Genomic DNA, 57,671 nt, shown 5'->3' with positions numbered 1-57,671 from the left:
CCTCCCAGCCAATCCCGTAGACCTGCAGCACGAGCGCACCTCCTGGCATGGTCATCAGGTGGTAGGTGAAGTAGTCGTTCGTCGGGTTCACCCGGCTGGACGGGAACTCCGCCAGGACGGTGCCGTCGCGCTTGCTGAAGCGGAGGGTGCCGGAGGTGCTACCACTGCCCAGCAGCAACGGTGACGCATCCTGAACCACGAAGCGGCCCAGGCGCTGGGCGTAGCCGCTGCCGGCAAGCACGAGGGTGTTGCCACTGCCGAGCAGCGGAGCATCGGTGCAGGCATCGAGGATGCCCTTCTCCGCCTGGTTGAGCGGCGTCGGGGTGACGCCGCACCAGGTGCCGAGCGCCTCGGCGATGAGGTTACCGGAGCGGGCATCCTCGGTGTCGGCCGGGGCCACGCCGGACAGGTCGGGCAGTTCGCCATGCATGACATACAGGGAGGTGTTGCCACACAACTCGCTGGGCAGCATCCGCCTGCACCGGGCATCCGAGGCGCAATACTCATCCCCACCGCAGGCCGAGCCGCAGGCATTGGCGGGAGTCTGCTGCGGCTCACAGGCGAAGCCGTCCGTCACCACATAGTAGCTGAAGGTGGTGGTGTCGAACGTGGCCGTTCCACCGGAGAAGCGCGCGCCGCCCACGGGCTCCCACGTGTTGCTTTCCGCGTCCGCGAGTCTCAGCACCGCGAGGCGTCCCGGCGGCGCATTGCCCGTGTAGCGCAGCGTGACGCGCGCCGGAGTCTCGAAGCGTGTGCCGTGAGGGGTCAGCTCGAGGACCTGGCTCATCTGCGTGCCCGGCGGAGCCACGGGCGCCTCCGTGACGGCAAGGGTCACCTGGGTCTCTTCCGTCAGCGCGCCAGCCGCGACCTGGAGCGTGGCCTGCCCCGTCAGCGACACCGTCTTGCCCCCCGGGTCCACCGACTCGGTGACTGGCGCCGGGCGTACCTCCTCCGGGGCCACCCCCGAGGAGCACGCCACCAGCCACAGAGCCATCACGCCCCACATCCGTCTCATCATCGCGGCTACCTCTTCCGGGTCACCCGGAAATGACAAATACGAGACAAGGGTATGGCGATTCGTCAGCTCAGTCAGCGCCTCCAAACTGACTCGCCCTGGGTGTTATTGGCGAGGGTCGTCGCGGACTCGCGAGTGGGTCCGCTGATGCAGACTACGGGGACCGGGCGAGCAGGTACTCCTCGAGGGCCGCGGGCTGGAGGAACAGCAGCTCCGCGCGCCCGAAGCGCAGCGAGGACCTGCCGAGCAGCGACGAGGACCTGCCCGGCATGATGAGCACGCCATCCAGGAAGGTGCCGTTCTGGCTTCCTGCGTCGGTGAGGGTCCACGCACCGGTGGTCGGGTCCTGACCGAAGTACGCATGCAGGCGCGACGCGGTGGCATGCGGCAGGAAGATGTCACACCCGGCGTCACGTCCCACCGTCACGCGGGTGTCATCGCCCGCGGAGATGCGAAGTCTCGGGCGCACCTCGTAGATGAGCGGCTCTGGCGAGGTCCGGGCATCGGGACGGTAGCTGGGCAGGGTCGTGGTCTGCCGTTGGGGGCCCGCGAAAGCCACGGAGGGCGCGTCCTCCCACACCAGCACCGGACACGTCCGGCCGCGAAGGAAGGCCTCGCGGTCGGACCGAAGCTGGGAGGCGAGGACAGAGCACCTGAGGTACACGGGCCGATCCTCCGCCACCGAAGCGGTGTATCGCAACCCGTACGCCCTCCCCCCTTGCTGTGCGAGACCCGCGCGGTCCGGAACGGCCCTCCACATCGCACGGGTGGCGCGGAAGGACTGTTACGGAGCGTGATAGGTACCGGGCATTCATGGTCGCCGGCGGTCCGCTGGGCATCGCCCACAGGGTCGAGCACTCGGCCAGGCCACGGAGGCGGCCGGACGCTCTCTTCGCGTCCGGCAGAAGTCCCCGCGGTGTCGATGTTTCCCCTGGAACCGGGGGAACGAGATGTCGCGATTCGTCATGGGCCTGCTGGCCCTGAGCCTGCTCGGAGGGGCGCTGTTGCTCCCCGGGTGTATCGGGGGGGAGTCCTCCAACCGCCCTCCCGCCGCCGAGCAGACGGCCGCTTCGGTGCTGAAGCCGGAGCCGCCCGAGCAGCGACTCCCAGGGCCGCCCATCCGCATCGCGATGAGCGCGGCCTTCGTGTCCGAGTCGGGCATCGGTGTCTACGCGAAGCTCGCGGACTGGCTCGCGCGCCAGCTGGGCCAGCAGGTCGAGCTCGTGAGCGGGTTTTCCTACGGCACCATCAACGAGATGATCGACGACGGCGCCGTGGAGGTGGGCTTCATCTGCGGCTACCCCTACGTGCTCAAGCATGACCGGCCCCAGCCCGTCGTGGACGTGCTGGCCGCCCCGGTGATGAAAGCGCCCCGCTATGGGGACCGGCCCGTCTACTTCTCCGACCTCATCGTCCGCGAGGACAGCCGCTTCCGCCGCTTCGAGGACTTGAAGGGCGCGACGCTCGTCTACAACGAGGAGACTTCCAACTCCGGCTACAACATGCCCCGCTCCTTCCTCATCGAGCGCGGGCTGACGAAGGGCTTCTTCGGCAAGGTCGTCCGCTCGGGCTCACACGAGGAGTCCATCCGGATGGTGGCGAGCGGCGAGGCGGATGCGAGCTTCGTCGACAGCCTGGTGCTCGATTATGACCGGGAGAAGCACTTCGGGGCCGCCGGCCAGGTCCGTGTGCTGCACTCCCTGGGGCCCGAGGCCATTCCCCCGGTGGTGGTCTCCACGCGGATGGCGCCCGACTTGCGGCGGCGCCTGGCCTTCGCGCTGACCCACATGCACGAGGACACGGAGGGGCGCCGGATTCTCGATGAGGCGCTGATCAGCCGCTTCGAGCCCGTGGAGGACGCGCACTACGATGGAATCCGCCAACGCCATGCGCTCGCGCGGCGGACCGGGTTCCTGGACCTCCGATGAGGCACGCCATGCGGTTCGGCGAAGACCTGGCGCGCCTGCGGTCCGGGCTGATGTTGCGCATCGGCCTGCTGCTCTCCCTGTTCCTGCTCTTCCTGAGCGTGTCGCAGGGGCTCATGGCCGAGGTGGCCCGCGCCAAGCGCGCGGATGCGGCCATGCTCAATGTCGCGGGCTCGCTCCGGCTGTTGGCCGAGCGGTACACCCGCGAGACGAACCTGGCGCTGGTGGGGCTGTCCCAGCGGGACTGGCCCCTGCTCCTGAAGGAGCGCTCGGCGGCCCAGGCGACAGCCCGACAGTTCCACGAGCGCACGCACGCCCTGCTCGACGGCGGCCCCACGGAGCTGGGAGGGCTGTGGGTCTCCGTGCCGCCGATGCGCGACACCGACCTCCGGGGCCCGCTGAGCGCCATCGAGGCGGGTTTCCGCGAGCTGGAGCACGCGGGCGTCATGGCGCTGCGCGCCGAGCGCAGCGCGCTGACACACAACCCGCACATCAATCGCATCCAGCACAAGTCCGATGAGCTCGTCGAGCAGACCGACAGGTACGTCGCCCTCCTTCAGACGCGGAGCGACCAGAGGCTGGCGCGGCTGCGCTGGCTGCAGGGCGGAACGCTGCTGGCGGGCCTGGGCCTGTTCGTCGTGCTCCTGCTGTTCGTGTACCACCGCGTCGTGCTGCCACTCGACGCGTCGGTGCGGTCCGTCCGGCGGAGCGAGGAGATGCACAGGGACTTGTACGAGGGGGCGCTCGTCGGCCTGTGGCAGGTGTCCGGCGGCCGCTTCGCGCGCGCCAACCGGCTGGCGGCGACCCTGTTCGGGAAGGCGGAGGCGAGGGAGCTCGAAGGCGAGTCCCTGGAGGAGGTGCTCGGCGCCGCGGCGTCGCCGCTCCGGGCACGGCTCGCCAGCGAGCGCACGGTGGCGGAGTACGAGTTCGAGCGCTCCGACGAGAGCGGGCAGCGCCGCTTCCTGGCGCTGTCGGCGTGCCAGAGCCCGGACGGAGCGCTCATCGAAGGCACGGTGGTCGACGTCACGCCCCGCAGGCGCGCCGAGGAAGCGCTGCGGCGGACCCAGGCGCGGCTGCTCGCGGCGGCGCATCGGGCGGGACAGCAGCAGATTGTCAGCTCGCTCGTCGAGTACTCCCAGTCCCTCATCTTCGTGAAGGACATGCGGGGGCGGTACCTCAGCGTCAATCGCCGGGTGGAGGAGCTCCTGTGCGCGAACGGGAGGGAGGCGCTGATTGGTCGGACCGACGCGGAGCTCTTCCCACCGGAGGAGGCGAAGCGCTTCGTGGAGGCGGACCACCAGGTGTTCGAAACCCAGGCCACCCTGGAGTACGAGGAGGCCTTCCCCCTGCCCGATGGGCGGCATACCTACCTGGTGCAGAAGTTCCCGCTGAAGGATGCGACAGGGGCCATCTACGCGGTGTGTGGAATCGCCACCGACATCTCCGAGCGCAAGCGGGCGGAAGAGTCCCTGCGGCTGCTGTCGGACACCAGCCGTCAGCTGGCATCCTCCCTGGACTTCGACGTGACGCTCGACACGGTGGCGCACCTGCTGGTCCCCGCGCTCGCCCGGACGTGCGTGCTCCTGGTGCGGGAGCACGGGCCCGGGGAGTCCCCGCACTGGCGAGCGGTGCTCGCCGACGCCGGAACGGGAGAGGGACAGCGCCGGAGGGCACGGGACGTGGACGTGACTCCGGAGCAGCTGGACCGGTGGCTCGAGGCCGTGCGTGGCGGCGACGGAGCGTGCACCGCCACCCGGGTGCCCGGCGACGCTCCCGCCTGGGTGACGCCTCTGCGGGTGCGCGGCGAGGTGCTGGGCCTGTACGTGCTGACTCCGGAGCCCGGGCGCCCGCCGTATTCGGAAGCAGAGCTGGCGCTCATCGAGGAGGTCTCCCAGCGCGGAGGACTGGCCATCGACGCGGCGAGGCTCTACCGCCGCTCGCGCGAGGCCACGCAGGCGCGGGAGGAGTTCCTCTCCATCGCCTCGCACGAGCTGAAGACCCCGCTCACCTCGCTCAAGCTGCACCTGCAGTCCGTGGAGCGGGAGGCCCTTCGCGCCAGGCCGGCGCCGGAGTCCGCGCGAGTCACCCGGCTGCTGCGCCTGGCGGACCGGCAGTTGAACCGGCTGCGGGAGCACATCGACAACCTGCTGGACGTGTCGCGCATCCTCACCGGACGGATGGAGCTGCACTTCGGAGACGTGGAGCTGACCGAGGTGGTGGACGAGGTGCTCGCGGGGTTCAACGAGGAGCTGGCCCGCGAGCGCATTGCCATCCGGTTCGAGCACGATGGCGCCATCCATGGGCGGTGGGACCGGCCCCGCATCGAGCAGGTGGTGGCGAACCTGGTCGGGAACGCCATCAAGTATGGCGAGCAGCGCCCCGTGCGGGTGTCCGTGCAAGCGCGGGAGGAGCGGGTCCGGCTGTTGGTGCAGGACCACGGGCCGGGCATCGCCGCGAAGGACCGGGAGCGCATCTTCCAGGTGTTCGAGCGGGCGGTGCGGGGGACGAACATCTCCGGCTTCGGCCTGGGGCTTTATGTGACGCGGCAGATCGTCCAGGCGCACGGGGGCGCCATCCAGGTGGAGGACACGCAGGGAGGCGGCGCGACCTTCGTCGTCGAGCTGCCGGCCGACTCGGAGTCGCCCCCGGAGCCGGCCGGCAGGAGGCCTCACCCCGTCCTGGAGGCGGGTGAGAGCCAGTCCATGGCTTGACCCGAGCGTCAGAGCCCCAGCGCGCGCAGGTCCAGCTTCCCGTTCGCGAGCGGGGGGCACCAGTAGTACCCGCCGGAGATGGGGAAGGAGAACCGGAACAGGCCATCGGCCTGCCCGTCCTCCTCGCCCACCATCCGCCGCAGCATCTGCTCGAAGCCCTCCAGCTTCGCGACGTAGGCGATGAACTCCAGCCCCTCGCGGTCCGCGCTCGCCCACGGCATCGAGCGGCGCACCATGAACGCGGCCGGCTCGAAGCTCTCCTGCGCCGTGCGCTTCACATGCGCGGTGGGCGGAGCGTCCTCCAGCTCCTCGTTCGTCTCCGCATCGCGGCCGATGACGTGGTTGCGCTCGCGGGGCTCGAACCCCTCGAACCGCGCCAGGTCGTGTACCCACCGCTGCACCGCGACGAAGCTGGAGCCGCGCAGCCCCTCCCCTTCCGAGACGATGGCGGCCTCGACGGCATCATCGCCCTTGGGGTTCTCGGTGCCGTCCTCGAAGCGCGTGAGGTCCCGGCCGCCGTGGTACGTGAAGGTGTCCATCACGTCGACCGTCAGGAACGCATCGCCCATCAGCTTGCGCAGGCTGCGCGAGGCGTCGAACACCGCGCCCCGGTCCCTGCCGCGCAGCATGAACCACAGCGCCTGCTGGGTGGACGGAACGCTGCACGCCGGGCCGGACATGGCCGGAAACACCCGCAGCCCGGGCACCCGCTTGCCCAGCGCGAGCACCGTCGGCGCACCGAGGCCGACCACGCCCAGCTCAGGAGGAAAGCCGTCTCGCAGCCTGCGCAGCGCGGCGACGATGTCGGTGCCGGGCGCGATGCGGAACGTCAGGGTGCGCCCCACGGCACAGTGGGGTTCGAGGATGCCGGGTTGATGGTTCGAGGAGGACATGGCCCGCGAGTTCTGGTGCATGCGGGCCCCGGTGGCAAGCGTCAGCTCTTCACGAACATCCAACTTCACTTACGAAGCCGCGTCAGGCAGGAACAGCTCCATGACGACCTGGATGAGTGGAGTCCGCGAAACGAACGGCATCGACCTCCACTACCTCCGAACCGGAGGCGCCCACCCTCCCGTCGTTCTGCTCCATGGCTTGATTGGGAGCGGCGCCTGCTGGACTCCCATGGCGCGGGTGCTCGAAGGTGAATTCGACGTCGTCATGCCCGACGCCCGAGGGCACGGCGGTTCGAGCGCGCCGCACCACGGCTACCGGTATGACGATCACGCGAGCGACGTCGTGGGCCTCATCCGCGGCCTGGAGCTGTCTCGTCCGGTCCTGCTTGGCCACTCGATGGGCGGCATGACCGCCGCGGTGGTGGCGAGTCGAGGGGCGGTGGGCCTCCGCGGCCTCGTCCTGGTCGACCCGACGTTCCTGAGCCCCGAACGCCAACGCGAGGTGCACGACAGCGACGTCGCCGAGCAACACCGCCGGGCCCTCGGCCTGCACAAGGCTGACCTCGTTGCCCAGGCCCGAGCCCGACATCCGCGTCGCTCGCTCGAGATCGTCGAGCTTCTTGCCGAGGCGAGACTGAAGACCCGCATGGGCGCCTTCGACGTCCTCACGCCGCCCAACCCCGAGTATCGCGACGTGGTGAGCGCGATTGACGTCCCGATCCTCCTCGTCATCGGGGACAGCAGCCCCGTCGTCACGCTCGAGATGGCAACGGAACTGCGGAGCCTCAACCCACGCGTGCGAATCGAACAGGTCCAGGACGCCGGCCACGGCCTTCCGTTTGACCAACCCGAGCGCCTGGGAGAGGTGGTCGCGTCGTTCTTGCGTGAGCTGGCTTAGCTGCTGTCAGGCTTGCCGCTCGACGGCCGACTGGAGCACCCAACCTCCACGCGGCCGACCTCGCGAAAGGATTCCCATGTCCAGCCAGATTGGGTCCCTACTCGGGCCACAGTGGCTGCCCTCCCGGTGCGCAGTGGCTGCCAGCACCGGCACCGAGAACCACCTCGGAGCCGTGGAACATGCACCTAAACCTCTTCAAACGTCGTTCCTGTGGCGCCTATGCGCTCAAGTGCCTCGCGGATTTCTTCCCGGACAATCAGGACAATAGGCCATCCCCAAGCGCGGAATACCTTTGCGTCGCCTACCTGGGAGGCGTCAATCCGCATTCCCCAAACGTCTCGGTATTTTCCAACCTTCTCAGGGCGCCCGTCCTCCGGCGTCCACTTCTCGAATTCCTCGGTGGCATTCTCGTCAATGCAGCGAATCAGCTTGGTGGCCACGAGAATGAAGAACTGTTCCGACTGGCCCTCAATCTCCACGGGTAGGGTTTGCACCTCCTCGGGCGCGAGTTCTGAGAACACGGCAGCTACGCGGGCGTGGACCACCGGGGCCGCGAATGCCGCTCGTGAGAAATCAAGCGCCTTGCCGGGCACAGTCACGGGGAGTTTCAAGGGGCCCAGGTCCGGGAGCCGCTGGCCCCGATAGAACATCCACGGGTCTTCCACCTCCCGACCTTGAACATCCGTGGGAGTGCCGAGCAACCATCGCCCCCGAATGCGCATTTCGTCCTTAAGGTCGAAGTACCGCTTTGGCATAGGCCCATTGTGGCGCTGCATCTAGGTGCCCGTCACCAGCTTGTTGAGCCTGGTGCCCGGCGTGGCGATCTGCTTCCCCAACCGGCCGAGCTCGGCTGTTAGCGCCTCGCGGCACTGCTGCATGGTGCGACACCCCTCCGTTGCGTCAGACAGGCGTTGGAAAACTGCTTCGTGGTACTGCTTCGGATGGGGCCCCTTGTGGCCCTTGACGTGGACGATGTTGGCCGGGTCATCCAGCGTCATGCCCGCCTTGTCGAAAATCGTCTGGAACTGAGGTGACCACGGGCCTGCATTGTTCGTGGACTTCCACCACTTGTTCGTAGCGATGTGGTGGTCATGACCCTCCGCGTCCACCGGGGCGGCAGCCGCGCCCCCCATGGCCCGTACAGTCATGGCCACCGCGTTCGGGGCCAGTACCACGGTGACAGCCTCACCCGACACGGCCACCGCGCCCACTTCGCCCACGGCTGAAAGGCGGATGCCCGCGCGGCCCCCAGACAGCACCGCCGCCTGGGCGGAGCCGGGCAGCGTGGGCACCGTGCTGGCGAATCCCGCCGCCGTGTGGCCCACGGCCACCGTCACCAGCAGCGCGAAGGCTCGCGCCGCATTCCGGCCCATGACCTTGCCATACCGTTCGCCCGCCTCGCGCAGCTCGTCAAACGTGGTGGCCCGGTCCGCTTCTTCCACCAACCGTTTGAAGCCCGCTATCAGCGTCCAGAAGGTGTCCACCCCGAGGTAGACGATGGCTGTTGCTGTCATGACAGCAGCCAGGCCCTTGCTCACCGGCTCGGGCACCGACCAGAGGACCAGGTAGAAGGTCATTGTCCATAGCACCGCCGAGAGCGCCGCGTGCGGGTCGGCCATGTCCCGGAAGGCGTCCAGCATCTCTTCCCGGACGACGCCTTGAGCGAAGGCCATGGCCAACGCATAGCGTCCGTCTCCGGTGACGGTGGGGCTCTCCACCAACAGGCGCAGACAGTCGCCCTTGCGCCCGGTGCGCTCGCACCAGCGTAAATACGTCCGCGTCAGGTCCACGTCCGCTGGGGGCATGTCGGAGGCCAATGCAGCGCCGTCCAGCGGCGTGAGCTGTCGGGTCCGCTCGTTGTAGAAGTACGCGCCGCCTCGGGCATCCACTCCCATCAGATGCCTCGCGGCCTGCTGGGGATTGGCCGGAGGCCGCATCTCCCGCACCAGCCGAGCCACGGCCTTCTTGAAGTCGTCCCGCTCCACCACCGGCCCGGATTCATCGCTGACGGGCGTGAAGACGACCGACGGCCCCCGGCCAGATTCCAAGCGCACCACGCGCCCCGAGGCACAACCTGTCACCAAAGCCAGCAGCAGCGCGGCAGCGCGATGAACCCTCATCAGCCCCCCAGCGGGAAAGGGCTCCATCCTCCGGGGCGCGGCGGGTCACGACCAGGACCCATCGGAGCGGGCCGCCCCGAGCATCACCTCGGGGCGTGGCGCCTCCACCGAGCGCAGCGGCGGCCAGGGGCTATGCCTGCTCAGCGACAATGACTCCTCCCCACCAGCGACAATGACTTCTCCCCATCTTGAGTGAAGGCGTCGGTACATGCCGCCGGACGAGGAGGAGCTCCGGTGGCGGTAACGGACGCCCAGGTGAGGAAGCTGAAGGAGGAGCTGACGAAGCACGGAAACCTCGGGCTCGCCGCGGCGAAGGCCGAGATGGACCGCAAGACGGCCAGGAAGTACCGGCAGAAGAAGCGGCTGCCGTCGGAGTTGAAGCTGCCGCGCGACTGGAGGGGCACGCGACCATCGAAATGACGATGCGCTATGCCCACCTGAGCCCCGAGACCCGGAAGCAGGCTGTCGCGGTGCTCGACGCGCCCTTTGCGCCGGCACGCGACATAGACGCAACACGGCTGGAAGGTGCTGCTAACCAGCCGTGATCACGGCCTGAAATTGTGGAGGCGGCGGGAATCGAACCCACGGAGTGCCGCCTTATACGCAGTGCGCCAATATTCCCCACCCGCGTTCCCAGGCAATACCCCCGTAGGGTGAGGGACAGATTTACAGCCCGGACCTAATGATGAGGGACATTCCCGCACAACCCCACGGGGCTGCCTGACAAGGAGAGGCGGATGTTCAATCCAACGGACTTCAACTCCCGCGAACTCATGGTTCGGGACAGGGTCATCACGGCGCTCAACAGCTCACTGTCCCTTCCGAAGGTCCTCAAAGCCACGCGAGCGTCGCTTCTCGAGTTCGTCCAGGCCGACTCCATGGCCCTGTGCCTCATGCGCGTCGCGCCTTCGATCGACTTCCGATGGCACGTTCCGGGCCCCCCCATCCCCATTCTCCAGGAGTATGCCAGCATCATCGACCATGACATCTTCCGGGCCCCCATCATCGCCCGGCCGAGAGTGCCCATCTGCGACACGCAGCTTCTCTCCCCTGGGGAGTACGAACGAACCTTCATCTACCAACGCAGCCTGGAGCTGGAGCCGCGCCTGGAACACATCATGGCCGTCCTCGTGCCCATCGGCCGCGGCCTCTTCGGCGCCTTCGCGCTCTACCGGCACAAGCGGTCCCCCTTCACCTCCCAGAGCCTCACTGCCCTCTCCAGCCTCATCAGGCACCTGAGGAACAGCCTGCGCAACTGCCGCAAGTACCAGGACTTGACCGCCGGCGCCCAGCTGCTCCAGGAACTCTACCAGCGCCCAGACTCCGCCTATCTCATCGTGGAGCCTCCCTCGCACGAGGTGTTCCGCTCCCCACACGCCACCACCCTGCTGGAGCGCTGGTTCACCCCTTCGGACCTCGACGCCTCCGGGCTCCCTCGCGTCCTCAAGGAGCAACTGGACGCGCTGGTCCAGATGGACGCGGACTCGCGGCTCGGGAATACCCTCTGGGTCCGCAACCATCCCGAGGGCTACCGCACGTGCCGGTTCATCGAGGTGCACGCGGCTGACGGCTCCCGGCAATGGGCCCTCGTGCTGACCGAGCTTCCCCACTCCATCCCCCTCCCCTTGCACATGCAGCGCGACCTCTCGCGCCGCGAACTCGACATCGCAAGGTGCGTGCTCCGAAACTGGTCCAATGGACAGATCGCCGATGAACTGATGATCTCGGGCCAGACCGTGAAGACCCACGTGCGAAACCTCTTCAAAAAGCTGGGCATCGACAGCCGCGCCGATTTCCTCTACCAAGCAGCCCACCTCAACAGACCGGTGTGAGGCGAACCGCGCGCCCTCGAGACAGGTAGGAATTGCCGCGAGGGATTGCATGGGAAGGCGCCTCCCGAAAGCCAGGGTTCGAACGGGAGGCTCTCCCAGCTCGAGTGCGGCTGTCTCTACCTCGCGAGGGGGAGGCTGGAGCCGCCGTCCTCACGGAAGATGCGCGGGAAGACGCTCCGGGCGACGCGGGCCGAGAAGAGGATGGCCTCCTGATCCTCCGGGTCCGTCAGCGGCTCCAGGATTCGCTTCATCTCCGCCACGTGGTCTCCGTCCAGGGCCCCGTGGCTGCGCAGGAACGTCACGGCCTTGTGGATGTTGGGAATGGCGCCCACCTCCTTCAGCCGCTCGGCCCACACGCCCGCCCGCGTCTGCGACAGGTACTCCAGCACGTACGCGGTCCCCAGCACCGCCGTCGGCACGCCCGCGCGGGACGTGAAGAAGTTCCACCCCGTATAGGCCTCCACCGCCGGGCTCCGCGCCGCCGCCTCCACGGACTCCTCAGAGCACCCCAGGTTCTTCAGGTCCGACAGCAACCACCGGTCGTGCCCCCGCTCCTCCTCCCCCTTCTGGATCAACAACTCCGCCAGTTCCGGGTGCCGGCCCAGCCGCTTCAGCCGCTCGCCCCCCTCGCCGAGGATGGGCGTGCTCCAGCGGGCGTAGTGGTACGTCTGGACGAGGTAGTGGATGTAGCCCGCCGTATCGAGGGTCCCATCGAGGAGGCGGCGGCCGTCGGGCTGTGCATCCACCGCCGCCACCAGCCCGCGCGCCTCCGCGTCCAGCGCCGCCAACCAATTCGTTCCCACGTGATTCTCCGTCTGCGTTCGCACGTACGTCTCCTGTCCGGTGCCCGTGGGGCTCCCGGTCGCTGCGTGTTGAAGGTGAAAGGAAGGAAGGAACCGCCCCGGCCTAGGCGGCGGGATTCACGCCGTTCTCCAGCGCGTGGAAGCGCGCCACGGAGTCCGCCGGAACCTCATCGAGCGCCATGACGAGCGGCAGCGTGAACCACTGGAAATACGAGTCGTAGAGCGGCTCCGCGATGAAGCGCGCCCCCATCGTCCTGGCGAAGAGCGAGGGCGACCTGGGCAGCCGCAAACCGTCCAACAGCCCCCGCGCCGCCTGCGCCCGCTCCTCCGGCGTGTAGAAGGGGGTGCGAGGGTGCACCGGGGCCTGCCGCGGGTCGGGCACGGCCACGCGCCAGTGCGGACTCAGCCATCCCCGGTGGGCCGCCACCTGCCATGAGAGGAGCGCGTCCTCGGGCGAGTCCGTCTCCAGGTTCGCGGACGCAATCCAGTGCGTCACCCCGCGCCGCCGGCTCTCCACGTACATGCCCGCCTGCAGCCACGTGACGGCCTCCGAGCGCCGCCACTTTGGCAGCACGCAGAAGCGCGAGGGCTCCGCGACCACCCTTCCCGGCTGGAGCAGTCCCGAGAGGTCCACCCGCTGCTCCATCTCGAGTCCCACCGTCACCCCCAGGTTCGCCGCCACCTCCGCGTTGGGCAACGCCACCCGCATCGTCGCCACCGGCTCGGCGCCGGCGTAGACGAGCACGTGCACCGTGGTGTCGAGCGTGTCGACGCAGGTCACCTCCCGTCGAGACAGCGCGGACTGCTCGGACAGCAATCCCAGCTCTCCTCCGAAGACAGCCCAGCGGATGCGAGCCACGTCATCGAGCTCCCGCTGGGTGGTGGCAACACGCCAGCGCCAAGGCCTGCAGCACGTCATGGGTCCTCTCCTGTCCTGGTAGCGAAGCGGGCCGGTGTCTCACCGCCCTCGCATGTCCTTTCGGCGCGGGTGACCCGAGTTCGAGCGCGGCCCCGCCGAGGCCCATGACACCCGCGTCCGCTGGACCTCCGCGCGCGCGTGCCAGTCCTGGCACGTTCCTCCCCGGCGCGAGTGCCGTCACGGAGCCAGGGGACGCGCAAGTCCCGGAGGTGACTGGGAATCCCGCGCGCTCCGCGTCCTGGCGCGGGGGTTGCTCAAGGGACGCACGTCGCGTCGGAAAGGACCGGCGCGCATGACCCCGAGTGTCATCGCATGCATCGCTCACCCCCGTGGAAGCAGTCTCTCCGTTCCCTGCTCATCGCCCCGCTCGTGGCGGCGCTCGTTCCGGGTTGTGGTCCCGGCGAAGCACCGCCGGAGCCGACCCCACCGGCGCCTCCCGCCCAGGCCGCTCGACTCACCTCGGCCCCCACGCCCACGCAGCTCATCCTGGAGCCCGAGGCGGACACGTTCGTCCGGGACTCCAGCCCGAATGGGAACTTCGGCACCAACCAGAACCTGAACGTCGACTCCCGCTACGCCGAGACCTACCTGCGCTTCAACCTGAGCAGCATCCCCGCTGGCTCGCACATCGCCTCGGTCCGGTTGGAGGCGCTGGCCCACTACGGCTCTGCCTACGGCGGTGATGGCAGCGTCTATGCGCACCTGGTGCCGAATGACACCTGGAGCGAGACCGGCATGACCTGGAACAACAGGCCCGCGGCGACCGGTGACCGGCTGGGTTCCTGGTGGCTCTGGTACGGCAGCACCAGCCCCTTGCAGATGGGCGTCAACGCCAGCCCGAGACTGAGGGCACCCGTGCAGCAGGCCCTGGACTCGGACCAGCGCATCTCCTTCCGGCTGAGCTCCCCGGGCTACATGACGGTGTACCGCTCGCGTGAGTACCCCGTCGCCAGCGAGCGGCCCAAGCTCGTCATCACCTACTTCGCGCCCGGGGAACTGCCGGTGAACACCGACCTCCAGGTCGTGGCCCTCTACCCGATGGCGGACGCGCAGGTCCTGTCGAGCAGCCCCACCGGGAACTCCGGCAAGGCCGGGAGCATGACCGTCGACCGGACCGCGGCGGAGACCTTCCTGCGCTTCGGCCTGGGCAGCGTCCCGTCCAACGCGCAGGTGGTCGCCGTCTCCCTGGTGGCCACCTCCTCGGCGGGCGACGTCACGCCCGGCGCGGACGGCAACGTCTACACGCGGCTCGTCTCCGACAACACCTGGAGCGAGTCCGCCATCACCTGGAACAACAAGCCCACCGCCTCCAGCGATGACCTCGGCTCCTGGCAGCTGTGGAACCGCGCTGGCCAGTACACGACCCAGGTGGGCATCAACTCGAGCCCGACGCTCGTGGAGCCTGTGCAAGAGGCGCTGGGCTCGGACGGGATGATCTCCTTCCGGCTCGACTCACCGGGAAGCCGCTCGGTGTACGACTCGCGCGAGTACTCGAACACCTCGGCCCGCTGGCCCCAGCTCCTCGTCTCCTACTTCGTGCCGCCCCCCTGCCCCACGCCCACTGCCTCCACGCCCGCGCAGGTGGTGTTGGAGCCGGAGGCGGACACGAACGTCCAGGCCGCCACTCCGAACGCGAACTACGGCACCGACCAGAACCTGCACGTCGACTCCAGCAAGGCCGAGACCTACCTGCGCTTCAACCTGAGCAGCATCCCTGCTGGCGCCCGCATCGCCTCGGTCCGGCTGGAGGCGCTGGCCTACGGCGGCTCCTCCGCCGGCGGTGATGGCAGCGTCTATGCGCACCTGGTGCCGGACGACACCTGGAGCGAGACTGGCATGACGTGGAACACCCGGCCCCCGGTGAATGGGAGCGACCTGGGCTCCTGGTGGCTCTGGAACCCCAACACCACGCCCAAGCCCCTGCAGCTGGGCGTCAACTTCGACCCGAAGCTGAAGGCGCCCGTGCAGCAGGCGCTGGACTCGGATGGACTCATCTCGTTCCGGCTGATGTCTCCGGGCTACCACACGATGTATCGCTCGCGTGAGTACGGCGTCGCCAGTGAGAGGCCCCGGCTGGTCATCAGCTACTTCGAGCCCGGGGATCCGCAGGTGACCTCCGAACTCCAGGCTGCGTCTTTCTTCCCGGTGGCGGACGCGTCCGTGCTGATGAGCAGCCCGGATGCGAACTCCGGCGCGTCCATGAGCCTCACCGTCGACCGGGACGGCGCGGAGACCTTCCTGCGCTTCAACCTCGCGGCCCTTCCTCCCACCGCCCAGGTCGCCTCCGTCGTCCTGGTGACCACGTCCTCGGGCGGCGACGTCACGCCCGGCGCGGACCACAACGTCTACACGCGGTGGGTTCCCAACAACACCTGGAGCGAGACGGGCCTCACCTGGAACACCCGGCCGTCCACCTTCAGCTGCGAGCTCGGCTCCTGGCAGCGGAATACGTCGTACACCACGCAGGCGGGCATCAACGCGAGCCCGAAGCTGGTGGACCCCGTGCGGCAGGCGCTGGCTTCGGATGGGCTGATCTCCTTCCGGCTCGATTCCCCGGGGAGCCGCTCGGTGTACGACTCACGCGAGTACTCGAACACCTCGGCCCACTGGCCACGGCTGATCGTCTACTACTCCATTCCCACGGCCACGCCGTGAGGTGAGGTCCGCCGGCTGCCACGCTCCATCTGTGGCAGCCGGCTCGGGGCGCTCGTGGGGAGACGAGGTGCGCCGCCTGTCCCCTGCTGTGTCGTCGTGTCGGCCACCAGGAACCCGCGTTCGAGCGGCCCTGCGGAGGCCCATGACACCCGCGTCCGCTGGGCCTCTGCGCGCGCGTGCCAGTCCTGGCACGTTTCTCCCCGGCGCGAGCGCCGTCACGAAGCCGAGGGGCGCGCAAGTCCCGGAGATGACTGGGAATCCCGCACGCTTCGCGTCCTGGCTCGGGGGGTGCTTTAGGTGTGCACGTCGCGTCGGAAAAGACCGGCGCGCGTGACCCCGAGTGTCATCGCATGCATCGCGCACCCCCGTGGAAGCAGTCCCTCCGTTCCCTGCTCATCGCCCCGTTCGTGGCGGCACTCGTTCCGGGCTGTGGTCCCGGCGAAGCACCGTCTCAGCCGGCCCCACCGGCGCCTCCCGCCCAGGCCGCTCGACTCACCTCGGCCCCCACGCCCACGCAGATCATCCTGGAGCCCGAGGCGGACACGTTCGTCCAGCCCGGCTTCCCGAGCGCGAACCATGGCAACGACCAGAGTCTGCACGTCGACTCCATCAAGGCCTTCACCTACCTGCGCTTCAACCTGAGCAGCATCCCTGCTGGCTCGCACATCGCCTTGGTCCGCTTGGAGGCGCTGGCCTACACCGGCTCCTCCGCTGGCGGTGATGGCAGCGTCTATACGCACCTGATGCCGGATGACACCTGGAGCGAGACCGGCATCACCTGGAACAACAGTCCCGTGGTGACCGGCGACCCTCTGGGCTCCTGGTGGCTCTGGAACCCCAACACCACGCCGAAACCCTGGCAGCTGGGCGTCAACGCCAGCCCGAGGCTGCGGGCACCCGTGCAGCAGGCGCTGGACTCGGATCAGCGCATCTCCTTCCAGCTGAGCTCCCCGGGCTACCAAACGGTGTACCGCTCGCGTGAGTACCCCGTCGCCAGCGAGCGGCCCAAGCTCGTCATCACCTACTTCGCGCCCGGGGAGCTGCCGGCGACCACCGGCCTCCAGGTCGCGGCCCTCTACCCGCTGGCGGACGCGCAGGTCCTGTCGAGCAACCCCACCTCGAACTCCGGCGCGTCCATGGGCATGACCGTCGACCGGACCGCGGCGGAGACCTTCCTGCGCTTCGGCCTGGGCAGCGTCCCGTCCAACGCGCAGGTGGTCGCCGTCTCCCTGGTGGTCACCTCCTCGGCGGGCGACGTCACGCCCGGCGCGGACGGCAACGTCTACACGCGGTTCGTCTCCGACAACACCTGGAGCGAGTCCGGCATCACCTGGAACAACAAGCCCGCCGCCTCCAGCGACGACCTCGGCTCCTGGCAGCGGAACACGTCGTACACCACGCAGGCGGGTATCAACTCAAGCCCGAAGCTCGTGGCGCCCGTGCAGCAGGCGCTGGGCTCGGACGGGATGATCTCCTTCCGGCTCGACTCACCGGGAAGCCGATCGGTGTACGACTCACGCGAGTACTCGAACAGCGCGGCTCGCTGGCCCCAGCTCCTCGTCTCCTACTTCGTGCCGCCCCCGTGCCCCACGCCCACCGTCTCCACGCCCACGCAGGTGGTGTTGGAGCCGGAGGCGGACACGAACGTCCAGGCCGCCACCCCGAACGCGAACTTCGGCAACGACCTGAGCCTGCACGTCGACTCAGACAAGGCCGAGACCTACCTGCGCTTCAACCTGAGCAGCATTCCAGCCGGCGCCCGCCTCGCCTCGGTCCGGTTGGAGGCGATGGCCATCGGCGGCTATTCCCCCGGTGGCGACGGCAGCGTCTATGCGCACCTGGTGCCGGACGACACCTGGAGCGAGACCGGCATGACGTGGAACAACAGGCCCGCGGTGACTGGCGACCGGCTGGGCTCCTGGTGGCTCTGGAACCCCAGCACCACGTCCAAGCCCTGGCAGATGGGCGTCAACGCCAGCCCGAAGCTGCGGGCGCCCGTGCAGCAGGCACTGGACTCGGATCGACGCATCTCCTTCCGGCTGATGTCCCCGGGCTACAGCACGGTGTATCGCTCGCGTGAGTACGGTGTCACCAGTGAGCGGCCCCGGCTGATCATCAGCTACTTCGAGCCCGGGGATCCGCAGGTGACTTCCGAGCTCCAGGCGGCGTCATTCTTCCCGGTGGCGGACGCGTCCGTGCAGATGAGCAGCCCGAGCGCGAACTTCGGCACGTCCATGGGCCTGACCGTCAACCGGGACGACGTGGAGACCTTCCTGCGCTTCAACCTCGCGGCCCTTCCTCCCACCGCCCGCGTCGCCTCCGTCGTCCTGGTGACCACGGCCACGGGCAGCGTCGACGACACCTACGGCGCGGACCACAACGTCTACACGCGGTGGGTTCCCAACAACACCTGGAGCGAGACGGGCCTCACCTGGAACAACAAGCCGTCCAGCTTCGGCTGCGAGCTCGGCTCCTGGCCCATGTTCACCCGGACCATGCCGTACACCACGCAGCCGGGCATCAACGCGAGCCCGAAGCTGGTGGCGCCCGTGCAGCAGGCCCTGGCCTCGGATGGGCTGATCTCCTTCCGGCTCCATTCACCGGGAAGCCGCTCGGTGTACGACTCGCGCGAGTACTCGAACACCTCGGCCCGCTGGCCACAGCTGATCGTCTACTACTCGCCGTGAGGTGAGGTCCGCCGGCTGCCACGGTCCATCGGTGGCAGCCGGCTCGAGCGCTCGTGGGCAGACGAGGTGCGCCGCCTGTGAGGGGCTCCTATTCCACGAGCCCCGTGTCGGGCTGCAGCGAGAAGTTGTAGGCCCACACATCTCCGCCCACCGTCACCGCGCGGGTCTCGGTGATGTAGCCCTGCTTCGAGACGACCAGCGTGTAGTCGCCGGGCGGGACGTTCGTGAACCCGAAGTAGCCGGACTCGTCGTCGATGGTGGTGCGGTACGCCGTGCCCTCGAGCGCCAGGGTGACGCCCACGGGCGAGGCGTTGTCCGTCAGGAAGACGAAGCCAAGCAGGCTGGGATCCGCGATGGCCGACAGGGTCCACGGCTCCACGACCGTGTCCTCCGTCACCCCCAGCACCGAGGTCCGCTCCTCGTAGCCGTCCTTCGAGGCCACCAGGAAGTAGACGTCCGGCGCCACCCCTTCGAAGACGAAGCGTCCCTGCGCATCCGTGGTGGTGCTGAAGGCCGTGTCCTCGAGCGTCACGGTGATGCCCTCGTGCGAGGACGCGCCCTCCAGCTGGATGGTGCCAGACACCTTGTGCTTGATGCGCTTGAGCGTGATGGAGATGTCCGTCGTCTTCCCCCGCTTCACCTCCACCTCCAACTGCTGGACCTCGTAGCCCGGATGGACGGCCATGAGCGTCCGGGAGCCCGCCTTCAGGTTCTCGAGGGTGAAGCGCCCCTGCGCGTCCGCGAGGACGGTGTCCTCCGTGTCGAGGTCCTCGACCTCCACGCCTTCGGGCGACTCGCCGTCGTCCAGCGTCACGGTGCCGGTCACGGTTCCGGCGGTATCGCCCGAGTCGTCGGAGCCGCAACCCTGCACGACGACCACGGCCATCAGGAGCGCCACGAGCGCTCCGCATCGATTCATTCGCATGTTGGGTTCTTCCCTGGTGGATGCGCCCCGGGCCGGCGCATGGACCCTCCACGTGGGGAGACGAAGCCCCATCGTGTGTCGGCCGCCCCCCTGGACGTGCGGGGCACCAGGAAATTCACACGCACACGAAAAATTCAGGGCATGGCGAGGCCCTGAGCGAGTCGTCAGCTGGCTCCGCGGAAGCGCGACCGTGACAGGGGTGTGCCACAGCCGCGCCGCAGATTTTTGTCTCAGGCAAAATACGGGTTCTTCCCGCGTAGCCCGCTCATTCAGATCACTGAGCTGTCAGTGAAAACTCGTACACTCCAGGAGCCAGGCCGGAGCGCGGAACAACGAGACAGAGCGCCTGAGAGCTGGCCCTTGAAAGGAAACCATCTGATGAGAACGACGATTATCGCGGGCATCTCCCTGACCTCCTTGCTGGCGAGCTCCGCCCTGGCGGGAGCGGGCGACATCTCGTCCCTCCAGGGGACCGGCGCGTTCAATACGATCCAGGACATCAAGAACTACGACGCGGCCACCCAGGGCTCACAGCGCAGGGTGACCTTCGTGGACGGAGCGATGGTGCAGGATCTGTTCGGCTTCGGTCCGGCCGAAATCACGGAGTACTTCCGCTGCAGTGACAACAAGTATCGCTTCCAGTGCTGGGATCCCTACTCGCGGGCTCCGACCTGGGACGGCTCGCTGCTCTCGCTCTTCTCGGGCGCGGACACGCGGATCTACATCGATGGCTCGCTGTACCAGTCGAACACGGGGGCCTGGGGACAGACGGTCCACATCACGACCTGCTATGGCGACAGCAGCCCGGTGATGTCGGGGCCCTACCGGTCCTATCGCGTGACGTTCTGGCAGACCCTGTCTGGCACGTTCATCAACCGCACCTGCGCCACCCCGTAAGCGCCACGCCTGGAAAGGACTGTCCATGTTTCGGAAATGTATCGTGCTTGCGGCGGGATGCTTTTCGCTGGCAGTCGGGTGCGCCGAGCCACCCGACGAGACGCAGGAGATCATTGGCAACCTGGTCAAGGCCGGGTTCCCGGAAGACGACATCATGGTCGCCGACGGGAAGGTCTACGTCGGGCGTGACGCCGAGGTGTCCCTGGCCGCGTCACGCGAGATGCTCGAGGCCGGCGACACCGAGGAGCAGTACCGCACCACCAACCTCGTCAGCCCGGCGGTGACGAAGATCTGCATCAACGGCTCGACGTTCACCGGCGCGTTCAGCACGGCGCTCGACCTGGCCATCCAGAACTACGACGAGCTGCCGCTCTCCTTCGCCATGGCGCGCACGCCGAGCACCGGCTGCAGCTACACCATCAACGCCGTCATCCAGCCGGGCGTGGTGGGAGGCTCCGCCGGATTCCCCTCGGGCGGGCTGCCGTACCACACCATCAACATCGGCGGCGGGCTCTCCTCGTACAGCGTCGACGTCATCGAGCACGTCATCACGCACGAGATTGGCCACACCATCGGGTTCCGCCACTCGGACTACTACAACCGCAGCATCAGCTGCGGCAGCGGCGGCAACGAGGGCGACGCCGGCGTCGGCGCCATCCACATCCCGGGTACGCCGACCACGGCGGTCGTCGGCGGCTCGCTCATGAACTCCTGCTTCCGCTCGGTCGAGACGGGCGAGTTCACCGCTACCGACCTCACCGGCATCCAGCAGCTCTATGGCGCCGCGACCAGCGTGTGCAAGGGGCAGACGACGCCGGGCGCCACCGCCTGGCAGCAGTACGTTGACGGCGCGCTGTACCTGGACGTGAACACCGCCGCCTGCGGCTTCACGTCCACGCCGCTGTACCTGACGTCGCTGGGGGGCAACGCCAACCACTGGCTCGTCCAGGGTGGCACGTCCATCTACGTGCCCACGCCCACCGGCTTCCGCGTCTACGTCCAGAGCCCGGGCATCACGCCGCAGATCGCCAACGACTGGGGCATGCACCTCAACTGGCAGGCCACGCCGAACAACGTGCGCCAGCCCTCGCTGTGCACGGGGCAGACGGCGCCGGGCGTCACCGCCTGGCAGCAGTACGTCGACGGCGCGCTGTACCTGGACGTGAACACGGCGGCCTGCGGCTTCACGGCCACGCCGCTGTACCTGACGTCGCTGGGAGGCAACGCCAACCACTGGCTCGTGAAGGGTGCCACGTCCATCTACGTGCCCACGCCCACCGGCTTCCGCGTCTACGTCCAGAGCCCGGGCATCACGCCGCAGATCGCCAACGACTGGGGCATGCACCTCAACTGGCAGGCCACGCCGAACAATGCGCGCCAGCCCCCTCGGTGCACCGGGCAGACGGCGCCGGGCGCCACCGCCTGGCAGCAGTACGTCGACGGCGCGCTGTACCTGGACGTGAACACCGCCGCCTGCGGCTTCACGTCCACGCCGCTGTACCTGACGTCGCTGGGGGGCAACGCCAACCACTGGCTCGTCCAGGGTGGCACGTCCATCTACGTGCCCACGCCCACCGGCTTCCGCGTCTACGTCCAGAGCCCGGGCATCACACCGCAGATCGCCAACGACTGGGGCATGCACCTCAACTGGTCCGCGCAGTAGCCTGAGCTGAACGGGCCGGGGACCGCTGTTGCCGGTTCCCGGCCCTCTTCCTCCTGGCGTGTGACGGTTTTCCCTTAAGACGCACAGGCTGGCATCTGTGCTGATTCGGGCGTTGGCGCACTCCACCCCAATCCCGATGCGGACTCCCCCCCGGAGTCTGGTAATTCCAGCTCATGGTCTGTCAGGGGCATGAGCATCCCGTGACAGCCTTCATCCGCCATTCACCGCTGTCGCGGGCCCGGGGGGCATATGAGCGCTGTCTCGTCGTCACCGAACTTCAATTATGGCTTTCCGGCGCCGGGCCCTCAGGCTCCGACGCCGCGGCAGATCATGGACCATGTGTTCTTCCTCACGGAGGAAGCCTGGAAGGAGGTTCGTGAGTTCGAGCGGTTCGACTACATCATCATCGGCAGCGGCCCTTGTCGGCTGGCCTTCGCCGAGCGGGCCTACAAGCATGACCCCAGGACGCGCATCCTGATGATCGAGCGGGGGCCCTTCTTCCTCCCAGAGCACTTCCAGAACCTGCCGATCCCCTATCAGCAGGTCCTGGGAGGACTGACCGAGACCTTCCCATGGACGTTGTCCGCCCGGACCGCCGGTCAGCCGCCAGGGAACATCGGCTTCCAGCATGGAATGGTGCCGTTCTTCGGCGGCCGCAGCATCATGTGGAGCAGCTGGTGCCCACGCCCCACGCGGGAGGAGATGGCGTTCTGGCCCGAGGAGATCATCCGCGAGGCCGAGGAGCGCTTCGCCGACGCCGAACGGCTGCTCAACGTCATCCCCGCGGACCAGATCGACACCGACCTCGACGCGGCGATGCTGGAGAAGACCTCCAAGCGCCGCCCCATCTACGGCGTCATGCAGAAGAAGCTGCAGGCCATGCTGGCCGCCAATCTGGGGCGCATCGGCTCCGCGACCCGGTCCATGGCCGCGCCCATCGCCGTGGGCGCCGGCCTCCAGGAGAACCTCGACTTCGCGAAGTTCTCCACGCCCGCCCCCCTGCTCGACCTGGCCACCCGCCAGGAGGCGCTGAGCAAGGCTGGCAACGGCAGTCCGCTGAAAATCGTGACGGACTGCACGGTCACCCGCATCCATCAGCAGGAGGGCGTGGCGACCGCGCTCGAGACGTCACGCGGCGTGGTCAACCTGGGCACCGCGAAGCTGGTGCTCGCCATGGGGACCCTGCCGCCCACGACGCTGCTGCTGAACTCGTTCCCGCAGGTCAAGAACGCCGGCACCCGCTTCACGGCGCACTTCATCACCTCCGTGGTGGGCCGGATTCCGAGGAAGGACTACCCGTTCGGCGACAAGCTGGCGGAGATGGAGCTGGCCGCCATCTACATGGCCGGAACGAATGCCAGCAGCGGGATGCAGTACCACGTCCAGCTCTCGGTGCTCTCCGACAAGGACCCCGCGAAGAACGCGCAGCGCGCGGCCCGGTACATGCCCGACGTGGTGGCCACGGCCTCGCCCACCCAGCTCGCGAGCTCCCAGGACTACCTCGTCTTCGTCTGCGCGGTCCTGGGCGAGCTGGACTTCCGCAACCGCGACAACTGGCTGCGGCTGAATGGAGAGGAGGACCCGACGACGAACGTGCTGCTGCAGGTCCTCGCCAACGACACCGACCGCGCGACGTGGGACACCATGGACGAAGCGACGTTCCAGATGCTGGAGCTGGCCCTGTCTCCCCAGGGTGCGAGCCGGGTGGAGTACTGGCATGGAACGCCCGACGAGGGCACGTGGACCCGGGAGCGCCCGGGTGTCACGGAGCGTCGGGTGCCGGGACTGGTGCACGAGGGGTCCACCTTGTGGATTGGCGATGACGCCGAGGCGGTGGTCGGGCTGGACTACCGGCCCCGCGGGGTCGCCAACGTCTACGTCACGGGCGGGGGCCTCTGGCCGGCGGGAGGCTCCTGGAACCCCACCATGGCCATGGTGGCCATGGCCCAGCACCTCGCCGACAAGCTCAGCGGGCCGTCAGCCAAGACCCAGACGGCCCAGGCGGCGGCCACCACGACCCGGCTGCCCGTGGCGCGCATGCGCTAGCGGGGCTGCACCAGGCATCCAGCCTTCTCCGGGACCTGCCTGCCATCCACATACTCATAACGCTCGCCGAGGGTACCCACGAACGCTTGTGCCTCGGGGGAATTGGGGGGAGGCAGGCCCTGGCTACCGAAGTTCCGCTCGAATTCATGGAGCGAGGAGTCGAGCGGATAGGCCACCAGCACGCCCGAGTAGCCGGTCTTCGCCAGCCACTTGTCAGCGCTCTGCTTCCTGGAGAAGACCGCCGTGGGCTGCGTGGCGCCCTTCCCCGTGAACACCCAGACGGCCGCTCGGGCATGACGCAATTTCGGCTGGAACTCATCCGGAAGCTGTCGCTGCTCGAAGTCCGCATCGACGCCGAGACTTCGCAGCGCGGCGATGGCCTGGTTCGCGTCCGGCGGGTCGGCACGAACCACGGCGGACTCGATGGGCTCGTACCACACGACATCGAACCGCAACCCATCGTCTCGCTCGAAGGCCCAGTAGAACTCGCGGCCGCTGGCCGTTCGCGTGGGGTCCTCTTCGATGAAGCCGGCCGTTCCCAGTGGCGCGAGCGTTTCCCGGCTGGCGGCGAACGACACCACCCAGTCGTGCTGACTGTAGGGCATCACGTACGGGAACCTCAGGCGACGCATGCTTCCCCCTATGGACGTCCAAAGTACTACCGCCCGGCGATTCGGACTCGGAGGACGTCCCCGATTGAACGAGGCGCCCGGGCAACCCGGCAGCGGCCACCTTCGCCGCGGCCCGCCCGTTCACCCGGGGTGAACACCGTCGGCCGCCCGCGCTCCCTCTTCGGGTAAGTGGTATTTATCCAGCTACCCGGTTCTCCTCGGGTTCGCCCCGAGGTGCCCCGGTCGTCCGCTCGGCGGAGCGGAACCAGCGCCCCATCCCTGACGGGGCCGGCACATCCGGCCCCGACCCCACCCGAAGAGCTGGAACCCGAGGCCCATGGAGCTCCAGGTCCTCGGGACCTCGGAGCCTCGTCCATGAGCGGCGGTTCGAAGCACCTCGACAAGCTCTCCCCCAAGCAGCGCGCGTTGTACGAGTTCCTCCTGAAGGAGAAGCGGGCACAGCTCCGCGAAGCGGCCCGGCGGCGCCAGGGGCGCACCATTCCGAAGCGCGAGGACACCGGCTCCGCGCTCGCCTCCTTCTCCCAGCAACGGCTGTGGGTGGTGGAGCAGCTCGAGGAGGGCCGCTCCTCCGCGTACAACGTGCACACCTCCGTGCGGTTCACCGGCACGCTGGACATCCCGCTGCTGGAGCGGTGTGTGAACCAGGTGGTGAAGCGGCACGAGTCGCTGCGCACCGTGTTCGCCGCGAACAGCGACGGGACTCCCGTGCAGGTGGTGCTGCCGGAGCTGCGTGTGCCCGTCCCGGTGGAGGACCTCTCGCGCCTGTCGAAGGACGAGCAGGACGCGGAGGTGGTGCGGCGCACCCGGGAGGAATCGCAGCGTCTGTTCGACCTGACGCGAGGCCCGCTGATTCGCGGCAAGGTCCTGCGGCTGGGGCCTGGCCACCACGTGGCGCTCGTCACCATCCATCACCTGGTGACGGACCTCTGGTCCATGGGTGTCTTCGTGCGTGAGCTGATGACGCTCTACGCCGGCGAGGTCACCCACCAGCCGGCGGTGCTGCCGCCGCTGCCCATCCAGTACTCCGACTACGCGGTGTGGCAGGGCACGCGGCTGCGGGGAGAGCGGCTGCGCGTCGAGCTGGAGTTCTGGACAGAGCACCTGACTCCCCTGCCCCCGCCGCTGGAGCTGCCCACGGACAAGCCGCGGCCTCCGGTGCAGACCGCCCGGGGCGCCCGCGAGTACCTCACCCTGTCCGTGCCGCTCACGCGCGCGCTGAAGCAGGTCAGCCAGCAGGAGGGCGCCACCCTCTTCATGACGCTGCTGTCCGCCTTCCAGGCGCTGCTGCACCGGTACTCGGGGCAGACGGACTTCGCGGTGGGCACGCCCATCGCGGGCCGCGTCGTGCCGGAGCTGGAGCCGCTCATCGGCTACTTCGTCAACACGCTGGTACTACGCACGCCATTGGACGGCGCCCCCACCTTCCGCGAGCTGCTGCGCCGCGCGAAGGACGTCTGCCTCGCCGCGTACGCCCACCAGGAGCTGCCGCTCGAAAGGCTCGTGGAGGAGCTACGGCCCGAGCGGGACTTGAGCCGTCACCCCATCTTCCAGGTGATGTTCGGCTTCCAGAACACGCCGCTCCCGGACCTGTCGCTGCCGAAGCTGCGCTCCCAGTACCTGCCGGTGGATCCGGGCTCGGCCAAGTTCGACCTGCTGCTGGAGCTGCGCGAGGACCCGCCAGACGAGATCTCCGGCTGGCTCGAGTACAACACCGACCTCTTCGAAGCGGAGTCCATCCAGCGGCTGCGCGGGCACTTCCTCACGTTGCTCGGCGCGGCGGCGGCGAACCCGGACCAGCGGCTCTCCGAGCTGTCACTGCTGCCCTCCGAGGAACAGCTCCGCCTCCTGATGGCCGGCAGCGGCCCGCGCGCGGAGTTCCCACGCGACGTGCCCATGCACGCGCTGTTCGCGCGCCACGCCGCGAGGGCGCCGCATTCCGTGGCCGTCGAGCACGAGGGCCAGTCCCTCACCTACGCCGAGCTGGACGCGCGCTCCAACCAGCTCGCGCGCCACCTGCTGTCCCTGGGACTGAAGCCCGAGGCGCGCGTCGGCCTTTGCGTCGAGCGAGGTCTGGACCTGGTGGTGGGGTTGCTGGGCATCCTCAAGGCGGGCGGCTGCTACGTGCCGCTCGACCCTGCGTACCCGCGCCAGCGGCTGGCCTTCATGTTCGAGGACTCCGGCGTGGCCGTGGTCCTCACGCAACAGCCGCTGCGGGCCTCGCTGCCTCCGCACTCTCTGCCCACGGTGTGCCTGGATTCCGACTGGCCCGTCATCTCCCGGGAGCCGGCCGAGGCGCCCGCGGACGTCCGGGTGTCGCCGGACCAGCTCGCGTACGTCCTCTACACCTCGGGCTCCACGGGGACGCCGAAGGGCGTGGCCATCTCGCACCGCTCCATCGTCCACCTGGTGCGCGACACGAACTACGTGGACCTGCGGCCGGACGACTGCATGGTCCAGGTGGGCACGCCGTCCTTCGACGCGGCCACCTTCGAGCTGTGGGGCGCGCTGCTCAACGGGGCGCGGCTGGTCATCATCCCCCGTGACGTCTCGCTCGCGCCGGAGCACCTCGCTAGGCGGCTGGCCGAGGTGAAGGCCACCTGCGCGCTGCTCACCACGGCCCTCTTCAACCAGGTGGCCCACGAGCAGCCCTCGGCCTTCTCGGCCATGCGCCACGTCTTCTTCGGCGGAGAGAAGGCGGACCCGCGAGCGGTGCGCGCGGTGCTGGAGGCCGGTGGGCCCGGACGCCTCGTCAACCTCTACGGCCCCACCGAGGTGACGGTGTGCGCCACCTTCCAGGCACTGGAGTCCCTGCCGGCCGGAGCCACCTCGGTGCCCATTGGCGGGCCGCTGTCCCGCATGCGCCTGTACGTGCTGGATGCGCACGGCCGGCCCGTGCCGCCCGGCGTCCCGGGCGAGCTGTACATCGGGGGTGACGGACTGGCGCGCGGCTACCTCGGGCGGCCGGACCTGACGGCGGAGCGCTTCGTGCCGGACCCGTTCAGCGGCGAGGCCGGGGCGCGGCTGTACCGCACCGGGGACACGGTGCGCTGGAGCGCGGAAGGGACGCTGGTCTTCGTGGGCCGGGTGGACGCGCAGGTGAAGGTGCGCGGCTTCCGCATCGAGCCGGGCGAAGTCGAAGCGGCCCTGCGCCAGCACGCCTCCGTCCAGGAGGCGGTGGTGCTGGTGCGCGAGGACGTGCCGGGCGACGCGCGCCTCGTCGCGTACTGCGTGCCCGCGGCCCCCCTGGAGGTCTCGGCGCTGCGAGCCTTCCTGTCCGAGCGGCTGCCGCCCCACGCGGTTCCCTCGGCCTTCGTCTCGCTGTCCGCCCTGCCCCTCACGCCTGGCGGCAAGGTGGACCGGAAGTCCCTGCCGCCTCCGGCGGTCTCGTCCGTCGCGGCCACATCCGGCCCCGAAGCCATGACCGCCACCCAGCAGCGCATCGCGACCCTCTTCCGCGAGCTGCTGAACGTGGAGCACGTGGGACCGCACGACGACTTCTTCGCGCTGGGCGGTCACTCGCTGCTGGCCACGCGGATTGTCTCCCGCCTGCGCGCCACCTTCGGGGTGGAGCTGCCACTGCGCACCGTCTTCGCCGCGCCCACCGCCGCCCGGCTCACGGAGCAGGTGGAGGCACGGCTCCACGTCCAGGGCACCGAGTCCGGCACGCCGGCCCTGCGCCCCGTCGCCCGCGAGGGAGACCTGCCGCTGTCCTTCGCGCAGCAGCGGCTGTGGGTGGTGGACCAGCTCCAGCCCGGGAGCAGCAACTACAACATCGGCGCCGCGCTCCAGTTGGAGGGCGTGCTGGACGTGGCGGCGCTGCGCCGGGCGCTGGAGCACCTCGTCGCCCGCCATGAGGCCCTGCGCGCGACCTTCGCACTGAAGGCGGGCCAGCCCGTCCAGGTCATCCATCCGCACGCACCCTGGAATCTGCCGCTCACCGACCTCGGCACCCTGTCTCCCGAAGCTCGCGAGGCCGAGGCTCGCCGGCTCGCCACGGAGGAGTCCACCCGCCCCTTCGACCTGGCCACCGGGCCGCTGCTGCGCACGCGGTTGCTCCGCGTGGGACCGGAGCAGCACGTCCTGGTGCTCGTCATGCACCACATCGTCTCGGACGGATGGTCCGTGGGCGTGATGATTCGCGAGGTCGTCGCGGGCTACGAGGCCTTCGCCTCCGGCAAGGCCCCGGTGCTGCCGCCGCTGCCGGTGCAGTACGTGGACTTCGCCGCGTGGCAGCGCCAGTGGCTCCAGGGCGACGTGCTCGCGCGCGAGGTAGCGTGGTGGAAGGAACAGCTCGCCGGGGCGCCGCCGGTGCTGGACCTGCCCGTCGACAAGCCGCGGCCCTCCATCCGCTCGCCCCGGGGAGCGCTCGTGCCCGTCCACCTGGGCCTCGAGCTGTCCGAGCGCCTCGTCTCGCTCGCGAGGCAGGAAGGAGCGACGCCGTTCATGGTGCTGCTGGCGGCGTGGCAGGTGGTGCTGTCGCGCTACAGCGGTCAGGAAGAGCTGCTCGTCGCCTCGTTCATCGCCGGCCGGCGCCAGGAGGAGCTGGAGGGGCTCGTCGGCTTCTTCGTCAACACGCTGGTGCTGCGCGGCCGCATCCGCCCACGGGACTCGTTCCGCGAGCTGCTGGCCGGGGTGCGCGACACCACGCTGGCCGCGTTCGAGCACCAGGACGTCCCCTTCGAGAAACTCGTCGAGGAGCTGAACGTCCCCAGGGACTTGAGCCGCAACCCGCTGGTGCAGGTTCTCTTCACGCTGCAGAACGCGCCCGGCGGAGAGCTGAAGGCGCCGGGCCTCACGCTGCGCCCGCTGGAACTGGAGCACACCACCGCCCAGTTCGACCTGAACCTCGCGCTCGCCGAGTCACCCGACGGGCTGGAAGGCACCCTCGAATACAGCACCGACCTGTTCGAGACCGCCACGGTGACGCGGATGGCCGGGCACCTGCGCACCCTGCTGGAGGCCGCGGTCGCCACGCCGGAGCGGCCCCTGGGCGCGCTGGAGATGCTCACGCCCGAGGAGCGCCATCAGGTCCTCGTGGAGTGGAATGGCGTCACCGCGGACTACCCACGCGACGCCTTCCTGCACACCCTCTTCGAGCAGCAGGTGGACCGCACTCCCGATGCACCGGCGGTGGTGCTCGGGGAGCAGACGCTGTCGTTCCGTGAGCTGAACGCGCGAGCGAACCAGCTCGCGCACCACCTGCGCGCGCTGGGCGTGGGGCCCGAGGTGCGCGTGGGCCTGTGCCTGGAGCGCACTCCGGACGCCATCGTCGCGCTCATGGCCGTGTGGAAGGCGGGGGGCGCCTTCGTGCCGCTGGACCCGTCGGCTCCCGTGCAGCGCAGGTCCTTCGTGATGCAGGACTCCGGCGCGTCCGTGCTGCTCACCGTCCAGCACCTGGCCGACGCGTGGCGGCCCGAGGTGCTGCACCTCGTGTGCCTCGACGCGGAAGGCGCGCGGCTCGCCTCGCTGCCGGACGAGAACCTGCCCGTGGTCTCTGGGGGCGACCACCTCGCGTACGTGATGTACACCTCCGGGAGCACGGGCACGCCCAAGGGCGTCATGGTGCGAAACGGCGCCCTGGTGAATCTGCGCGAGGGCACCGCCCGGGCCCTCTACGCGGGACTCACCGGTCCGCTGCGCATCAGCATCAACGCGCCGTTCTTCTTCGACATCTCCATGGAGCAGTTCCTCCACGTGGTGGACGGGCACTGCCTGTGCCTGCTGCCGGAGATGACGCGGAAGGACCCGGAGGCGCTGCTCGCGTGGATTGAGCGGCACCGGGTGGACGTGCTGGACGGCACGCCCGCCCAGCTCACGCTGCTGCTCCAGGCGGGCATGCTGGAGCGCCCGCACGTGCCGAAGCTGGTGGTGTCCGGAGGCGAGGCCATGGACCTCGCCCTCTGGACGCCGCTGTCGCGCACCGGGCGGACGCGGACCGTCAACGCGTACGGCCCCACCGAGGCCACCGTGTACGCCACCACGTGGTGCGTGCAGGACTCGTCCGTTTCGGTGCCCGTCATCGGCCGGCCGATGGTCAACACGTGGTGCTACGTCCTGGATGACCAGTTCCGGCTCGTGCCACCGGGAGTGCCCGGAGAGCTGTACCTCGCCGGAGACGGAGTGGCGCGCGGCTACCTGGGCCGCCCCGCCCTCACGGCGGAGCGCTTCGTGCCCGACCCCTTCGGCACCGAGCCGGGAGCGCGCATGTACCGCACCGGAGACCGGGCCCGGTGGAGGGCGGACGGCTCGGTGGAGTACCTCGGCCGGCTGGACTTCCAGGTGAAGGTGCGCGGCTTCCGCATCGAGCTGGGAGAGATTGAGACCGCCCTGCAGGCGCACCCGGCGGTAACGGACGCGGTGGTCCTGGCGCGCGAGGACGTGCCCGGAGACAAGCGCCTCGTCGCGTACGTGGTGGCGGCCCCGGGCTCCGTGATGGACACCGCCGCGCTGCGGGCGCACCTGCACCAGCGGGTGCCCGAGTACATGGTGCCCTCCGTCTTCGTGTCCCTCCCCACCCTGCCGCTGACGCCCAACGGCAAGGTGGACCGCAGGGCCCTGCCGGCGCCGACCGCCGCGGCCTCCGAGCGCCAGGGACGTTTCGAGGAGCCGGCGAGGCCACTGGAGCAGCAGCTCGCGGCCATCTATGCGCGCGAGCTGGGCGCCGAGCGCGTGGGCGTGCACGACCACCTCTTCGAGGAACTGGGCGGCACGTCCCTGTCCGTGGTCCGCATCGCCACGCGCCTGCGCGAGGAGCTGAAGCGCGACGTGCCCGTGGTGTGGCTCTTCGAGCACCCCACCATCCACGCCCTCGCCCAGCACCTGGAGCGCGAGGCGGGGGGAGCAGCGGCCCCGGTCCCCGGGAGCCGCGTCCTCCCGAGCATGGGCGCGCGTTCCGGCGCCGTCGCCATCATCGGCATGGCGGGCCGCTTCCCTGGCGCCGCGTCCGTGGAGGAGTTCTGGCGCAACCTCCGCGAGGGCGTCGAGTCCATCTCGCGCTTCTCGCCGGAGGAGCTGGAGCACCTGCCGGAGCTGCCGGAAGGCCTGGACCTGTGGCAGCACCCGGCCTTCGTCCCCGCGGGCGGAGTGCTGGAGGGCATCGACCGGTTCGACCATCCCTTCTTCGACCTGTCCCTGCGCGAGGCGCAGTGGATGGACCCGCAACAGCGGTTGTTCCTGCAGACCGCGTGGTCGGCGCTGGAGGATGCCGGCATCGACCCGGGACGGGCGCCGGGGGACATCTCGCTCTACGCGGGCGCGGTGGACTCGGGCTACGCGGACATGGTCCGGAAGACGCTGCCGCTGGATGGCGCCTCGCACTTCGAGCTGAACGGCACCGCCACCCACGAGAGCCTCGCCACGAAGACGTCCTTCAAGCTGGGGCTCACGGGTGAGAGCTCGCTGGTCTACACGGCGTGCTCCACGGGCCTGGTCGCGGTCCACATGGCCTGCAAGGACCTGCTGGCCGGGATGTCCGACGTGGCGCTGGCCGGCGCGACGCGCATCACCGTGCCGCAGCGCACGGGGTACGTGTGGCAGGAAGGGATGATCCTCTCGCCGGACGGGCACTGCCGCGCCTTCGATGCGCAGGCCCGGGGCACCATCGCCGGCAGTGCCGTGGCCGCCGTGGTGCTCAAGCGGCTGGAGGATGCGCAGCGCGACGGCGACTCCATCTACGCGGTCATCCGCGCGACGGCCACCAACAACGATGGCCATGGCAAGTCCGGCTTCACGGCGCCGAGCGTGCAGGGGCAGACCACCGTCATCACCCGAGCGCTGGCCCGCGCGGGCGTGGAGCCGAAGGACATCGGCTACGTGGAGGCGCATGGCACGGGCACGCCGCTGGGAGACCCGATTGAAGTGACCGCGCTCCAGCGTGCGTACGGCCTGGGCGAGGAGCACCGAGGCACCATCGCCCTGGCCTCGCTGAAGACCAACGTCGGACACCTGGACACCGTGGCGGGACTCGCGGGCCTCATCAAGGTCGCGCTGTCGCTGCACCACGGAGAGATTCCCCCGAGCCTGCACTTCGAGCGTCCGAATCCGCAGATCGACTTCGGGCCCTTCTTCGTGAACACCGCGCTGCGGCCGTGGCCCCGGGGCGGGAAGCCTCGGCGGGCGGCGGTCAGCTCCTTCGGCATCGGCGGCACCAACGCGCACGCGGTGCTGGAGGAGGCCCCGGTTCCTCGCAGCGATGAGAGCGTGCGTGCGCGGCAGTTGGTGGTGCTGTCGGCGCGCTCACCCGAGGCGCTGGAGACAGCGTCCCATCAGCTCGCCACGCACGTGGAGAACCGTGCGGCGGAGCTGTCACTCTCGGACACGGCCTTCACGCAAGCCATGGGGCGCAAGGCGTTCGAGTACCGCCGCGCCGTCGTGGCGGCGGACGCGACGGAGCTCGCGAAGCAGCTGCGCAAGCCGTACACGCCGGTGAGGGTGAAGGAAGAGGCGCGCCGACGCCGTGTCGCCTTCGTGTTCCCGGGTCAGGGCGCCCAGCAGGTGGGCATGGGCCGCGAGCTGTACGAGGCCGAGCCAGCCTTCCGTACCCACCTGGACGCGTGCCTCGCGCTGCTCGACGCGCCGCTGCGTGCCCGGGTGCGCGTGCTGCTCCAGGCGGCGCCGGGCGCGAAGGACGCGGAGACGGCCGCGCTGCTGGCCGACACCCGCGTCGCCCTGCCCGCCCTCTTCTCCGTGGAGTACTCGCTGGCGCGCACCTGGATGGACTGGGGACTCAAGCCCCACGCCATCCTGGGCCACAGCTTCGGTGAGTACGCCGCCGCCTGCCTCGCGGGCGTGCTGCCGCTGGAGGACGCGCTCAAGCTGGCCGTCGCCCGTGGCGAGCTGATGCACCGCATGCCTCCGGGCGCCATGCTCGCCGTGGCGATGTCCGAGTCCGTGGTGCTGCCCATGCTCACCGGACGCCTGGAGATGGCCGCCATCAACGCTCCGGACCGCTGCGTCGTCGCCGGCCCGGTGGACGAGGTGGAGCGATTCCAGGAGGAACTCAAGCGCCGCGACATCGGCGCGGTGCGCATGCCCGCTCCGCACGCCTTCCACTCCGCCGACGTCGCTCCGCTGATGCCGGAGCTGGAGCGGGTGGTCGCCTCGCTGCGCCGCTCCGAGCCCACCGTGCGCTACGCCTCCAGCGTCACCGGCACCTGGGCGAAGCCGGGAGCGCTGGCCGAGCCGCGCTACTGGGCGGACCAGATGCGCCAACCGGTGCGCTTCTCCGAGGCGGTGGGCGCGCTGCTGGAGGAAGGCTGCAGCCTCGTGCTGGAGGTGGGTCCGGGCCAGGACCTCACCCCGCTGGTGCGCTCGTGCCTGGGACAGGACCGTGAGCGCGTGAAGGCGCTGGCCACGCTGCGGCGCGGCGGCAACGTCACCGAGCATGGCGGCTTCCTGCAGGCGGTGGGTGAGCTGTGGACGCTGGGCGTCGAGGTGGATTGGTCCGCTTTCTACGCCCATGAGCAGCGCCGTCGCCTGCACCTGCCCACCTACCCCTTCCAGGAGAAGCACTGCTGGGTGGATGCGGAGCCCGCGCCGGTGGTGGGTGGCCACGTGGTCCACGGCGGCATGGGGGGCACACCCGCCGGATATGCACCGACCTCCGTGCAGGCAGCGGTCTCCGCCAGGCATCCGGCTCCCTCGGTCACGGAAGGTTCCGCTGGGGCAAGGGACGGCGCGGACGCGCCTCTCGGTGACATCGAGGCGCGAGTCGCCGCCATCTGGCGAGAGCGCCTGGGCCTGGACTTCGTCGGTCGCGACGACAACTTCCTGGAGATTGGCGGCAACTCACTGATGGCCGCGCAGCTGCTCAACCAGCTCCGTGACACCTTCGGTGTGCAGCTCCCGTTGTCGGCCCTCTTCGAGTCACCCACGGTGGCCGGCATCGCCCATCACCTCGAACCGCTGCTGCGCCGTCCCACCGAGGAGGAACACCGCCGGCCGCTGCCCGAACACCCTGAGATTCCCCGCGCGCCCAAAGGCGAGCCCCTGCCGCTGTCCTTCGCGCAGCAGCGGCTCTGGTACCTGCAGCAGCTCGACCCTTCGAGCGTGGCGTACAACAACGCGCCCACCTTCCGGATGCGTGGAGCGTTGAACCCCGCCGCGCTCCAGGGCGCGCTGGACGCGCTGGTGCGCCGGCACGAGGTGCTGCGCACGACGTACACGCTCACCGAGAACGGCGCGGTGCAGGTCATCCACCCGGACGGCGGACTGCCCATGCCGGTGGAGGACGTCCCCGGCGCCACGCCCGAGGAGCGCGAGGCGGCGATGTTGCGCCGCTGCCAGGAGCACACGACGCGGCCCTTCGACCTGGAGCGCGGTCCAGTGGCACGCGCGCTGCTCCTGCGCCTGGGCGTGGAGGAGTACGTGCTCAGCCTGGTGCTCCACCACGCCGTCTCGGATGGGTGGTGCGCGCTGGTGATTGGCCAGGAGCTGCCGGTCCTCTATGCCAGCTTCGTGGCGGGCCAGCCCTCGCCGCTGCCGGAGCTGCCGGTGCAGTACGCGGACTTCGCGGTGTGGCAGCGCCAGTACCTGGAGGGCGCGGTGCTCGATGGGCAGCTCGGCTGGTGGAAGGAGCAGCTCGCCGGGGTGCCGGCGCTGGAGCTGCCCACGGACCGGCCCCGTCCCGCCGTGCAGTCGTCCGAGGGCGACATCCACCGCTTCGACTGGCCACGCGAGCTGTCCGCGCCGCTGCTGGCGCTCGGCCGTCGCGAAGGTGCCACGCCCTTCATGGTGATGCTGGCGCTGTATCAGGTGCTGCTGGGCCGGTACGCGGGCCAGGAGGACTTCGCCATCGGCACGCCCATCGCGGGCCGCACGCGGCCGGAGGTGGAAGGGCTCATCGGCTGCTTCGTCAACACGCTCGCCTTCCGCTCGCGACTGCCCGGTGCGTCGACCTTCCGCGAGCTGGTGGGCCATGTCCGGAAGCAGGCGCTGGAAGGCTACGCGCGCCAGGACGCCCCCTTCGAGCGCCTCATCGAGGTGCTCCAGGTACCGAGGGACCTGAGCCGCTCGCCGGTGTTCCAGGTCATGCTCAACGTGCTCAACACGCCGGAGGCGGACCCCGGCCATCAGCCGGTGGACCTCAGCATCGTGGAGGTGCCCACGGGTACGGCGAAGTTCGACCTGGGCCTGGAGGTATGGGAGCGCCAGGACGAGATGAGCTTCCGCCTCGAGTACTCCACGAAGCTCTTCGACCGGAGCACCGTGGAGCGCCTGACGCGGCACCTGGCCGTGCTCGCTCGCGCCGTGGCCGCGTCGCCGGACCTGCCCCTGCGGCTCCTGCCGCTGCTGACGGAGGAGGAGCGGCGACAGGTGCTGGTGGAGTGGAACGACACGGCCTCGGACTACCCGCGCGAGGCATGCATCCACCACCTGTTCGAGCAGCAGGCCGTCCTGCGTCCCGACTCGGTGGCGCTGGAGTTCGGGGACACGCGCCTCACGTACGCCCAGCTCGACACCCGGGCCAACCAGCTCGCGCACCTGATGCGGCGGAACGGTGTCGGCCCGGATGCGCTCGTGGCCGTGTGCCTGGAGCGCTCCGTCGAGCTCATCGTCTCCCTGCTGGCCATTCTCAAGGCGGGGGGCGCCTACGTGCCGCTGGATGCCTCGTATCCGGCGCAGCGGCTGGCCTTCATGTTGGAGGACGCGCCGCCTCGGCTGCTCGTCACCTCGCGCGAGGTGCGCGCCCGGATGCCCGTGGCCGAGGACGTGCCGTGTCTATACGTGGAGGAGCTGTCCCTGGACGGGCTGCCCACGTCCGCGCCCGCCGTGCAGGTGGAGCCCCGTCATCTGGCGTACGTGGACTTCACCTCCGGCTCCACCGGCCGGCCCAAGGGCGTGGCCGTCGAGCACCGCGGCGTCATGCGCCTGCTGCATGGCGCGAAGTACGCGCACCTGGGGCCGGAGGAGACCTTCCTCCTCATCGCCCCCATCTCCTTCGATGCATCAACCCTGGAGGTCTGGGGTCCCCTGCTCTTCGGTGGCCGCCTCGTCGTCTTCCCGCCGCGGTCGCCCAGTGACTTGGAGCTGCTGGCCAAGGTCCTGAAGCGCCACGCTGTCACCACGCTGCACCTGACCTCGGGCCTGTTCTCCCAAGTGGTGGACCTCGAGCCCGAGGCGCTGCGCGCAGTCCGTCAGCTCCTCACCGGCGGCGACGTCGTCTCCGCGCCGCACGTGCGGCGCGTGGTGGAGGAGCTGGGGATTGCGGTGACGGCCTGCTACGGCCCCACCGAGTCCACCCTCTTCACCTCCACGTACCGCATGACGGACGCGGCCCACGTGGGGACCTCCATCCCCATCGGTACGCCCATCGCGAATACCCGGGTGTACGTGCTCGATGAGCACCTGCGGCCGGTGCCTCCTGGCATCCCCGGTGAGTTGTTCATCGGCGGCGATGGTCTGGCGCGCGGCTATCTGTCCCGCCCCGACCTGACAGCGGAGCGCTTCATCCCCCATCCCTTCGGCGATGGCGAGCGCCTGTACCGCACCGGCGACAAGGCGCGCTGGAGGAGCGACGGCGTGCTGGAGTTCCTCGGCCGCATCGACAACCAGGTGAAGGTGCGCGGCTACCGCATCGAGCTGGCCGAGGTCGAAGCGGCGCTGCTGACGCACCCGGGAGTGCGCGAGGCCGTGGCCGTCGTGCGTCAGGACTCGCCGGGCGACAAGCGGCTGGTGGCCTACGTCACCGGCGACGCCGGCCCGCTCGACGCCACCGAGCTGCGCGCCCACGTCCAGTCGAAGCTGCCCGAATACATGGTGCCCTCCGCCGTGGTGCACCTGGGCGCGCTGCCCCTGACGACCCACGGCAAGGTGGACCGCAAGGCCCTACCCGCCCCGGATGTCCAGGTGACGAAGCGTGGCCAGTACGTGGCGCCTCGCACGCCCGCCGAGACGACCCTGACCGGAATCTTCGCGCAGGTCCTGGGCGTCAGCCGCGTGGGAGTGCACGACAACTTCTTCGAGCTGGGTGGCCACTCCCTGCTGGCCACGCAGGTCATCGCGAGAGTCCGCGCGGCCTTCCGCACGGAGCTCCCCCTCCGCGCGCTCTTCGAGGCGCCCACCGCGGCCACGCTGGCCGAGCGTCTCCAGGCACCCACGGCAACCCGGGTTCCGACCCTGGTCCGAGCGGACCGGTCCTCGGCCATCCCCCTGTCCTTCTCGCAGCAGCGCCTGTGGTTCCTGGATCAGCTCCATCCAGGGCAGGCCCTCTACAACATCCCCCTGGCGCTGCGCCTGTCGGGCTCCCTGGAGCCATCCGCGCTCCAGCGCGCCTTCGATGAGCTGGTGCGCCGCCACGAGTCCCTGCGAACCACCTTCCGCGCCGAAGGCGGCGAGCCCCGACAGGTCATCCACCCGGCCACCGCGTGGCGGCTCCCGGTCGTGGAGCTGGACACACTGCCGCCCGCGCAACGTCAGCCCGAGGCCTCGCGCATCCTCACCGAGGAGGCCTACCGCCCGTTCGACCTGTCCGCCGGTCCGCTGATGCGCGCCCTGCTGTTGAAGCTGGAGCCGGCGGAGTACGTGCTGCTGGTCAACATGCACCACGGCATCTCCGACGGCTGGTCCACGGGCGTCCTGGTACGCGAGCTGGCCGCGCTCTACGACGCCTTCCGTCAGGGCCGGGCCTCGCCCCTGCCGGAGCTGCCGGTGCAGTACGCCGACTACGCCGTCTGGCAGCGTCACTGGCTCCAGGGCGAGGCGCTGCGGGCACAGATCGACTGGTGGAAGCAGCTGCTCTCCGGCGCGCCCACCGCGCTGGAGCTGCCCACCGACAAGCCGAGGCCCGCGACGCTGACGCATGCGGGTGGCAAAGTCTCCGTGCACCTGCCGGTCGCGCTCAGCCAGGGGCTGGAAGCGCTGGCGCAGCGCGAGGGCGTCACGCCGTACATGCTGCTGCTGGCGGGCTTCCAGGCGCTGCTGCATCGCTACTCGGGTCAGGACGACGTGCTGGTGGGTTCGCCCATCGCGGGCCGGCGCCATGCGGAGACGGAGGGCATCATCGGCTTCTTCGTCAACACGCTGGTGCTGCGTGCGCGGTTCTCTCCGCAGCTCACCTTCCGTGAGTTGCTGGCCCAGGTGCGCGACACCACCCTGGGCGCCTACGAGCATCAGGACGTTCCCTTCGAGCGACTGGTGGAGGAACTCCAGCCCAAGCGGGACCTGAGCCGCACGCCGCTGTTCCAGGCCCTGTTCGCCTTGCAGAACGCCCCCATGCCGGAGCTGTCCCTGCCGGGGCTGACCCTGCGAAACCTGGAGCTGGATCCGGACTCCACCAAGTTCGAGCTCAGCCTCGACCTGACGCGGACCTCGGACGGCTACCAGGGCGGCCTCGTCTTCAGCACCGAGCTGTTCGAGCGCACCACCGCCGAGCGCCTCATGGCCCACTTCCAGCTCCTGCTGGAGAAGGCCCTGGCCGCGCCCGAGGCTCCGCTGTCCGCCCTGCCCCTGCAGACGGCCACGGAGCGGCAGCAGCTGCTGGTCGCGTGGAACGGCGCCTCCGCGAACTTCCAGGGCGACGCCTGCCTCCACACGCTCTTCGAGCAACAGGTGTGCCGCACGCCGGACGCTCCCGCCGTCCAGTTCGGCACCACGGTGCTCAGCTACGCGCTGCTCAACACGCGCGCCAACCAGCTCGCGCATCACCTGCGCACGCTGGGGGTGGGGCCGGACGTCACCGTCGGCCTGTGCCTGGAGCGCACGCCCGAGGCCCTCATCGCCCTGCTGGCGGTGCTGAAGGCCGGGGGCGCGTACGTGCCCGTCGACCCGTCGGCTCCGGCGCAGCGCAAGTCGTTCGTCCTCCAGGACAGCGGCGCGTCCGTGCTGCTCACCGTCCAGCACCTCGCTGACGCGTGGCAGCCGGAGGTCCGCCACCTGCTCCTGCTCGACACCGACGCGGCGCGACTGGCGGCCCTGCCCGAGCACGACGTGCCGTCCTCCGCCCGCGCGGAGAACCTGGCGTACGTCATCTACACGTCGGGAAGCACGGGCACGCCCAAGGGTGTCATGGTGCAGCACCGCTCGGTGCTCCACCTGCACGCGGCCACTGCTCGCTCCCTCTACGCCGGCCTGCCTCCCGGCCTGCGCCTGAGCCTCAACGCGCCGCTCTACTTTGACGTCTCCGTCGAGCAGCTCCTCCATCTGGCCGACGGCCACTGCCTGTGCCTGCTGTCGGAAGACACGCGCAAGGACCCGGAGGCCCTGCTGGCATGGGTGCAGCAGCAGCGCATCGACGTGCTCGACTGCACTCCCGCTCAGCTCACCCCGCTGATTCAGGCGGGGCTGCTGGAGGCCGCCCACGTGCCGCGCATGGTGGTGTGCGCCGGTGAGGCCATGGACCTCTCCCTGTGGAAGACCCTGTCCCGCACCCAGCGCACCCGGGCGGTCAACGCCTACGGCCCCACCGAGGCCACGGTGTACGCCACCTCGTGGAGCGTGCGGGACTCGTCCGTCACCACGCCCGTCATCGGCCAGCCGCTGCCCAACACCCAGGCGTACGTCCTGGATGAGGGGCTGCGGATGGCGCCGCTGGGCGTGCCCGGAGAGCTGTACCTGGCCGGCGAAGGCCTGGCGCGGGGCTACCTCGGACGCCCGGCCCTTACGGCCGAGCGCTTCGTGCCCAACCCCTTCAGCACCGAGCCGGGTGCCCGCATGTACCGCACGGGCGACAAGGCACGTTGGAGAGCGGACGGCACGCTGGAGTACCTGGGCCGACTGGACTTCCAGGTGAAGGTGCGTGGCTTCCGCATCGAGCTGGGTGAAGTCGAGGCCGCGCTGCGGACGCACCCCGCCGTGAAGGACGTGGTGGTGCTGGCGCGTGAGGACGTGCCCGGTGACAAGCGCCTCGTCGCCTACGTGGTGGGCGCGGAGTCCGCGGAGCTGGCCGCGTCACTGCGCACGCACGCTCGGCAGCACCTGCCCGAGTACATGGTGCCCTCCGCCTTCGTGCCCCTGGCCACGCTGCCGCTCAACGCCAATGGCAAGGTGGACAGGAAGGTGCTGCCTCCACCGGAAGCCTCGATGCCACGGAACGACTACTCCGAGGCACCGCGCACGCCCACGGAGCAGACGGTGGCGGAGCTCTTCGCTCAGTTGCTCCGTGTCAGTCGAGTGGGTGCACAGGACAGCTTCTTCGAACTGGGTGGCCACTCGTTGCTGGCGACGCAGTTGGCGTCTCGTATCCGTGCCGCCTTCGGCACCGAGCTGCCCCTGCGCACCCTTTTCGAGGCGCCCACCGTGGCCGCCCTCGCCGAGCGCATCCAGGCCGCCACCGCGGGCCCCCGCCTGCCCGAGCTGACGAAGGCCCGCCGCGACGGGCTGATTCCGCTGTCCTTCGCCCAGCAGCGTCTGTGGTTCCTCGACCAACTCCAGCCCGACAGCGCGCTCTACAACATGCCCGTCGCCCTGCGCCTCACCGGCACATTGGAGCTGCCCGCCTTCCAGCGCGCCTTCGATGTGCTGGTGCAGCGGCACGAGGTCCTGCGCACCACCTTCCACTCCGAAGGCGGTGAGCCCTTCCAGGTCATCCACCCGGCCCGCGACGGCGTGCTCCAGGTGGTGGACCTCAGCGGCCTGCCTGATGCGCGGCGCCAGCCCGAGGTCATGCGCATCGCCATGGAAGACGCGCAGCGGCCCTTCCATCTCGCCGAGGGCCCCCTGCTGCGCGCGCGGATGGTGAAGGTCGAGCCGGCCGAGTACGTGCTGCTGCTCAACATGCACCACGGCATCTCGGACGGCTGGTCCACCGGTGTGCTGGTGCGGGAGGTCGTCACACTTTACGAAGCCTTCCGGCGCGGTCTGCCGTCGCACCTGCCGGAGCTGCCGGTGCAGTATGCCGACTACGCTGTCTGGCAGCGCGACTGGCTCCAGGGCGAGACGCTGCGAGCGCAGCTCGACTGGTGGAAGCAGCAGCTCTCGGGCGCGCCCAACGCGCTGGAGCTGCCCACCGACAAGCCGAGGCCCGCGACGCTGACGCACGCGGGCGGCAACGTCCCCGTGCACTTGTCCCTCGAGCTGAGCCGAGCGCTCGACGCACGAGCACAGCGCGAGGGCGTCACGCCGTACATGCTGCTGCTGGCCGCCTTCCAGGCCGTGTTGCACCGCTACTCCGGGCAGGACGACGTGCTGGTGGGCTCGCCCATCGCGGGCCGGCGCCATGCTCAGACGGAGGACCTCATCGGCTTCTTCGTCAACACGCTGGTGCTGCGTGCGCGGTTCTCTCCGCGGCTCACCTTCCACGAGCTGCTCGCGCAGGTGCGTGACACCACCCTGGGCGCCTACGAGCATCAGGACGTCCCGTTCGAAAAACTGGTGGAGGAACTCCAGCCCACGCGAGACCTGGGCCGCACGCCGCTGTTCCAGGCTCTCTTCGTCCTGCAGAACACGCCCGATGCCTCCATGGCGCTACCGGAGCTGACGATTCAAGGCGTGGAGGTGGAGCATACGGTCGCACGCTTCGAACTGGAGTTCGGCCTGAGGCGGACTTCAGACGGCTACCAGGGCGGCCTCGTCTTCAGCACCGAGCTGTTCGAGCGCACCACCGCCGAGCGCCTCATGGCCCACTTCCAGCTCCTGCTGGAGAAGGCCCTGGCCGCGCCCGAGGCTCCGCTGTCCGCCCTACCCCTGCAAACGGCCACGGAGCGCCAGCAGCTGCTGGTCGAGTGGAACGGCACCTCCGCGGACTTCCGGCGTGACGCCTGCCTCCACACGCTCTTCGAGCAGCAGGTGCGCCGCACGCCGAACGCTCCCGCCGTACAGCACGGGGATACGGTGCTCACCTATGCGTGGCTCAACGTGCGGGCGAATCAGCTCGCGAATCATCTGCGTACGTTGGGCGTGGGACCGGACGCCACCGTCGGCCTGTGCTTGGAGCGCACCCCGGATGCCATCGTCGCCCTACTGGCGGTGCTGAAGGCCGGGGGGGCGTACGTGCCCATCGACCCGGCGGCCCCACCGCAGCGCAAGTCGTTCGTCCTCCAGGACAGCGGCGCGTCCGTGCTGCTCACCGTCCAGCACCTCGCTGACGCATGGCGGCCCGAGGTGCGGCACCTCATCTGCCTGGATGGAGGGGCGGCGCGCTTCAGCTCGCTTCCGGATGGCAACCTGCCTCCGGCCAGCAGCGCGGTGAACCTGGCGTACGTCATCTACACGTCGGGAAGCACGGGCACGCCCAAGGGCGTCATGGTGCAGCACCGCTCGGTGCTCCACCTGCACGCGACCACCGCTCGCGCCCTCTACGCGGGCCTGCCCTCCGGCCTGCGCCTGAGCCTCAACGCGCCGCTCTACTTCGACGTCTCCGTCGAGCAGCTTCTCCATCTGGCCGACGGCCACTGCCTGTGCCTCCTGTCGGAAGACATGCGCAAGGACCCGGAGGCCCTGCTGGCGTGGGTGCAGCAGCAGCGCATCGACGTACTCGACTGCACTCCCGCCCAGCTCACCCTGCTGCTTCAGGCGGGACTGCTGGAAGCCCCGCACGTGCCGCAGATGGTGGTCTGCGCCGGTGAGGCCATGGACCTCTCCCTCTGGAAGGCCCTGTCCCGCACCCAGCGCACGCGAGCGGTCAACGCCTACGGCCCCACCGAAGCCACGGTGTACGCGACTACGTGGAGCGTGCAGGACTCGTCCGTCACCACGCCCGTCATCGGCCAGCCGCTGCCCAACACCCAGGCCTACGTCCTGGATGAGGGGCTGCGGATGGCACCGCTGGGCGTGCCCGGAGAGCTGTACCTCGCGGGTGAAGGCCTGGCGCGGGGCTACCTCGGGCGCTCTGCCCTTACGGCCGAGCGCTTCGTGCCCAATCCCTTCAGCACCGAGCCGGGTGCCCGCATGTACCGCACGGGCGACAAGGCGCGTTGGAGGGCGGACGGCACGCTGGAGTACCTGGGCCGACTGGACTTCCAGGTGAAGGTGCGCGGCTTCCGCATCGAGCTGGGTGAAATCGAAACGGTGCTGCGTGCGCATCCGGCGGTGAAGGACGCGGTGGTGCTGGCGCGCGAGGACGTGCCCGGCGACAAGCGCCTCGTCGCGTACGTGGTGACGGCGCCTGGGGCGACTCCGGAGTCCGAGGAGCTGGCCACCCCGCTGCGCACCCACGCCCGGCAGCACCTGCCCGAGTACATGGTGCCCTCGGCCTTCGTCTCCCTCTCCGCCCTGCCCCTCAACGCCAACGGCAAGGTGGACCGGAAGGCCCTGCCCGCACCCCAGGCCCTGGAAGCGCCGGCCTCGACCTACGTCGCCCCGAGGGACTCACTGGAGCTGACGCTGGTGCGCGTCTGGGAGCAGGTACTGGGCATCCAGCCAGTGGGTGTGCGCTCCAGCTTCTTCGAGCTGGGCGGCCACTCGCTGCTGGCCGTGCGCCTGATGGCCGCCATGCGTCAGGCCACCGGCCGTCACCTCCCGCTGGCCGCCCTCTTCCAGGCGCCCACGGTGGAGCAGCTCGCCGCGCTGCTGCGCCGCGAGGACTCCGGGACGCACTCGCCCCTGGTGCCCTTCGGCACGGCCTCCACCTCCACCGCCGTGCCCTTCTTCTGCGTGCACGCGGTGGGCGGCAACGTCCTCAGCTACGCGGAACTCGCGCGACTGCTGGGCACGGAGTGGCCCTTCTACGGCCTGCAGGCCCGCGGCCTGGACGGCACCACGCCTCCCCTGGGCACCGTGGAGGAGATGGCCGCCGAGTACGTGAAGGCCATTCGCACCGTGCAGCCCTCCGGGCCCTACTTCCTGGGCGGCTGGTCCATGGGCGGCGTCATCGCCTACGAGATGGCGCGGCAGCTGCGCGCCAGCGGTGAGGAGGTGGCGAAGCTGGTCCTCATCGACTCGTACGTCCCGGCGGTGTCCGTGGCGGCGCAGCCGGAGCCGGACCGGCTGCAGCTGGCGCTGATGTTCGCGAGGGACTTGATGGGCGCGTCGCTGACGGAGCTACCCATCGACCTGGCGCAGCTGGCGGGCATGGCGCCGGAAGCCATGCTGGAGGAACTGCTGCGCGCGGTGGCCATCAGCGGAGCCCTGCCGCCGGGAACGGACACCGAGCACGTGCGAGCCCTGTTCCGGGTGTTCGAGGCGAACCTGCTGGCCTCGCGGCGCTACGAAGCGAAGGCCACGCAGCAGCGCGTGATGCTCTTCAAGGCCACGGACGACGCGGAGGAACTGCCGGAGGACGGCGGCTGGAAGGCGCTGGTGGGCGACGGGCTGGAGCGGCACCTGCTGCCGGGTGACCACTACAGCCTGCTGCGCCAGCCCACTGTCCGTGACCTGGCCGAGCGCCTCCGCGAGGTGTTGAAGTCCTCGCGGTAGAACCCGCGGGCAGGGGCTCCACTCCGCCGCCCGGAAGGCAGTCCCGGGCGGCGGGTTCGCACCTTCCCGCCGGTGCAGGGCCTCGCAAGTCCCGCCGCCGCAGCTGCGTCCGCCGGGCCGGGGCCGCGCGCCACAGCCGAGGTCACGGGTGTCGCGGTTCCGCCTGCTCCCACGCCGAGAACTTCCACCCCTCGACCACACTTCAGCTCCTTTCGAGAGCCACTACCGCTTCAACGCCACGAGGCTCAGTCGAAGCGCCCTCTGAGCTGACGGTCCGCTCAACTCGCCCTCTGGGCGCTCGGCGTTCCGTCGGCGACTCGAGGAAGGACCTTCACCGTCGCGGACCGTGCGCGGTCACTGACCATGGCGCCGAGGTAGGGGCTGTCTCCGTATTTCGCGCGGTAGGCGGCATCGACGGCGTCATTGATGGCGCCGTCCACGGGCTCGAAGGTGACCTCCTTGACGAGACCGGCCGCATGGATGCGCCCGGCTTGCTCCCGCTTCGCGGCCTGGTACCAGCGCGAGGCCTGTCCGTAGTAGGCGCGGACGTAGAGCGCGTCCCCCACCCGGACGGACCAGATCCACGTCGGGGTGCCGTACGTCCTTCCGTCCTCCCGGAAGGGGGCGATGTGGAGGTCATCAGCGTCGGCGATTCTGCGCAGTTCTTCAGTCGGCCAGGTGGACATGGGTGACTCCCTTTCCCGATGGAGCGCGGGGCCAGTGCCACGCATCTCTCTGGGCCAATGAGTAGGCGTCGCCCCCGCCGGGGACCAGCCACCGCGGCGTCAACGGCCCATGAAGGCGTCCTGCACAATCGGGTGCGACCGTGCGAGGGGGTGAGCGGCCACGGCCCCTCCTGCGAAAGAGTGAACGGGATGAGGGCGAGCTGCTTGACCCCTCCCTCTGCCCCTCCCAGCATCCCCCCGACATGGCCGATGACCTGAATGCAATGGCGGTGTTCGTCGCCGTCATCGAAGCCGGCGGCTTCCGCGCGGCGGGCACGCGGCTCGGGGTCACGGCCTCCGCAGTGAGCCAGACGCTGCGACGCCTCGAGGAGCAGCTCGGGGTCGTGCTCCTGCGTCGCACCACGCGGAGCGTGCACCCCACCGAGGCAGGCGAGCGGCTATATGCCTCCGTCCGGCCGGCGCTGGAGGAGGTCCGGGCGGCGATCGCGTCGGTGGGTGAGCTCAGCGAGCAGCCGCGCGGCACGCTCCGCATCGTCGTGTCGGTGGGCGCCGAGTCCTTCCTCGACGACCAGTTGCTCTCGGGCTTCCTCGCCGCCAACCCGCTCGTCCGGCTCGAGCTCGCGGTGAGCGACGGCATCCCCGATATCGTCGCGAGCGGCTACGACGCGGGCCTGCGGCTCGGAGAGGTCATCGACCGCGACATGGTCGCCGTCCCCGTCTCCGGGGACGTCCGCCTCGTGGTAGTGGGCGCCCCCTCGTACTTCGACCGGCACCCGAAGCCGACGCACCCGCGTGACCTCGTCCAGCACGCGTGCATCAACTGGCACCCGACGCCCGACGCGCCGTCCTACCGCTGGGAGTTCACGGAGCCGGGAGCCCACGGCGGGCACGAGTTCACGGTGGCCGTCCCCGAGCGCGTCCTCACCACCGACCCGGTCCTCATCACCCGTCTCGCCCGCGCCGGAGTCGGGCTCGCCATGCTCTACGAGAGCCAGGCGCGCGAGGCCATGGCGCGCGGCGAGCTCGTGCCGGTGCTGGAGGAGTTCTCCACGTCGTTCCCCGGCTTCTACCTGTACTACCCGCAGCGCAGGCAGGCCACGCCCGCGCTGAAGGCCTTCGTCGAGCACCTGCGCGGCGCGCGGCAGCCCCGCGCCGTGAAGCGGGGCCGCCGCGCGAACGGCGGGCGCGACTGAGGCTGGCGGTCGTGGTGCCTCGCCGTTGCGCATCACCGTCCCTACTCCGCGCGCTCGAGCGTCGCCGTCAGCGGGCCGGGCTGCCTGAGCGCCTCGACGTCTCCGTCGAGCGAGCCGAGCGTGACGAGCCCCTCCGAGAAGCGGAAGTCCTTGTGGAACAGGGCGAGGTTCCCCCAGGGCGCGTAGTAGGCGATGTCCCCGGCCTTGGGGGTGACGCCCGCGGGTGCGCCCTTCGTCGACAGCCTGCGCGGCAGGTCGCTGACCTTCTCCGTCGTCGCGTAGTCGGTGAGCGTGAGGGTCAGCGGCAGCAGGGCCGCGAAGTCGCGCGCGGTGGCATTGTCGCGCAGCGTGGCCGTGAGGACCCTCTCGCCAAGGGTCAGTCGAATCTTCATGGGCTTGCTCTCCTGGGGTGAGGGCCGCTGCGCGTGGGCCGGGGCCGTCGCCAGCGCGAGCGCGAGCAGGACGAAGGCGCTGGAGCGCGCCCGGGGCTTCGCCGTCCTCCGTGGCTTCACCGCTGCGCCTCCATGACGCCGGGGCGCCCCTCCCGGATGGACGCAGCACGCGAGGCACCGAGGCTCCGCCACCACGGGGCCAGGCGCGCGCCCTCTTCGATGACCAGCGGTGCCCCGAGCATCGGCATCAGGACGTGCACGCCTCGCTGCGCCGCGAGGCGCACGAGGCGCTCGACGGGCTCGTCCCACGGGTGCACCGCCAGGTTGAAGGTGGCCCAGTGGATGGGCAGCAGCGGCCCGCCCCCCAGCATCCGGTGCGCCTCCAGCGCGTTGTCCGGGCCCAGGTGGATGTCTCCCCAGGCGGGATGGAACGCACCAATTTCGAGCGCCACCAGGTCGAAGGGACCGAGGCGCCGGCCGATGTCCTCGAACTGGGGCGTCGGCCCGCTGTCGCCACTGAAGAAGACGCGGTGGCGCGCGCCGCGGACGACCCAGGACGCCCACAGCGTGGTGTCCCGCCTGCCCGTCGTCCGACCCGAGTAATGCCGCGAGGGCGTGGCCACGAGGGACACGTCGCGCGTGACGGGCGCCTCGCCCCACCAGTCGAGCTCCACGACCTGCGCATCCGGGACGTCCCACGACCGCAGGTGGTCGGCGACGCCCAGGGGGACGAAGAAGCGCACGCCCGTCTTCGCGAGCGCCTGGACCGTGTCCATGTCCAGGTGGTCGTAGTGGTCGTGCGAGATGACGACTGCGTCCAGCTTCGGCAGCGCGGCCAGGGGCACGGGCGGCGGGTGGAAGCGGACCGGCCCGACGAGCGAGGACGGCGAGGCGCGAGCGGACCAGATGGGGTCGGTGAGTACGCGTGCCCCGTCCACCTCGATGAGCAGCGTGGAGTGGCCGAGCCATGTCACGCGGGCGCCGTCATTCGGCGGCTCGCCCCACGTCGCGCCGGGCTCCGCGAGGGGCAGTTCCGCCAGAGGCCGACGGCGCTCGCCGCGGAAGAAGACGTCCACGAGCGAAGGGCGCTCGCCGGTCCATGGCGGAGACGGCGCCTCGAGGTTCGCGAAGCGCCCGTCCGCGTAGCGCGACTGGAGGGCGAGCCCGACGAGCCGTGCCGGGTCGGGCGTTCCGCCCAGCGTGGCGAGACACCCGGTGGACAGGACGAGCCCGCCCGCCACGAGGGCCAGCACTCCGACGAGTGGGAGTCCCAGGCGCAGGCTCAGTCTGCGAAGGAATGACGTTCTTTGCGTAGCGGACATGCCCAGCGCTCCTACCCCTGCCCGCCGTCGCGCGCGTCCGGACGGCCAGGGGAACGAGAGGAGTACCCAGGGGGCGGCCCGGACACAAGGCGGCACGGAAGACACAGGCTGTTAAGGGAGGGTTCACAGTGCCGCTCACGACGCATTGAAAAGCCGCGCTGTACAGCCCGTACACCGGACGACGACTGGTTCGTCGCCGTGGCGGCGTGCATGTTCTCCGCAACGGAAGAGCAGTGCGCCCCGGAGGTACCGCAGATGAAGAGCGAGACAATGAATCCGACCTACGACTTCAAGGGCCAGGTGGCCCTGGTGACGGGTGCCGCAATGGGACTGGGGCTCGCCACGGCCCGCGCCTTTGCACGGAGCGGCGCGGCCGTGGTGTTGGCCGACCGCGACGGAGAGCTTGCAGCCAAGGAGGCGGCGAGAATCGTCGAGGAGGGCGGCATCGCGCTCGGCGTGCGCTGCGACGTCACCGACGAGGCGCAGGTCGCGGCCGCGGTCGACCGAGCGGTCGCTGAATACGGCCGGCTCGACATGGCGTTCAACAACGCCGGCATCCAGGTGCCGCCGAGCGACGCCGCGGACGAGCTTGCCGAGAGCTTCCACCGCGTGACGGCGGTCAACCAGTTCGGCGTCTGGGCGTGCATGAAGCACGAGCTGCGCATCATGCGTGCGCAAGGATCGGGCGCCATCGTCAACTGCTCGTCGCTGGGGGGACTGGTCGGCCTGCCCCAGCGCGCGGCGTACCACGGCACCAAACACGCCGTCCTCGGCATGACCAAGAGCGCGGGCGTCGAGTATGCGCCGCGCGGCATCCGCATCAACGCGGTCTGCCCCGGCACCATCGACACGCCCATGGTGCAGACCATGCTGAAGGGCCAATCGGGCGCGATGGCCGAAATCATGAAGCAGCAGCCGATTGGGCGGCTCGGTCTGGCCGACGAGATCGCGGCCGCCGTGCTGTGGCTGTGCAGCCCGGGCGCGAGCTTCGTGGTCGGCGTCGGCCTGCCGGTCGACGGGGGTTTCACCGCGCACTGAGGCCACCGCGCCCTCGGCAGCCAGGTCGAACGGAGTGTTCATTCCTCACGCCCGAGAGGCGCCTGTGCCATGGTCCAGGGCGTCATCGGGTTTGCACAGGAGACGAGCGATGGAAAAAGCGGCACGGCCGTACGTGATCTGTCACATGGTGCCCTCGATCGACGGGCGCATCGTGACGAAGCCCTGGAACCTGCAAGACGAGGCCTCGGCCGAGTACGAGCGCACGGCGAAGACCTTCGGCGCGGACGCGTGGATCATCGGCCGGGTCTCCATGGAGCCCTACGCCGGGAAGTCCAAGGTCCCGAAGCGCAAGTCCTCGGAGCCCATTCCCCGGAAGGACTTCATCGCGAAGCGCGACGCCGAGTCCTACGCCATCGCGCTCGACCCGTCTGGCAAGCTCACCTGGAAGTCGAACTCCATCGACGAGGAGCACGTCATCACCGTGCTGACCGAGGAGGTCTCCGACGACTACCTCGCCTTCCTCCAGGAGCGGGGCGTCTCCTATCTGTTCGGCGGCAGCAAGACGCTGAACCTCAAGCGGGTGCTCCAGAAGCTCGCCCGGGAATTCGGCATCCAGAAGCTGCTGCTGGAAGGCGGCGGGAAGATCAACGGCTCCTTCCTGGCCGCGGACCTCATCGACGAGCTGAGTCTGGTGATTGCGCCCGTCGCCGACGGTGGCATCGGCACTCCGTCACTGTTCGACGCGAAGGAAGGACGCGCCGTCGCGCGCCCGCTGGAGCTCATCTCCATGCGCAAGCGCAAGGCCGACATGCTCTGGGTGCGCTACCGCGTGAAGCGCTGAGCCCTTCCCCTCCAACTATGCGTGAGGCGCCACCGTGAACCAGAAGGTGGCGCCCTGCCCCGGTTGGCTCTCGGCCCAGATCCTGCCGCCATGGCGGTGGATGATGCGCTGGACCGTGGCGAGCCCGATGCCCGTCCCCTCGAAGTCGCTGGCCTCGTGCAGCCGGTGGAAGGCCGTGAAGAGCTTGCCCGCGTGGGCCATGTCGAAGCCGGCGCCATTGTCCCGGACGAAGAACAGACGCTCGCCGTTCTTCTCCTGGGTCCCGAACTCGATGCTCGGGTCCGGCGTCCGGCCCGTGAACTTCCAGGCGTTGCCGAGCAGGTTCTCGAGCACCTGCCGAAGCAGATGGGGGTCCCCCAGCGCCCGCGCCGTGGGCGTGAGGGTGACCCTCACGGCTCGCTCCGGCGTCTGCCGGCTCAAGCCCTCGACCACCTCTCGGGCAAGGTCCGCGAGGTCCACCGGCACGCGCCGGCACGGCGCGCGGGTCACCCGTGAGAGCTTGAGCAGGTCGTCGATGAGGTCGGCCATGCGCTGACCGCCAGCGCTGATCCGCTCCAGGTACCGCAGTCCCTCCTCGTCCAGCGGCTGCCCAGCGCTGTAGTCCTCCAGCAGGACCCTGCTGAAACCGGAGATGGCCCGAAGCGGTGCGCGGAGGTCATGCGAGACCGAGTAACTGAACGACTCCAGCTCGGCGTTCACCACCTGCAGCTCGGCGGTGCGTTCCTGAACCCGCCGTTCCAGGTCGAGGTTCGCCTGCTGAAGCGCCTGCTCCTGCTTCATCCGGTCCGTGAGGTCTCGCGTCACCTTCGCGAAGCCCTTCAGCACTCCGTCCTTGAACAGGGCGGTGATGGTCACATCCGCCCAGAACCGGGAGCCGTCCTTGCGGATGCGCCAGCCCTCCTCGCGGTAGCGCCCCTCGCGGATGGCAATCTCCAGCTCCTCCGCGGGGTGGCCCCGCTTCCGGTCTTCCTCCATGTAGAAGCGAGAGAAGTGCTGGCCGATGATTTCCGGCGCCTCGTAGCCCTTGAGCCTCCTGGCGCCCTCGTTCCAGCTGACGATCCGCCCCTCCGGGTCGAGCATGAAGATGGCGTAGTCCCGCACACTCTGGACGAGCAGCTCGAAGTTCTCCCGCTGCGCGTCGAGGGCCTCCTCCGAGCGTTTGCGCTCCGTGAGGTCCCGGGTCACCTTGGCGAAACCCCGGAGCCTTCCGGTGGCGTCGCGGAGCGCGGTGATGGTCACATCCGCCCAGAACCGGGAACCGTCCTTCCGGATGCGCCAGCCCTCCTCGTGGTAGCGCCCCTCGCGGGTGGCAATCTTCAGCTCCTCCTGCGGATGCGCCCGGGCCAGCGCTTCGGGCGTGTAGAAGAGCGTGAACGGACGGCCGATGATTTCCTCGGCCCGCCACCCCTTGATGCGCTCGGCGCCGGCATTCCAGGTGGAGACCCGGCCCTCCGGGTCGAGGATGAAGATGCCGTAGTCGAGCACGCTGTCCACGAGCAGCCGGAAGCGTTCCTCGCTCTGGCGAAGCTCCTCCTCGATGGCTCCGCCGTCGGTCACGCGGGGACTTCCCCCCGCCGTGCCACCTCGCGCATCCAGGAGGCTCGCCGCGTTCTCGAACAGGGAGGCCAGGTGAAGGACCCCGACGAGGGAGTGTTCTCCCAGGCGCCCCGCCTTCGCCCGGAACCGCCACCCCTGGGCCACGGCCCGCAGCGCGTCCGCCCACATTCCCTGGTGCTCGGCGAGCCCGGGGTCCACTGGCAGGGTTGGTTCGGTGGTGGGCTCGGTGCTCATCCGGACTCCTGGGGGTGCAGGTAGTCACGCGGGGATCCGTCCGCAACCGCACATGCCCGGGAATGCCGGGAGCGCCCAGGCCTCACCACCAGGTGAACAACATCTCCACGCCCAGGCCTGTCTCCTTGAAGATCTTGGGCGTCCCGTCGTGCCACCCGTCCTCGGACTTCTTCACGAGGTACAGCGGCACGCTCAGCCGCAGGCCCACCAGCTCCGCCACGTCCACGCCAAGCCGGGCCTCGGGGAGCAGGAACGAGAACTCCTCCGGGTCTCTCAGGTAGCTGCCAGAGGCGCCCAGGCCCGCCCGTAGACGCACATACGGGCCTCCCTGCAGCCACTTGAACGTCCCGCCGAAGCCGTCCATGTCCGAGACGAAATCCGCGTATGTCCCGAGCGTGACGAGCCGCATCCGCGTCTCGTTCGGCACCAATTGGTCCATGTCCCGCACGCCGAACCCGGACACGGAGACGCCGAACCGCCACTCGCTGCGGTCCGACACCCCGCCCTCCTCCCGCCGCTCCTCGTGGGCGGTGAATGCCAGGGGTATCTCCCAGCCCAGCCCCGGTCCCCGCTGGCGGCTCAGGTGGACCGTGAGCGCCTGACGCGGCGGCGTATACGTCAGCCAGTCATCCAGGAACGCCGCCCCCGCCGGACGCAGCGCGATCCGCAGCCCGCTCTTCTGGCGCGACACCAGGTCGTGGAAGGCCCGGCCCACGCGCACGCGCACCGGCCGCAGATCGCCGCGCGAGCCCGTGGCCTTCGCCACGCCCATGACGCCCTCGCTGTACTCGTAGCCCACCTTCCCGAGCGCCGCGAGCAGGTCATCCACGTCGTCGTGCTTCAGCCCGGGATTCTTCTCCGCGGCGTCCGACGTCTTCACCCCGCCATCACGTCTCAGCGCCCTCTCCCTCGCGGTCTTCGTCAGTTCCTCCGTGGCGGCGCGGAGCTTCCCCAGCTGGACACCATCCTCGGCGGCCTCGCAGGCCCCGTCCGCCACGCACCGGAAGCCCTCGGAGGCGATGCCGAGCACCTCGCGGATGCGCTGCTCCCGCGCCCCGAGCGTCTCTCCGCGGACGCGCGGCACCAGGTCCTCCACGGCGCGCGTCGACGTGAGCTGCGTGGACAGGAAGCGGATGGCGTCCTGCATGCCACGGTAGAAGTCGTGCTGGCGGAAGCGCCGGTCGAAGAAGCCCATCATCGCGAACTGGTACTCCGAGGGGAGCACGAAGCCGCGGTGCGGAATCTTGATGCGGCCCGACAGGTTCGGGTCCTGCTCCAGCGTGTCGAGCACGACGCTGTCCTGCGCCGCCCGCATCAGCCGGCCCACGTGCTGGAAGTACGTCTCCTCCAGCGGGCCGAGGCTCGCGCGCGGCGTCTCGGAGGGCTTCCACGTCCAGTCGACGACGTCCTGGTCCAGGTACACCACGGGGAAGCGCGAGCGATTGAAGCCCGTGCCCTCCCCTCCCACCCACCGGGCCCCGAGCCGCACCGCCAGGTCCACCGGGTTGTTGTTGAGGAAGCCGCCGTCCACCAGCTTCAGCGTCTGCTTCGGCTCCCACCGGGTCATGTCGAAGAACGACACGTCGACGGCGACGGGAGGGAACGCGAGCGGGAAGGCCCCCGACGCCTGCGGGGTGAGCAGCAGGTTCTGGAGGGAGACCTCCTGGCCGCCCGCGTCGTCCGCCGGAGTCTCCCCGAGCGCCGGGTAGTGGATTCGCTCCTCCGGGTCGAGCTCGAGGTACGGCACCGTCGCGCTCGAGGCGCCCCGTGTGAAGGGCAGGCGCGCGGTGAGCGACCCATCCGCCCGCGTCATCACCTGGAGGACCAGCTTCTCGGTGACGCGCGTCAGCTCCGCCTTGGAGTCCGGGCCTCCCCAGCCGAAGGGAATGTCCCGGCCGCGCAGGTTCGTCACCGTGAGGCCGAAGGCGAACGAGCAGTCCGGCCGGAAGCGCGGCTGCTCCGCCTGCGCCTGGATGAGCGCGAGCGTCCGCTCCATGTGGGGCGCGCTGAAGAGGTGGTTGCTCCGGTCGTCATCGTCCCAGGGCAGCAGCTCCTCCAGGTCGAGCTGCTGGACCCAGACGGTCCAGAACAGGCTCTCCTCGGGAGCCCACCGGGCCTGCTCGAAGGCGGGGTCGCACGAGGCCAGTCCCCCCAGCAGCGCATTCACCGCGCCGGCCGAGGCCCCCGTCCACACGCGCGGCGTCGGGTCGCCGGCCCCGGGCCCGCCCTTCGCGCGAGCGATGCTCCAGAACCGCACGAGCGTGGAGGTGAACCCCGCCTGGTACGCACCGAGGCTGATGCCGCCGCTGACCACGAGGGCCGGAGCGCTCTGCTCCGTGGCGACCGTCAGCGCGCGCGCGGCGGCCGGGTCCGCCACGTGATCGGCGGGGAACTCCGTGCCCATGTACACGCTTCGGGTCTCCGCGTCGGGAGTCCCGCCATCCGGCGCGACATCGACAACGGGGGACTGGCCCAGCACCGGCAGGGCGGTGAGGAGGACAGCACACGCGGCGAGGTTGGCGCTCGTCATCCGCATCAGCCTTGCTGGTCCCTCTGACACCATCAATCCCCGGGGCACCCCGTGCGCTCTCCAGTGAACCGCGCGCCCACCCCCTCTTGTCTGTCACACACCCGCCCATGCGACACTTCCCCTCGTGATTGCCCCGTCCACCACGCCCGTCGTGCTCCAGAGGGATCGCGACTGGCTCCGGAAGCAGTTCCTCCGGCGCCTGTTCCTCGCGCTCGCGGCGGGAGTGCTCGCGGCCGTGACGGGAGGGCTGCCCCCTTCGGTGCGCGCGGTGCTCGTGGCGGGAGTGCTCGGGTTCGCGCTGCGTCCCTCGCGAACGCTGCATCGCACCGCCACGCTCGACGCGGAGGGACTGCGACGCGGCTTCGGCCGCTGGCCGTGGAGCGCCCTCACCTCCGTGGAGCTGGCGCCTCCCACCGGTGCCACCCGGGGAGCTCCGCTCGGGAGCCTCACGCTGCGCTTCGGTGACGAGGCGGTGGTCTTCGGCCGCGAGTGGCCCTTGGAGGCCCTCCTGGTAGAGGCGCTCGCCCGTGCGCCGCTGGAGGCCCAGGTCGAACGGGCCCTGGAGCAGAAGGAGCGTGAGCACGGCCTGGGCTTCGGCGTCCTGTGGCTGGGCCCCCGGTTCCTCGACCTGCGGCGCGAAGTGAAGACGGCGCGGCGGATACCGCTCCAGGACGTGCGCGAGGTGGCCCTGGAGCTCTCGGAGCATCAGGCCCTGCTCCGCGTGGAGGCGGCCTCGCGACATCTGGAGGTGCCGCTCGCCGAGGTGAGCAATCCCCACGTGCTGGCCACGCTGCTCGCGCGGCAGGGCTCACGCGGAAGCACCGCGCGGGTGGCGCTCACCGTGAAGCACCCGCCGCCCACGGATGCCACTGCCGCGAGGCCCGCGAAGGCCGTCAGGCGCTGGCGCTTCTCGGGCGTGCCCCCCTACGCGTTCGTCCTCATCCCCGGTGGGCTCTTCTTCCTCGTCTACGGCATCGACGTCACGCTGGCGGCCCGAGACAGCCTCGCATGGCGCTCCGTCCCGGCGGTCATCACCTCGGCGAGGACCTGGGAGACGCAGAGGACCGGGCAGAAGAACCAGAAGCAGAAGGTGGAGCACGGTGCCATCCGCTACCAGTTCGTCCTCGACGGCGTCACCCACGAGGGCACTCGCTTCAATGTCGATGGGACCGAGGCCATCCATGCCCGGCGCTACAGCACGGGCCAGCAGGTCATCGCCTATGTGCCCGCCGACAAGCCCTGGAACGCCGTGCTGAGCCAGGACACCCCCGGCTTCAGCCGCCTCTTCATCCTCATCGGCGTGTCCATCCTCGGGTTCGCGCTCTGGTCCATCCTCGGCGGCTTCAAGGGCTGACGCGCCGCGGCACCAGTCCCCCATCAAAAAAGACGCGGGGCATGTCGAGCCGAAATCCGCTGCTCCGACATAGGGACAAAGGCCGGCGCCAATCCAGGTCGCCGGACCCACGGAGGGCGCCCCCATGCAGAAAATCACCCCGTTCCTGATGTTCAACGACCAGGCGGAGGAGGCAGCGAAGCTCTACACGTCGGTGTTCAAGAACTCGCGCATCGTCTCGGTCGCACGGGGACCGAACGGCGCGGCGACGTCGGTCACCTTCGAACTCGAGGGGCAGCCATTCCTGGCCTACAACGGCGGGCCGACGTTCAAGTTCTCGGAGGGCATCTCGCTCTTCGTGAACTGCGAGACCCAGGCCGAGGTGGACGCGCTGTGGGACCGGCTCACGGAGGGCGGCGGCAAGCACAAGCCGTGCGGCTGGCTGGAGGACCGGTTCGGGGTGTCCTGGCAGATCATCCCCTCGGTCCTGATGCGCCTGATGGGAGACAAGGACCCGGCGAAGGCCGGGCGCGTGGTGCAGGCGATGCTGGGGATGAAGAAGATCGACATCGCCGGCCTCGAGCGCGCCTACGAGGGGCGCTGAGCCCCCCGTCGCGGCGAGGCCCGCGAGCCTCAGGTCTTCTGCAGTCCGCGCACGGACTCGGAGGAGGCGGAGACCTTCTCCGGAGCCGGGGCGGCCGGGGACTTCACGTCGAACAGGGGCTCGCCGACGCCCGTCACGGTGTTGCGCACGGGGGCGGCCACGGCCACCGGCTCCACCATGGCGGGCACGTGCGTGGCATTCGCGTACCGGGCCTGCTTCTGCTGGCGCTTCCGGCGCCACACGAAGTAGCCGACGGCGGCCACGGCGAGCACGCCCATGACCACGAACTGGCCTTCCTTGAACTTGCTGATGAGCATGTCCAGCTCGCCACCGAAGTGGAAGCCGAGCCAGATGAACACGGGCGCGGACAGCAGCGCGGCCAGGCCGTCCCAGAAGATGAAGCTCCAGTAGGACATCCGCACGGAGCCCGCGGTGAAGTACGTCACCGCGCGCACGCCCGGCATGAAGCGGGCGATGCAGACAATCTTCTGCCCGTGCTTCTCGAAGAGCCCTTCCACCTTGGCGCGTTTCTCGGGCGTGACGATGCGGGCGAAGAAGCCCCCGGCGCCCTCCGAGCCGCGGCCCAGCTTCGCGCCCAGCCGGCGGCCGGCGAGGAAGATGAGGCTGTCACCGACGAGGATGCCGGCGAAGCCCACCACCATCATCACGGGCAGGCTGGCCGCGCCCTTGTGCGCGAGGAAGCCTCCGAGGATGAGCGAGATGTCCTCGGGAAGCGGAACGCCGAGACCACAGGCCACCAGGATGCCGAACACGGTGGCATAGGCGAAGAAGCCCTGTGAGTCGCCGAGCAGGTTGGTGAGGAGTTCTTGCACGCGTTGTCCCGTCCGTTCACTTCCGGAGGGCCTGTCCGGGAGTCACCCGGGTCAGCCCATCCAGCGCCCACGCATCAACCGGGCGCGATTCGTCAAAACTCCGGGTCAGGGCCTTCAATCCGAAGTACCCCTGCCGGCCAGCCGCCTCGTAGGCCGCTTCCTGGGCGTCCGTCGCCATCAACGCCAGCGCCCGGCTCACCAGCGCGACCCCGTACTCTCCCACCGTCGCCTCCCCCA

31 protein-coding genes and 1 pseudogene (1 of these 32 running past the window's edge) are annotated in these 57,671 nt (G+C 69.7%); 16 read left to right on the top strand and 16 right to left on the bottom strand.

What is annotated here, in order from left to right:
* Positions 1-997 carry the 5' portion of a hypothetical protein gene (locus HG543_RS05240; protein WP_169343560.1) on the bottom strand. The gene continues 158 nt to the left of window position 1, outside the view, so only the first 997 of its 1,155 coding nucleotides appear in the window; it begins with the start codon at positions 995-997; its stop codon lies off the left edge, out of view.
* Positions 998-1,169: 172 nt separating this feature from the next.
* Positions 1,170-1,574, bottom strand: coding sequence for an FHA domain-containing protein (locus HG543_RS05235; protein ID WP_169343559.1), 405 nt, complete (start codon positions 1,572-1,574; stop codon positions 1,170-1,172).
* Positions 1,575-1,965: 391 nt separating this feature from the next.
* On the opposite strand from HG543_RS05235, the gene HG543_RS05230 reads away from it, so the two are divergent.
* Both HG543_RS05230 and HG543_RS05225 read left to right on the top strand, forming a co-directional pair.
* Positions 1,966-2,943, top strand: coding sequence for a PhnD/SsuA/transferrin family substrate-binding protein (locus HG543_RS05230; RefSeq protein WP_169343558.1), 978 nt, complete (start codon positions 1,966-1,968; stop codon positions 2,941-2,943).
* Between the two features lie 8 nt (positions 2,944-2,951).
* Positions 2,952-5,651, top strand: a complete 2,700-nt coding sequence (locus tag HG543_RS05225) for an ATP-binding protein (protein WP_169343557.1) — start codon at positions 2,952-2,954, stop codon at positions 5,649-5,651.
* Between the two features lie 8 nt (positions 5,652-5,659).
* On the opposite strand, the gene HG543_RS05220 is transcribed toward HG543_RS05225, so the two are convergent.
* Entirely contained in the window at positions 5,660-6,544 is an 885-nt protein-coding gene (locus HG543_RS05220) for a Dyp-type peroxidase (protein ID WP_169343556.1), read from the bottom strand.
* 100 nt (positions 6,545-6,644) lie between these two features.
* Between HG543_RS05220 and HG543_RS05215 the strand changes: the two genes are divergently transcribed.
* Complete coding sequence (locus HG543_RS05215; RefSeq protein WP_169343555.1) at positions 6,645-7,442, top strand: alpha/beta fold hydrolase; 798 nt, start codon at positions 6,645-6,647, stop codon at positions 7,440-7,442.
* A gap of 185 nt (positions 7,443-7,627) precedes the next feature.
* On the opposite strand, the gene HG543_RS05210 is transcribed toward HG543_RS05215, so the two are convergent.
* Both HG543_RS05210 and HG543_RS05205 read right to left on the bottom strand, forming a co-directional pair.
* A complete protein-coding gene (locus HG543_RS05210) occupies positions 7,628-8,197 on the bottom strand; it encodes an imm11 family protein (protein ID WP_169343554.1) in 570 nt (189 codons plus the stop codon).
* 21 nt (positions 8,198-8,218) lie between these two features.
* The gene (locus HG543_RS05205) at positions 8,219-9,562 is read right to left on the bottom strand and encodes an AHH domain-containing protein (RefSeq protein ID WP_169343553.1); all 1,344 of its coding nucleotides are present in this window, start codon (positions 9,560-9,562) and stop codon (positions 8,219-8,221) included.
* Positions 9,563-9,796: 234 nt separating this feature from the next.
* Between HG543_RS05205 and HG543_RS05200 the strand changes: the two genes are divergently transcribed.
* Positions 9,797-9,982, top strand: coding sequence for a hypothetical protein (locus HG543_RS05200; RefSeq protein WP_169343533.1), 186 nt, complete (start codon positions 9,797-9,799; stop codon positions 9,980-9,982).
* A gap of 317 nt (positions 9,983-10,299) precedes the next feature.
* Positions 10,300-11,394, top strand: a complete 1,095-nt coding sequence (locus tag HG543_RS05190) for a helix-turn-helix transcriptional regulator (RefSeq protein WP_169343552.1) — start codon at positions 10,300-10,302, stop codon at positions 11,392-11,394.
* A 116-nt stretch (positions 11,395-11,510) separates the two neighbouring features.
* On the opposite strand, the gene HG543_RS05185 is transcribed toward HG543_RS05190, so the two are convergent.
* The gene (locus tag HG543_RS05185) at positions 11,511-12,221 is read right to left on the bottom strand and encodes an iron-containing redox enzyme family protein (RefSeq protein ID WP_169343551.1); all 711 of its coding nucleotides are present in this window, start codon (positions 12,219-12,221) and stop codon (positions 11,511-11,513) included.
* A gap of 79 nt (positions 12,222-12,300) precedes the next feature.
* On the bottom strand, positions 12,301-13,116 hold the full coding sequence (locus HG543_RS05180) for an N-acyl amino acid synthase FeeM domain-containing protein (protein WP_169343550.1): 816 nt from the start codon (positions 13,114-13,116) through the stop codon (positions 12,301-12,303).
* A gap of 312 nt (positions 13,117-13,428) precedes the next feature.
* Here HG543_RS05180 and HG543_RS05175 point away from each other — a divergent pair, with 312 nt between their 5' ends.
* Together HG543_RS05175 and HG543_RS05170 are read left to right on the top strand one after the other, a co-directional pair.
* Complete coding sequence (locus HG543_RS05175) at positions 13,429-15,771, top strand: CBM96 family carbohydrate-binding protein (RefSeq protein ID WP_169343549.1); 2,343 nt, start codon at positions 13,429-13,431, stop codon at positions 15,769-15,771.
* A 350-nt stretch (positions 15,772-16,121) separates the two neighbouring features.
* Positions 16,122-18,458, top strand: a complete 2,337-nt coding sequence (locus tag HG543_RS05170; RefSeq protein ID WP_169343548.1) for a CBM96 family carbohydrate-binding protein — start codon at positions 16,122-16,124, stop codon at positions 18,456-18,458.
* Between the two features lie 88 nt (positions 18,459-18,546).
* On the opposite strand, the gene HG543_RS05165 is transcribed toward HG543_RS05170, so the two are convergent.
* Positions 18,547-19,383, bottom strand: coding sequence for an MSCRAMM family protein (locus HG543_RS05165; RefSeq protein ID WP_169343547.1), 837 nt, complete (start codon positions 19,381-19,383; stop codon positions 18,547-18,549).
* 378 nt (positions 19,384-19,761) lie between these two features.
* Here HG543_RS05165 and HG543_RS05160 point away from each other — a divergent pair, with 378 nt between their 5' ends.
* The 3 genes from HG543_RS05160 to HG543_RS05150 all read left to right on the top strand — a co-directional run bounded on the left by HG543_RS05160 (position 19,762) and on the right by HG543_RS05150 (position 23,989).
* Complete coding sequence (locus HG543_RS05160) at positions 19,762-20,280, top strand: hypothetical protein (protein ID WP_169343546.1); 519 nt, start codon at positions 19,762-19,764, stop codon at positions 20,278-20,280.
* Between the two features lie 43 nt (positions 20,281-20,323).
* Positions 20,324-21,943, top strand: coding sequence for a zinc-dependent metalloprotease (locus HG543_RS56185; RefSeq protein WP_343073279.1), 1,620 nt, complete (start codon positions 20,324-20,326; stop codon positions 21,941-21,943).
* A gap of 330 nt (positions 21,944-22,273) precedes the next feature.
* Entirely contained in the window at positions 22,274-23,989 is a 1,716-nt protein-coding gene (locus HG543_RS05150; RefSeq protein WP_211193741.1) for a GMC oxidoreductase, read from the top strand.
* Here HG543_RS05150 and HG543_RS05145 read toward each other — a convergent pair.
* Entirely contained in the window at positions 23,986-24,621 is a 636-nt protein-coding gene (locus tag HG543_RS05145; protein WP_169343544.1) for a DUF7710 domain-containing protein, read from the bottom strand. The two genes, HG543_RS05150 and HG543_RS05145, sit on opposite strands and share 4 nt — an antisense overlap.
* Before the next feature lie 354 nt (positions 24,622-24,975).
* Between HG543_RS05145 and HG543_RS05140 the strand changes: the two genes are divergently transcribed.
* Positions 24,976-44,910, top strand: a complete 19,935-nt coding sequence (locus HG543_RS05140; protein ID WP_169343543.1) for a non-ribosomal peptide synthase/polyketide synthase — start codon at positions 24,976-24,978, stop codon at positions 44,908-44,910.
* Positions 44,911-45,188: 278 nt separating this feature from the next.
* Here HG543_RS05140 and HG543_RS05135 read toward each other — a convergent pair whose 3' ends face one another.
* Positions 45,189-45,596 carry a DUF2255 family protein gene (locus HG543_RS05135; protein WP_169343542.1) on the bottom strand — a complete coding sequence of 136 codons (408 nt, stop codon included), beginning with the start codon at positions 45,594-45,596 and terminating at the stop codon, positions 45,189-45,191.
* Between the two features lie 242 nt (positions 45,597-45,838).
* On the opposite strand from HG543_RS05135, the gene HG543_RS05130 reads away from it, so the two are divergent.
* Positions 45,839-46,789, top strand: coding sequence for a LysR family transcriptional regulator (locus HG543_RS05130; protein ID WP_169343541.1), 951 nt, complete (start codon positions 45,839-45,841; stop codon positions 46,787-46,789).
* A 41-nt stretch (positions 46,790-46,830) separates the two neighbouring features.
* Here the strand turns inward: HG543_RS05130 and HG543_RS05125 are convergent, their stop codons facing one another.
* Both HG543_RS05125 and HG543_RS05120 read right to left on the bottom strand, forming a co-directional pair.
* Positions 46,831-47,301, bottom strand: a complete 471-nt coding sequence (locus tag HG543_RS05125; protein ID WP_343073278.1) for a cyclophilin-like fold protein — start codon at positions 47,299-47,301, stop codon at positions 46,831-46,833.
* A complete protein-coding gene (locus HG543_RS05120) occupies positions 47,298-48,503 on the bottom strand; it encodes an MBL fold metallo-hydrolase (RefSeq protein WP_169343540.1) in 1,206 nt (401 codons plus the stop codon). Before HG543_RS05120 ends, HG543_RS05125 begins: the two co-directional genes overlap by 4 nt.
* A gap of 255 nt (positions 48,504-48,758) precedes the next feature.
* Here HG543_RS05120 and HG543_RS05115 point away from each other — a divergent pair, with 255 nt between their 5' ends.
* Positions 48,759-49,541, top strand: coding sequence for a glucose 1-dehydrogenase (locus tag HG543_RS05115; protein WP_246356768.1), 783 nt, complete (start codon positions 48,759-48,761; stop codon positions 49,539-49,541).
* A 109-nt stretch (positions 49,542-49,650) separates the two neighbouring features.
* Positions 49,651-50,343 (top strand): RibD family protein, encoded by a 693-nt coding sequence (locus tag HG543_RS05110; protein WP_169343539.1) that lies wholly within the window; start codon positions 49,651-49,653, stop codon positions 50,341-50,343.
* A gap of 15 nt (positions 50,344-50,358) precedes the next feature.
* Here the strand turns inward: HG543_RS05110 and HG543_RS05105 are convergent, their stop codons facing one another.
* Together HG543_RS05105 and HG543_RS05100 are read right to left on the bottom strand one after the other, a co-directional pair.
* Positions 50,359-52,134, bottom strand: a complete 1,776-nt coding sequence (locus HG543_RS05105; RefSeq protein WP_169343538.1) for a sensor histidine kinase — start codon at positions 52,132-52,134, stop codon at positions 50,359-50,361.
* 82 nt (positions 52,135-52,216) lie between these two features.
* Positions 52,217-54,664 (bottom strand): patatin-like phospholipase family protein, encoded by a 2,448-nt coding sequence (locus HG543_RS05100; RefSeq protein ID WP_246356767.1) that lies wholly within the window; start codon positions 54,662-54,664, stop codon positions 52,217-52,219.
* A 124-nt stretch (positions 54,665-54,788) separates the two neighbouring features.
* Here HG543_RS05100 and HG543_RS55005 point away from each other — a divergent pair, with 124 nt between their 5' ends.
* Together HG543_RS55005 and HG543_RS05090 are read left to right on the top strand one after the other, a co-directional pair.
* Positions 54,789-56,018 carry a DUF3592 domain-containing protein gene (locus HG543_RS55005; protein WP_169343537.1) on the top strand — a complete coding sequence of 410 codons (1,230 nt, stop codon included), beginning with the start codon at positions 54,789-54,791 and terminating at the stop codon, positions 56,016-56,018.
* Between the two features lie 124 nt (positions 56,019-56,142).
* Positions 56,143-56,601, top strand: a complete 459-nt coding sequence (locus HG543_RS05090; protein WP_169343536.1) for a VOC family protein — start codon at positions 56,143-56,145, stop codon at positions 56,599-56,601.
* Positions 56,602-56,630: 29 nt separating this feature from the next.
* Here HG543_RS05090 and HG543_RS05085 read toward each other — a convergent pair whose 3' ends face one another.
* On the bottom strand, positions 56,631-57,434 hold the full coding sequence (locus tag HG543_RS05085; protein WP_169343535.1) for a VTT domain-containing protein: 804 nt from the start codon (positions 57,432-57,434) through the stop codon (positions 56,631-56,633).
* A gap of 16 nt (positions 57,435-57,450) precedes the next feature.
* Positions 57,451-57,671 (bottom strand): annotated as a pseudogene (locus HG543_RS05080) (hypothetical protein); the annotation flags it as partial.

This window comes from Pyxidicoccus fallax, from assembly GCF_012933655.1.
In the GTDB taxonomy this organism is placed as follows: domain Bacteria; phylum Myxococcota; class Myxococcia; order Myxococcales; family Myxococcaceae; genus Myxococcus; species Myxococcus fallax.
This window is presented reverse-complemented; position numbering and strand designations above follow the sequence as displayed.

Coding starts and splice junctions, on each gene's coding strand:
- HG543_RS05105 (WP_169343538.1), bottom strand. CDS start 52,134: ATGAGCACCGAGCCCACCACCGAACCAACCCTGCCAGTGGACCCCGGG.
- HG543_RS05115 (WP_246356768.1), top strand. CDS start 48,759: ATGAAGAGCGAGACAATGAATCCGACCTACGACTTCAAGGGCCAGGTG.
- HG543_RS05190 (WP_169343552.1), top strand. CDS start 10,300: ATGTTCAATCCAACGGACTTCAACTCCCGCGAACTCATGGTTCGGGAC.
- HG543_RS05180 (WP_169343550.1), bottom strand. CDS start 13,116: ATGACGTGCTGCAGGCCTTGGCGCTGGCGTGTTGCCACCACCCAGCGG.
- HG543_RS05120 (WP_169343540.1), bottom strand. CDS start 48,503: ATGTCCGCTACGCAAAGAACGTCATTCCTTCGCAGACTGAGCCTGCGC.
- HG543_RS05135 (WP_169343542.1), bottom strand. CDS start 45,596: ATGTCCACCTGGCCGACTGAAGAACTGCGCAGAATCGCCGACGCTGAT.
- HG543_RS05130 (WP_169343541.1), top strand. CDS start 45,839: ATGGCCGATGACCTGAATGCAATGGCGGTGTTCGTCGCCGTCATCGAA.
- HG543_RS05100 (WP_246356767.1), bottom strand. CDS start 54,664: ATGACGAGCGCCAACCTCGCCGCGTGTGCTGTCCTCCTCACCGCCCTG.
- HG543_RS05090 (WP_169343536.1), top strand. CDS start 56,143: ATGCAGAAAATCACCCCGTTCCTGATGTTCAACGACCAGGCGGAGGAG.
- HG543_RS05215 (WP_169343555.1), top strand. CDS start 6,645: ATGACGACCTGGATGAGTGGAGTCCGCGAAACGAACGGCATCGACCTC.
- HG543_RS05110 (WP_169343539.1), top strand. CDS start 49,651: ATGGAAAAAGCGGCACGGCCGTACGTGATCTGTCACATGGTGCCCTCG.
- HG543_RS05145 (WP_169343544.1), bottom strand. CDS start 24,621: ATGCGTCGCCTGAGGTTCCCGTACGTGATGCCCTACAGTCAGCACGAC.
- HG543_RS05230 (WP_169343558.1), top strand. CDS start 1,966: ATGTCGCGATTCGTCATGGGCCTGCTGGCCCTGAGCCTGCTCGGAGGG.
- HG543_RS05220 (WP_169343556.1), bottom strand. CDS start 6,544: ATGTCCTCCTCGAACCATCAACCCGGCATCCTCGAACCCCACTGTGCC.
- HG543_RS05150 (WP_211193741.1), top strand. CDS start 22,274: ATGGACCATGTGTTCTTCCTCACGGAGGAAGCCTGGAAGGAGGTTCGT.
- HG543_RS05225 (WP_169343557.1), top strand. CDS start 2,952: ATGCGGTTCGGCGAAGACCTGGCGCGCCTGCGGTCCGGGCTGATGTTG.
- HG543_RS05170 (WP_169343548.1), top strand. CDS start 16,122: ATGCATCGCGCACCCCCGTGGAAGCAGTCCCTCCGTTCCCTGCTCATC.
- HG543_RS05160 (WP_169343546.1), top strand. CDS start 19,762: ATGAGAACGACGATTATCGCGGGCATCTCCCTGACCTCCTTGCTGGCG.
- HG543_RS05165 (WP_169343547.1), bottom strand. CDS start 19,383: ATGCGAATGAATCGATGCGGAGCGCTCGTGGCGCTCCTGATGGCCGTG.
- HG543_RS05140 (WP_169343543.1), top strand. CDS start 24,976: ATGAGCGGCGGTTCGAAGCACCTCGACAAGCTCTCCCCCAAGCAGCGC.
- HG543_RS05175 (WP_169343549.1), top strand. CDS start 13,429: ATGCATCGCTCACCCCCGTGGAAGCAGTCTCTCCGTTCCCTGCTCATC.
- HG543_RS05210 (WP_169343554.1), bottom strand. CDS start 8,197: ATGCCAAAGCGGTACTTCGACCTTAAGGACGAAATGCGCATTCGGGGG.
- HG543_RS05205 (WP_169343553.1), bottom strand. CDS start 9,562: ATGAGGGTTCATCGCGCTGCCGCGCTGCTGCTGGCTTTGGTGACAGGT.